Annotated in this window: 53 protein-coding genes and 1 pseudogene (1 of these 54 only partly in view); 25 read left to right on the top strand and 29 right to left on the bottom strand. The window is 65.3% G+C overall.

All coding sequences use genetic code 11. The annotated features are described in order from the left end of the window. The 3 genes from ASG57_RS09975 to ASG57_RS09965 form a co-directional block, all read right to left on the bottom strand. Positions 1–198 carry the start of a DUF6492 family protein gene (locus tag ASG57_RS09975; RefSeq protein ID WP_024341705.1) on the bottom strand. The gene continues 750 nt to the left of window position 1, outside the view, so 198 of the gene's 948 nt are visible here — the first part of the coding sequence; its start codon is at positions 196–198; the stop codon falls past the left edge of the window. 97 nt (positions 199–295) lie between these two features. Continuing rightward, positions 296–1090, bottom strand: a complete 795-nt coding sequence (locus ASG57_RS09970) for a protein-L-isoaspartate O-methyltransferase family protein (protein ID WP_024341706.1) — start codon at positions 1088–1090, stop codon at positions 296–298. Between the two features lies 1 nt (position 1091). Further along, entirely contained in the window at positions 1092–4553 is a 3462-nt protein-coding gene (locus ASG57_RS09965; protein ID WP_024341707.1) for an ATP-binding protein, read from the bottom strand. Between the two features lie 135 nt (positions 4554–4688). On the opposite strand from ASG57_RS09965, the gene ASG57_RS09960 reads away from it, so the two are divergent. The 4 genes from ASG57_RS09960 (at position 4689) to ASG57_RS09950 (ending at position 13355) form a co-directional block, all read left to right on the top strand. Further along, positions 4689–11126, top strand: coding sequence for a non-ribosomal peptide synthetase (locus ASG57_RS09960; RefSeq protein WP_024341708.1), 6438 nt, complete (start codon positions 4689–4691; stop codon positions 11124–11126). 136 nt (positions 11127–11262) lie between these two features. After that, positions 11263–11433 (top strand): hypothetical protein, encoded by a 171-nt coding sequence (locus ASG57_RS38610; RefSeq protein ID WP_196232413.1) that lies wholly within the window; start codon positions 11263–11265, stop codon positions 11431–11433. Positions 11434–11646: 213 nt separating this feature from the next. After that, positions 11647–12378 carry a 4'-phosphopantetheinyl transferase family protein gene (locus ASG57_RS09955; protein WP_024341709.1) on the top strand — a complete coding sequence of 244 codons (732 nt, stop codon included), beginning with the start codon at positions 11647–11649 and terminating at the stop codon, positions 12376–12378. Then, entirely contained in the window at positions 12375–13355 is a 981-nt protein-coding gene (locus tag ASG57_RS09950; protein ID WP_024341710.1) for an LLM class flavin-dependent oxidoreductase, read from the top strand. The genes ASG57_RS09955 and ASG57_RS09950 overlap by 4 nt, the downstream gene beginning before the upstream one ends. Positions 13356–13409: 54 nt before the next feature. On the opposite strand, the gene ASG57_RS09945 is transcribed toward ASG57_RS09950, so the two are convergent. From ASG57_RS09945 to ASG57_RS09935, 3 genes are all read right to left on the bottom strand, one after another. Next, positions 13410–14435: a histone deacetylase family protein gene (locus ASG57_RS09945; protein ID WP_024341711.1), complete on the bottom strand. Its 1026-nt coding sequence runs from the start codon at positions 14433–14435 to the stop codon at positions 13410–13412. A 123-nt stretch (positions 14436–14558) separates the two neighbouring features. Then, positions 14559–15497: an SMP-30/gluconolactonase/LRE family protein gene (locus ASG57_RS09940; protein ID WP_024341712.1), complete on the bottom strand. Its 939-nt coding sequence runs from the start codon at positions 15495–15497 to the stop codon at positions 14559–14561. Continuing rightward, the gene (locus ASG57_RS09935; protein ID WP_028146026.1) at positions 15454–17529 is read right to left on the bottom strand and encodes a PQQ-dependent sugar dehydrogenase; all 2076 of its coding nucleotides are present in this window, start codon (positions 17527–17529) and stop codon (positions 15454–15456) included. The genes ASG57_RS09940 and ASG57_RS09935 overlap by 44 nt, the downstream gene beginning before the upstream one ends. A gap of 204 nt (positions 17530–17733) precedes the next feature. Here ASG57_RS09935 and ASG57_RS09930 point away from each other — a divergent pair, with 204 nt between their 5' ends. Both ASG57_RS09930 and ASG57_RS38605 read left to right on the top strand, forming a co-directional pair. Next, positions 17734–17967: a DUF6894 family protein gene (locus tag ASG57_RS09930; RefSeq protein WP_024341714.1), complete on the top strand. Its 234-nt coding sequence runs from the start codon at positions 17734–17736 to the stop codon at positions 17965–17967. Between the two features lie 9 nt (positions 17968–17976). After that, positions 17977–18153: a hypothetical protein gene (locus ASG57_RS38605; protein WP_196232414.1), complete on the top strand. Its 177-nt coding sequence runs from the start codon at positions 17977–17979 to the stop codon at positions 18151–18153. A 138-nt stretch (positions 18154–18291) separates the two neighbouring features. Here the strand turns inward: ASG57_RS38605 and ASG57_RS09925 are convergent, their stop codons facing one another. Continuing rightward, positions 18292–19065: an enoyl-CoA hydratase-related protein gene (locus tag ASG57_RS09925; protein ID WP_024341715.1), complete on the bottom strand. Its 774-nt coding sequence runs from the start codon at positions 19063–19065 to the stop codon at positions 18292–18294. A gap of 118 nt (positions 19066–19183) precedes the next feature. Here ASG57_RS09925 and ASG57_RS09920 point away from each other — a divergent pair, with 118 nt between their 5' ends. Both ASG57_RS09920 and ASG57_RS37625 read left to right on the top strand, forming a co-directional pair. Then, on the top strand, positions 19184–20773 hold the full coding sequence (locus ASG57_RS09920) for a gamma-glutamyltransferase family protein (protein ID WP_024341716.1): 1590 nt from the start codon (positions 19184–19186) through the stop codon (positions 20771–20773). Between the two features lie 29 nt (positions 20774–20802). Next, complete coding sequence (locus ASG57_RS37625) at positions 20803–21150, top strand: hypothetical protein (protein WP_162250043.1); 348 nt, start codon at positions 20803–20805, stop codon at positions 21148–21150. 51 nt (positions 21151–21201) lie between these two features. On the opposite strand, the gene ASG57_RS09910 is transcribed toward ASG57_RS37625, so the two are convergent. From ASG57_RS09910 to ASG57_RS09895, 4 genes are read right to left on the bottom strand one after another with little or no spacing between them, the layout of a single operon-like run. Beyond that, positions 21202–22485: an NAD(P)/FAD-dependent oxidoreductase gene (locus ASG57_RS09910; RefSeq protein WP_024341718.1), complete on the bottom strand. Its 1284-nt coding sequence runs from the start codon at positions 22483–22485 to the stop codon at positions 21202–21204. Between the two features lie 12 nt (positions 22486–22497). Then, entirely contained in the window at positions 22498–23229 is a 732-nt protein-coding gene (locus ASG57_RS09905) for an amino acid ABC transporter ATP-binding protein (protein ID WP_024341719.1), read from the bottom strand. Then, complete coding sequence (locus ASG57_RS09900; RefSeq protein WP_024341720.1) at positions 23226–23879, bottom strand: amino acid ABC transporter permease; 654 nt, start codon at positions 23877–23879, stop codon at positions 23226–23228. Before ASG57_RS09900 ends, ASG57_RS09905 begins: the two co-directional genes overlap by 4 nt. Positions 23880–23900: 21 nt before the next feature. Then, positions 23901–24659, bottom strand: a complete 759-nt coding sequence (locus ASG57_RS09895; protein ID WP_024341721.1) for an ABC transporter substrate-binding protein — start codon at positions 24657–24659, stop codon at positions 23901–23903. 176 nt (positions 24660–24835) lie between these two features. Between ASG57_RS09895 and ASG57_RS09890 the strand changes: the two genes are divergently transcribed. Continuing rightward, entirely contained in the window at positions 24836–25480 is a 645-nt protein-coding gene (locus ASG57_RS09890) for a helix-turn-helix domain-containing protein (protein WP_029674366.1), read from the top strand. 149 nt (positions 25481–25629) lie between these two features. Here ASG57_RS09890 and ASG57_RS09885 read toward each other — a convergent pair whose 3' ends face one another. Next, entirely contained in the window at positions 25630–26895 is a 1266-nt protein-coding gene (locus ASG57_RS09885) for a D-amino acid dehydrogenase (RefSeq protein WP_024341723.1), read from the bottom strand. Between the two features lie 49 nt (positions 26896–26944). After that, positions 26945–28273, bottom strand: a complete 1329-nt coding sequence (aptA, locus tag ASG57_RS09880) for an omega-aminotransferase AptA (RefSeq protein WP_024341724.1) — start codon at positions 28271–28273, stop codon at positions 26945–26947. 149 nt (positions 28274–28422) lie between these two features. Here aptA and ASG57_RS09875 point away from each other — a divergent pair, with 149 nt between their 5' ends. Both ASG57_RS09875 and ASG57_RS38600 read left to right on the top strand, forming a co-directional pair. Continuing rightward, positions 28423–28971, top strand: coding sequence for a cupin domain-containing protein (locus ASG57_RS09875; protein WP_024341725.1), 549 nt, complete (start codon positions 28423–28425; stop codon positions 28969–28971). Positions 28972–29201: 230 nt separating this feature from the next. Then, positions 29202–29354: a hypothetical protein gene (locus ASG57_RS38600; RefSeq protein ID WP_196232415.1), complete on the top strand. Its 153-nt coding sequence runs from the start codon at positions 29202–29204 to the stop codon at positions 29352–29354. 28 nt (positions 29355–29382) lie between these two features. Here the strand turns inward: ASG57_RS38600 and ASG57_RS09870 are convergent, their stop codons facing one another. Genes ASG57_RS09870 through ASG57_RS09860 form a run of 3 tightly spaced genes read right to left on the bottom strand, consistent with a single transcriptional unit; the run spans position 29383 to position 33186 of the window. After that, positions 29383–31644, bottom strand: coding sequence for a xanthine dehydrogenase family protein molybdopterin-binding subunit (locus tag ASG57_RS09870; protein ID WP_024341726.1), 2262 nt, complete (start codon positions 31642–31644; stop codon positions 29383–29385). Continuing rightward, entirely contained in the window at positions 31637–32692 is a 1056-nt protein-coding gene (locus ASG57_RS09865) for an FAD binding domain-containing protein (RefSeq protein WP_024341727.1), read from the bottom strand. The genes ASG57_RS09870 and ASG57_RS09865 overlap by 8 nt, the downstream gene beginning before the upstream one ends. Further along, complete coding sequence (locus ASG57_RS09860; RefSeq protein WP_024341728.1) at positions 32689–33186, bottom strand: (2Fe-2S)-binding protein; 498 nt, start codon at positions 33184–33186, stop codon at positions 32689–32691. Before ASG57_RS09860 ends, ASG57_RS09865 begins: the two co-directional genes overlap by 4 nt. A gap of 249 nt (positions 33187–33435) precedes the next feature. Here ASG57_RS09860 and ASG57_RS09855 point away from each other — a divergent pair, with 249 nt between their 5' ends. Continuing rightward, the gene (locus tag ASG57_RS09855) at positions 33436–34074 is read left to right on the top strand and encodes a TetR/AcrR family transcriptional regulator (RefSeq protein ID WP_024341729.1); all 639 of its coding nucleotides are present in this window, start codon (positions 33436–33438) and stop codon (positions 34072–34074) included. A 3-nt stretch (positions 34075–34077) separates the two neighbouring features. On the opposite strand, the gene ASG57_RS09850 is transcribed toward ASG57_RS09855, so the two are convergent. Beyond that, on the bottom strand, positions 34078–34998 hold the full coding sequence (locus tag ASG57_RS09850) for a LysR family transcriptional regulator (protein ID WP_162250042.1): 921 nt from the start codon (positions 34996–34998) through the stop codon (positions 34078–34080). 76 nt (positions 34999–35074) lie between these two features. Here ASG57_RS09850 and ASG57_RS09845 point away from each other — a divergent pair, with 76 nt between their 5' ends. After that, positions 35075–35491: a cupin domain-containing protein gene (locus ASG57_RS09845; protein WP_024341731.1), complete on the top strand. Its 417-nt coding sequence runs from the start codon at positions 35075–35077 to the stop codon at positions 35489–35491. A gap of 6 nt (positions 35492–35497) precedes the next feature. Here the strand turns inward: ASG57_RS09845 and ASG57_RS09840 are convergent, their stop codons facing one another. Continuing rightward, a complete protein-coding gene (locus tag ASG57_RS09840; protein WP_024341732.1) occupies positions 35498–36763 on the bottom strand; it encodes an MFS transporter in 1266 nt (421 codons plus the stop codon). Positions 36764–36914: 151 nt separating this feature from the next. Here ASG57_RS09840 and ASG57_RS09835 point away from each other — a divergent pair, with 151 nt between their 5' ends. The 8 genes from ASG57_RS09835 to ASG57_RS09800 all read left to right on the top strand — a co-directional run bounded on the left by ASG57_RS09835 (position 36915) and on the right by ASG57_RS09800 (position 44287). Then, the gene (locus ASG57_RS09835) at positions 36915–37358 is read left to right on the top strand and encodes a hypothetical protein (protein ID WP_024341733.1); all 444 of its coding nucleotides are present in this window, start codon (positions 36915–36917) and stop codon (positions 37356–37358) included. A 72-nt stretch (positions 37359–37430) separates the two neighbouring features. After that, a complete protein-coding gene (locus ASG57_RS09830) occupies positions 37431–37715 on the top strand; it encodes a hypothetical protein (RefSeq protein WP_024341734.1) in 285 nt (94 codons plus the stop codon). A gap of 9 nt (positions 37716–37724) precedes the next feature. Next, a complete protein-coding gene (locus ASG57_RS09825; RefSeq protein WP_024341735.1) occupies positions 37725–39149 on the top strand; it encodes a TolC family protein in 1425 nt (474 codons plus the stop codon). Positions 39150–39162: 13 nt separating this feature from the next. Next, entirely contained in the window at positions 39163–40497 is a 1335-nt protein-coding gene (locus tag ASG57_RS09820) for a copper oxidase (protein ID WP_024341736.1), read from the top strand. Positions 40498–40529: 32 nt separating this feature from the next. After that, entirely contained in the window at positions 40530–40985 is a 456-nt protein-coding gene (locus ASG57_RS09815) for a cupredoxin domain-containing protein (protein ID WP_024341737.1), read from the top strand. A gap of 15 nt (positions 40986–41000) precedes the next feature. After that, on the top strand, positions 41001–41303 hold the full coding sequence (locus ASG57_RS09810) for a copper-binding protein (protein WP_024341738.1): 303 nt from the start codon (positions 41001–41003) through the stop codon (positions 41301–41303). A 343-nt stretch (positions 41304–41646) separates the two neighbouring features. Further along, complete coding sequence (flhA, locus tag ASG57_RS09805) at positions 41647–43788, top strand: flagellar biosynthesis protein FlhA (protein WP_024341739.1); 2142 nt, start codon at positions 41647–41649, stop codon at positions 43786–43788. Positions 43789–44083: 295 nt separating this feature from the next. After that, entirely contained in the window at positions 44084–44287 is a 204-nt protein-coding gene (locus ASG57_RS09800) for a hypothetical protein (RefSeq protein ID WP_024341740.1), read from the top strand. 207 nt (positions 44288–44494) lie between these two features. On the opposite strand, the gene ASG57_RS09795 is transcribed toward ASG57_RS09800, so the two are convergent. From ASG57_RS09795 to fliI, 5 genes are all read right to left on the bottom strand, one after another. Further along, entirely contained in the window at positions 44495–45454 is a 960-nt protein-coding gene (locus tag ASG57_RS09795; RefSeq protein WP_024341741.1) for a helix-turn-helix transcriptional regulator, read from the bottom strand. Between the two features lie 178 nt (positions 45455–45632). After that, positions 45633–46688, bottom strand: coding sequence for an anti-sigma factor (locus ASG57_RS09790; protein WP_024341742.1), 1056 nt, complete (start codon positions 46686–46688; stop codon positions 45633–45635). Positions 46689–46763: 75 nt separating this feature from the next. Further along, a complete protein-coding gene (locus ASG57_RS09785) occupies positions 46764–47309 on the bottom strand; it encodes a sigma-70 family RNA polymerase sigma factor (RefSeq protein WP_024341743.1) in 546 nt (181 codons plus the stop codon). 318 nt (positions 47310–47627) lie between these two features. Further along, entirely contained in the window at positions 47628–48047 is a 420-nt protein-coding gene (fliJ, locus tag ASG57_RS09780; protein ID WP_011084990.1) for a flagellar export protein FliJ, read from the bottom strand. A 121-nt stretch (positions 48048–48168) separates the two neighbouring features. After that, complete coding sequence (gene fliI, locus ASG57_RS09775; RefSeq protein WP_024341744.1) at positions 48169–49494, bottom strand: flagellar protein export ATPase FliI; 1326 nt, start codon at positions 49492–49494, stop codon at positions 48169–48171. A gap of 416 nt (positions 49495–49910) precedes the next feature. Between fliI and ctrA the strand changes: the two genes are divergently transcribed. From ctrA to ASG57_RS09755, 4 genes are all read left to right on the top strand, one after another. Beyond that, the gene (ctrA, locus tag ASG57_RS09770) at positions 49911–50612 is read left to right on the top strand and encodes a response regulator transcription factor CtrA (RefSeq protein ID WP_016848562.1); all 702 of its coding nucleotides are present in this window, start codon (positions 49911–49913) and stop codon (positions 50610–50612) included. Between the two features lie 211 nt (positions 50613–50823). Next, the gene (locus ASG57_RS09765; RefSeq protein ID WP_024341745.1) at positions 50824–51228 is read left to right on the top strand and encodes a DUF350 domain-containing protein; all 405 of its coding nucleotides are present in this window, start codon (positions 50824–50826) and stop codon (positions 51226–51228) included. 2 nt (positions 51229–51230) lie between these two features. Continuing rightward, complete coding sequence (locus tag ASG57_RS09760) at positions 51231–51614, top strand: hypothetical protein (protein WP_024341746.1); 384 nt, start codon at positions 51231–51233, stop codon at positions 51612–51614. Between the two features lie 3 nt (positions 51615–51617). Next, positions 51618–52778, top strand: a complete 1161-nt coding sequence (locus tag ASG57_RS09755; protein WP_024341747.1) for a glutathionylspermidine synthase family protein — start codon at positions 51618–51620, stop codon at positions 52776–52778. A gap of 52 nt (positions 52779–52830) precedes the next feature. Here ASG57_RS09755 and ASG57_RS09750 read toward each other — a convergent pair whose 3' ends face one another. The 6 genes and pseudogenes from ASG57_RS09750 to ASG57_RS09725 all read right to left on the bottom strand — a co-directional run. Further along, complete coding sequence (locus ASG57_RS09750) at positions 52831–53703, bottom strand: CheR family methyltransferase (protein WP_024341748.1); 873 nt, start codon at positions 53701–53703, stop codon at positions 52831–52833. After that, positions 53700–54893, bottom strand: coding sequence for a protein-glutamate methylesterase/protein-glutamine glutaminase (locus ASG57_RS09745; RefSeq protein WP_024341749.1), 1194 nt, complete (start codon positions 54891–54893; stop codon positions 53700–53702). The genes ASG57_RS09750 and ASG57_RS09745 overlap by 4 nt, the downstream gene beginning before the upstream one ends. 75 nt (positions 54894–54968) lie before the next feature. After that, positions 54969–55334 carry a response regulator gene (locus ASG57_RS09740; RefSeq protein WP_007600538.1) on the bottom strand — a complete coding sequence of 122 codons (366 nt, stop codon included), beginning with the start codon at positions 55332–55334 and terminating at the stop codon, positions 54969–54971. A gap of 69 nt (positions 55335–55403) precedes the next feature. Beyond that, positions 55404–55646: pseudogene (locus ASG57_RS09735) on the bottom strand (chemotaxis protein CheW); the annotation flags it as partial. A 1-nt stretch (position 55647) separates the two neighbouring features. Further along, a partial coding sequence (locus ASG57_RS09730) for a chemotaxis protein CheW (protein WP_156402635.1) occupies positions 55648–56019 on the bottom strand: 372 nt, incomplete at its 3' end. A gap of 32 nt (positions 56020–56051) precedes the next feature. Then, on the bottom strand, positions 56052–57246 hold a 1195-nt coding region (locus tag ASG57_RS09725; RefSeq protein WP_156402628.1), incomplete at its 5' end, for a response regulator.

Raw genomic sequence — 57246 nt, 5'->3', positions numbered from 1 at the left:
TTTCGGCAGATAGCGCGAGGCCGGAACGATAACGCGCCTGTCGGAGACGAACGGTGCGAACAGCGGCACGTCCTCGTCGTTCACAAGCACATAATGCCGCGTGAATCCCGAGAGCCAGGTGTCGATGCTCTCGCTGAGGAGCGAGAAACGTTCGATATCCTTGGCATAGCTGGCAGTCAGCAGTGCAACGGAATGCATGGAGCGCGCTCAAGAATTGCCATCAGGCCGCACTCATAGCGGCAATGGGGAGCGTTGGAAACTTGCTATCGCAATCAAGGTAAAATGAAACGAAGAATTAACCATCCGACGGCAGCCCTTGCGCGAGACCGCGAAAGCGCAGCGGTGCCGGGGCCGATGCCCGCTGCCACCAATCGGCGACCCGGTCGTCGAGGGCAGTCACACCGCGCCCCTGGCCGGGGAAGATGCGAATCTGCTGGATCGCCTCGGCCTCGAAACGTTTGGCCTTCCGCGTGATCTTGATCGCGGCGCCTTCGCGATCCCGCTGGGTCAGCGGCACCAGAAGACGGCCGCGCGGACGCAGCGACCGCAGCCAGAGCGGATGCGGGTGCGAGAAACCGGCATGCACAATGATCACGTCGGCGGGTTCGACGACATCCTTGCATCCGTCGCCATGGACGACCGTGACGTTGCCATAGCCGCGCAAATAGTTCCCCGCTCGGGCCGCGAGCCGCTCATCGCATTCGATCGCATGCACGTGGCCCTTTGGGCCGACCATCCTCGACAGCACCGCGGAGAAATAGCCGAGGCCGCAGCCGATCTGCACGACACGCTCTCCCTGCTTGACGTCGAGTATGTCGATCAAATGCGCCCACAGGCTCGGCAACCCCGTGTCGAGCTTGCGACGCGCGTCGATCGCGACCAGCACATTGTCGTAGAGATGGACCGGATCTGCATCGGGCGTCAGCCGGTAGCTGCGCGCCGCCTCGTCCTTGATGCGCCAGGGTCCGCGCGGCAGAAAATCCTCACGCGGAACGGCAGCAAGCGCATCGAGCAGGCGCTTTGAGGAAATCAGCTCGCGCCTGGCAATCAATCCCACATAGCGCGCACGTGCGGCGGCAATATCCCGCATGTCACAGATCGGCCTGCTCGCGAGCGGGCGCATCCGCGCCAAGCTCGTTGACGAGCTGCATCGCCTGCTTCAGGTCCGCCGTGTAAAGGCCCTCGCTGAATTTGGCCACGATCGGCACCAGCAGGAGTCTTGCGTGCTCGCGCTTGCCGGTTTCAAGCGACAGGCGCGCAAGGCTGACGGCGGTGCGGAGCTCCCAGGACAGCGCACCCTGCTTGCGTGCGATCTCCAGGGATAACTCGAACAGACCTTCGGCCTCCTGCACCGAGACCGGATCACCGTCCGACAGCGTGATCTCGCCCTGCAGGCGATGGACCTCGGCGAGGTAGGAATGATCGCCCGTGCGCCTTGCCGTCGCGAGCGCACCATCGAGGGCGCGCAGGGCGGCCTCGCGCAACCCAACCTTGGCATAGGCTTCCGCGAGCAGGCAGCGGAACCAGCAGCCGGCCAGCCAGGAATCCATCGCCTCGTACTCGTCGAGGCCGAGGCGCATCTGGCGGAGCCCTTCGTCGGCGTCGCCGAGCTGAGCCAGCGCCCAGCCGCGCAGGATCGCCGCCTGCTGCTTCCAATGCAGGAAATTGTGCTCGGTGGCGATGATCATCGCGCGGTTGGCATGGTCGCGCGTGCCCTCGACGTCGCGCAGATGCTGACAGAGATAGGCACCGAACACGAGAGCGAAAGCGAGGGTGAAGGGATGCCGGATCTTCTCCGCATTCGCGATCGCCTGCTCGCTATGCTGGCGTGCTGCGTCGGGGCGACCAAGGAACCACAGGAGATAGCCGAGATAGGACAGCGAGACCACTCCGGGATCGGTGCCGTGTCGCTCCATCAGATCGGAATGCAGATCCGGGCTGTAGAGGTTGATGCACCGGTGCAAATGATGCTGGGATGCGGCAAAGCGCCCACGATAGAGCATGGTCATCGCGATCGAGCGGTGCGCTTCGATCAGGTATCCGGTCTGCTGCGCCGGCTGCGCCCGCTCGTTCAGTCGCGCGCGCTTGGCGAACCTCAACAGCTCGACGCTGAGTTCGTGCGCGCGGGTCAGATCTGCGCGGATGAAATGACAGACCCAGAGGCCGCGGGTCGCAGCGAAGGCCTTTTCGTCGTCGTCGAGCTGATAGCCGAGCTCCAGCGCGCGGGTATAGTTCTCCTCGACTTCCTGCACCGCGTAGCCCTTGGCGGCAATCAGCGCATTGCCGAGCGCAATGCGCAGCTCGAGCTCCATCTCGTCTGCGCCCTGCATGCGCGCATTGGCTTGCACGACCGCGAGGCCGCGGTGCAGATGGCCGATCGCCTCCAGATTGGCGCCGCTCTTGGCGGCCTGCTTGCCGGCCTTGAGCCAGAAGCTCGCAGCGCCCTCGCTCTGGCCGGATTCGGTGAGGTGATGGGCGAGCAGCTCCGGTTCGCGATCGGTCTTCTCCGGGTACATCTCGACGAGCACCTGGGCGATCCTGGAATGCAGCTTGCGCCGCTCGCTGTGTAGCAGGCTGTCATGCGCGGCGTTCTGGATCATCACGTGCTTGAAGGAGTAGAGCGCGTCCGGCGGATGGCCGCGGCGGATGATCAAACCCGCCTGCTCCAGATGATTGAGTGCCGCCTCGATCTGCTCGGCCGGTGTATTGGCGACGGCGTGCAGCGTCTCGTAGGAGAACTCGCGGCCGATCGTGGCACCGATCTGCGCAATCCGCTTGAACGGTCCCATCCGGTCGAGCCGCGCCATCAGCGAGTCGGTCAGGGTTGCCGGGATTGCGAGTTGCCGCCAGGGCCCCGACAACACATAGCGCCCGTGGCGCTCGGTCAGGAGGTTGGATTCAAGGACGGTCTTCGTCAGTTCTTCCAGGAACAGCGGCACGCCGTCCGTCTTGACGATGATCTCCTCCACGACCTCCTTGGGCAGCTCTCGACCGGCGACACGTTCGACCAGAGTCGTGCGAAGCTGCCGGCTCAGACGGTTCAGGACCAGGGTGGTGATGTGCGAATGGGCGTTCCAGCTTGGCTGGAATTCGACGCGCGCGGTGATGACGACCAGGATCGGGCGGTTCTGTACCCGCTCGACCAGCAGGTCGATCACCTCGCGGGACGTCGGATCGATCCAGTGCAAATCCTCGAACGCGATCACCAGCGGCATGTCGCGTGCAAGGCCGAGGAAGTGGTTGACCAGCGCCACAACGGTCGCATCCTTCTGCTGCTGCGGCGACAGTTCGAGCGGCGGATAGCGGTCCCCCGTTGGTATCGACAGCAGAGCGGCAAACAGCGGCGTGACTTGCTCGATATCGCCATGAGCGGCAGCGATCGCTTTTTCGAGGCTCGCCAGCGACAGCGCTGACGTATCATCGCGATCGAGGCCGAGCGAGAACTTGAGCTGCTCGACGAACGGATGGAACGCGGTGGAGGTGTAGTAAGGCGAGCACTGGAGCGAAACCTGCCCATGGCGGTCGCCCGATATCCGCTCGAAGATCTCCTGGATGATACGCGACTTGCCGATGCCGGGCTCGCCGAACTTGACCACGACCTGGCCGTCGCCGTCCTTGGCCTGCTGCCAGCGTCCCATCAACAGCGCGATCTCCTCCTCGCGGTTGACGAGGGGCGTCAGCCGCGTGCCCATGGCCGCGGCAAAGCGCGTCTCCACCCGCGAGGCGCGCACCACGTGCCAGACCTGCGTCTTCTCGGAGATGCCCTTCAAGTCGTGGACGCCCAGATTGCGGTAGTCGAACTTCCCCTTCAGCAGCGACTGCGTCGAAGCGGAGATCACGACGCCATTGGGCGGAGCCAGGGCTTGCAGGCGCGCGGCGAGGTTGACGGTTTCTCCCACCGCGGAGTCGCGCTCCTCGGTGCCCTGCCCGACGAGATCGCCGACCACGACGAGGCCGGTCGCGATTCCGATGCGCACGGCCGGCGAATGGCTCGGCGCACCACGCGGCTCGACCGCGCGCGCGCTCGACAGCGCCCTCACGATTTCCAGCCCGGCGCGCACCGCACGCTCCGCATCGTCCTCATGGGCGGATGGATAGCCGAAATAGACCAGGATACCGTCGCCGACGAAACGCGCGGCAAAGCCCTCGTAGTGCTTGACCACGCGGACACAGGTTTCGCGGAAGCCGGCAATCATGTCGCGGACGTCTTCCGGATCGAACTGCGTGGAAAGCAACGTCGAATCCACCATGTCGCAGAACATGGTGGTGAGTTGGCGCCGTTCAGCACCGACCTCCGCCCGCGCTTGTGGACGCACCGCTGCGGTGGGCGATTCCGCCGTTTCCGCCTGAAACAACGCCGCCATCGCCCGCTGGAGCCGCTTGCGATCGCCGAGCGGCAATCCGAGCTCGATCAGATCGGGTTCGGTCAGGTCCCCCATGACGTCGAGATCGAGACGATGCTGCGCGAACAGATCGCTGTAGCGGCCGAGGCCGATACCTTCGAGCCAGCGTTTCAGCTCGCCTTCTCCCGTGCCCGGCTCATTCTCCAGCATGGTGATTCTGCCCGACCATCACTCCGTCGAAGGGCTTAGAGCCCCTCAACCACAGATATTGGGGCCCAAACTTCACCTCGGACTGGACGCATTCCCTAACTTCTTGGAAGAATAGCTCAATCGCATCAAAAGGGAATGGCGTTGTCGGACATTGCATCCGGAGCAGATGAGAGATCAGCCGGCACGACGGCCGAAACCAGGATATTCGCGCATATCGGCGGCCTTCTCGAATTCTACGCGCGCAAGACACCTGGTGCGCCCGCACTCCTTGCCCCTGGACGGCCGGCCCTCAGCTATGGCGCACTGGGCGTATCGATCCGGCAACTGGTCGGCACCTTGCGCGACCTGGGCATCGCCCCGGCAGACCGCGTCGCGGTTGCGCTGCCACGCGGCGCCGACAGTGCGCTGGCGCTGATCGCGGTCGCCTCAGGTTGCGCCTGCGTCCCCGTCAATCCCGAACTGACGTCGGACGAGCTCCAACGCTATTTCAGCGAATTGAAGTTGGCGGCGCTCCTGACCCGAGCCGACATCAACTCGGCGAGCCGCGACGCCGCCAGGGCCCTCGATATCGCGGTGATCGATTTCGTGCCGGGGCCGGTCGGCGATCTCGGCGGTTGTGCGTTCGTCGGCCCGGCGATCGGAGCGGCGAATCCCAGCGGCGCCCCGCGCGGCGACGACGACGCCTTCATCCTGTTGACGTCAGGCACGGCGGCGCGGCCGAAAATGGTGCCGCTGACGCACCACAATGTCTGCCTGTCCGCTTACAACGCGGGCCACGTGCTGTCGCTCACGTCGCACGATCGGCTGCTCAACGTCCTCCCGCTGTTTCATGCCCATGGCCTGATCTCGGGTCTTCTCACGGCGCTGGCGGCCGGCTCCAGCGTGATCTGCACCGACGGGTTCGACGCCTCGTCCTTCTTCGGCTGGATGCGGGAGCTGCAACCGACCTGGTACACGGCGGTGCCGGCCATTCATCGCGCCCTGCTGACGGCGGCGGAAGCAGACCCGGACCGCGCCCGTTCGTCGTCGCTGCGCGTGATCCGCTCGGCCTCGGCCTCGCTCGCGCCTGCGCTTCTTCGAGGATTGGAGGCGACGTTCGGCGTTCCCGTGCTCGAGACCTACGGGATGACGGAAGCGGCCTCGCAGGTCGCAGCCAATCCGTTCGAGCTGCGCAAGGCCGGATCGGTCGGCCGCGCCGCGGGCCCCGAGATCGCGATCATGGACCAGGCCGGCCGCACGCTCGCAAGCGGCGCCCATGGCGAGATCATGTTGCGCGGGCCGAACATGAGCCGCGGCTACTACAATGACGATGCGGCGACGCAGGCGGCGTTCCGCAAGGGCTGGTTTCGGACCGGTGATCTCGGCTATCTCGATGAGGACGGCTATCTCTTCATCGTCGGCCGCATCAAGGACATCATCAACCGCGGCGGCCAGAAGGTCTCGCCGCTGGAGGTCGAAGAGGTCCTGCTCAGCCATCCGGCGGTGCTGGAGGCCGGCGTGTTCGCCGTCCCGCACGAAAAGCTCGGCGAGAACGTCGCCGCCGTCGTTGTGCTGCGGCCGAATGCCGAGGTGACTTCCGACCAATTGCGCCGGTTCGCCCGAAAGCGGCTTGCGCCCTACAAGGTACCGAGCTTGATCCGCAGCGTGGCAGCGCTGCCGAAAGGCGCCAGCGGCAAGGTGAAGCGCAACGCGCTGGCCGAGCTGATCGCAACAGCACACAGCCGCGACGAGATACGGCTGCCGCGCAATGCGATGGAGACCGAGCTCGCCGAGATCTGGGCTGGCCTGCTGGAGCTGCCGCAGGTCGGCGCCGACCAGGACGTGTTCGCGCTCGGTGCGGACTCGCTCGCGGTGACACAGATGCGCTCGCGGCTGCGCGAACGGTACAACGTCGATTTCTCTTTCGAGGACATCTTCGATTGCCCAACCGTCGCTGCGCTTGCGGCCCGGATCGACACCGCCGCAAACCGGCGCGAGACAGCGCTGCCGGCCTGGCAACGAGCCGCAGATGCAGACGCACCGCTGTCGTTCCAGCAGCAGCGGATGTACCTCCTTTCGCGGCTCGATTCGACACGCTGCAATTACAACGTCGTCGAAGTCGCGCTCCTGAAGGGCCCGGTCGACGTCGCCGCTTTGTCCGCAAGCCTCACCGCCATCTGCAAGCGCCACGAGGCGCTGCGAACCGTCTTCATCGAACGCCAGGGCGAGCCGGCCCAGCTCGTGCTGTCGTCGCCTCCGCGGTTCGAGCGCATCAAGCTCAGGCCCTGCCCCGCGCAGAAGCGGGCCGCTGTTATCAGGCACGAGGCGCTCAAGCTGGCGCAGTATCCGTTCGACCTCGCTCGCGAGCCGCTGCTGAAGCTGACATTGCTGTCGTTCGACAGAACCAACCACGCTCTGGTCGTCAACATCCATCATCTCGTCACGGACGGCTGGTCGCAGCGCCTGTTCTGGGAGGAGCTCGCCGTCCATTATGCCGCTTCGCGCAAGAAGGACCGGGCCGCACTGCCTGCGCCCGCCTTCCAGTATCGCGACTTCGCACTCTGGCAGCAGGGCTGGGCGCAGGCGCCGGCGGCCAGGGAGCAGCTCGATTATTGGCGGACACAGCTCGACGGTGTCACCACGCTGCCGCTGCGAACCGACAGGCCGAGGCCGGAAGTCTGGAGCGGTCACGGGGCGCGGCACTATCTCGAACTCTCCAAGAACCTGTCGGGCGAGCTGCGCGCGCTGAGCCAGGACCACGGCGTCACACCGTTCATGACGCTGCTCGCGGCCTTCCAGTGCCTGCTGTTCCGCCACACCGGGCATGAGGACGTCGCTACGGGATCGCTGATCGCCAATCGCAACCAGATCGAGAGCGAGAGCCTGATTGGGCTGTTCGCCAACACGCTGATCCTGCGCAATCATTTCGGTGGCGATCCCGGCTTCAGCGAGATGTTGCGGCGGGTGCGGCAGGTGACCTTGGACGCCTACCGCAACCAGGACCTCCCGATCGAGGAGGTGCTGCGCGCACTGCAGATCGCGCGCCGCAGCGACGGCAATCCGTTGTTCCGGATCATGTTCATCCTCCAGAACGCCTCGATCGAGGCGGCCCGCTTTCCCGGCCTTTCGATGCGGCGGCTGGAAGTCGATCCCAAGGTGGCGCGCTTCGACATCACTCTGGAACTGGTCGAGGCCGATGGTCGCTTCACCGGCTTCTTCGAATACGCCACCGATCTCTTCGACGCTGCGACCATCGAAGGCATGGCCGGCCAGTTCAAGACGCTGCTCAAGGCCGTCATCGCCGATCCGGAGCAGCGCATCTCGCGCCTGCCGCTTCTCACCGGGACGGAACGCCAGCAGCTGCTGGCACAAGGTCGGGGCCTGCCGGCCAATTTCACCGCGCGCGGCAATTTCATCGAACGCTTCGACCGGCAGATGAAGAAGACACCGGACGCCATTGCGGTGTCGGACGGAAGCACGTCGCTGAGTTATCGCGAGCTGGCGCGTCGCAGCCAGGCGGCCGCACGCTGGCTCAGCCGCGAGGGGATCGGCGCCGAGAGCGTGGTCGCCCTGCTTGCGGAGCGCGGGGCCGACCTGCTCGCCGCGATGATGGCAGTGCAGCGCGTCGGCGCGGCCTTCGTCAATCTCGATCCCGACCAGCCGGCGGCCCGGCTTACGACCATCCTCGGATCGAGCTGCGCCCGCATCCTGCTGACCGGACGGCCTCAGTCCACCTTGGCCGACGCCCTGCTCGCGCCGCTGGTCGAGCGCATTGAAGTGGCCGAGCTCGAAGACGTGATTGCCCCGGCGGCGACCAGGCCGGCTCGCGCCGCGCAGCGCGACGCCTCGAGCCTCGCCTATCTCGTCTATACATCCGGCTCGTCCGGCGCGCCGAAGGGCGTCATGATCGAGCAGCGCGGCCTGTCGAACCACCTGGCTTCGCTCATCTCCGAACTCGACCTTTCCGCCAGGGACGTGATCGCGCAGACCGCTCCGCAGAGCTTCGTCATCTCGGTCTGGCAGTTCCTTGCCGGACCGATGGTCGGCGCGCGCGTGCATGTCTGCGCCAATGCGATCGTGCGAGACCCGATCCTGCTGGCACGGGAGATCGCGCGCGAGGACATCACGGTGCTCGAGATCGTGCCTTCGCTGCTGCGCGTCATTCTGGATCGCATGGACGAGGCGCCTGTGCTGCGCGCCTTCTCAAAGTTGCGGCTGCTGATCTCGACCGGAGAGCCGCTGCCCGTCGAGCTCTGCCGTGCCTGGTTCGCCCGCTGTCCTGAAGTGCCGCTTATCAACGCCTATGGCGCGTCGGAATGCTCGGACGACGTCTCCCTGCATCGCCTGACCAAGGCGCCGGCGATCGCGATCGGCACCGTTCCGGTCGGCGCGCCGCTGCCGAACACCCAGCTCTACGTGCTCGACGCAAACCTTCAGCCGCAGCCCGTCGGAGTGACCGGCGAGCTCTGCATCGGCGGTGCCGGCGTCGGTCGCGGCTATGTCAACGACCCCGCGCAGACGCGGCAACGCTTTCTGCCCGATCCATTCTCACGCCAGGCGGGCCGGCTCTACCGGACCGGCGATCTGGCCAGACGCCGCTCCGACGGCACGATCGAATGCCTCGGCCGGGCCGACCATCAGGTCAAGATCCGCGGCTATCGTATCGAGCTCAAGGAGATCGAGAGTGCGCTTGCCGAACATCCAAACGTGCGTACCGGCATCGTCGAGCCGCGCCGCGAGGCGAGCGGCGACATCAAGCTGATCGCCCATATCGTCGCAGAGCCCCACAGCCGGAGCAGCGCCAGCGAGCTGCGCGGATTCCTGAAAGGCAGGCTGTCGGACCATGCCATCCCGTCCGCGTTTCTGTTCCTCGACCGGATGCCGCTCAATGCCCACGGCAAGATCGACCGCTCCGCGCTGCTGGCGCCTCCCCACGAGCCATCCGCAGCTGATGCTGCCGTACCGGCCCGGCGGTTCACGGAAAAGGTGCTCTCTGACATCTGGATCGACCTGCTGAAGGTCGAGCGGGTCGGTGTGACCGACAATTTCTTCGACCTCGGCGGCCATTCGCTGCTGGCGGGACAGGCGATGGCGCGCATTGCCCGCGCGCTCGGCGTATCGCTGCCGCTCAAGACCATCTTCGAGGCATCGACCATCGAACAGCTCGCCCGGCAGGTCGACGAAGCCGCGGCGGCGAAGCCGCACGAGCCTGCCGCAACCCTGCCGCGATCGGCTGCAGGCGGACTTCCTGCGCCTTCCATCGCGCAGGACCAAATGCTGCGGATCGAGCGAAATCTGCCGGGGCTGCCGCTCTTCAACCTGCCCTTCGCCTTCCGTCTGCAGGGCCCGCTCGATTCGGCCGCGCTCGCAAAGGCGATCGATGATGTCGTACGCCGGCACGAATCGCTGCGGACCGCGTTCGCCTGGAACGGCGATGAGCCCGAAAGCCGCATCGTCGCGCCTCGCACCCTCGGCCATGTCATGACCGTGGAGACGATCGGTGACGGCCATCCGCACACCAACAAGCGACGCAAGGCGCTCGAACTCAGGAAGATCGATCTCCTGATCAAGCAGGAGACCTATACCCCGATCGACGCCGCGCGCGCGCCGCTACTGCGCGCCCGGTTGTTGCGGCTGCACGACGAGGACCATGTGCTGCTTCTGACGCTTCATCATGCCATCGTCGATGGCTGGTCGATCGGCGTGCTGTTCGAGGACTTGTCGAGCCGCTATGCGGCGCTGGCCGGATATTCCTCAGTGCCGCTGCCGAAGCCGCCCCCGGCCTTTTCGGAGGTCGCGCGCTGGCAGCGCTGGTGGTGCGGCACCGATGCTGCGCGCCGTCAGGCTGCCGATTGGACGGAAAATCTGCGAGGAGCGGGCCCCGTCTTCGAGGGCGAATCCACCCCGGGCGCGTCCACCGGTCACCATCCAGTCAGCCTCGACCGCGAACTGATCGGCCGGATCTCGGCGCTGGGAGCCCAGCATAATGGCACGCTGTTCATGTGCCTGCTCACCGGTCTGAAGGCCCTGCTGCTGGCCCGGACCGGCCGCACCGATATCGTGGTCGCGACCGCCATGGCCAATCGTGCCCAGCCGGACACCGACCGAATCGTCGGGCCGTTCGAGAACACCGTGCTCATCCGCACGACGGTCACACCGGAGCTGTCGTTCACGCAGGCCTTGGCGCGGGTGCGCCAAGGCGTGCTCGACGCGCATGCGCGGCAGGAGCTGCCGTTCAACGTCCTGGCCGACCATCTGGAGCAGGAGGGGTTAGATCCCGCCTCGCTGCTCCAGGTGTATTTCACGCTGCAGAATCCGTTGCGTCAGCCGCTCGATCTCCCGGATCTCGCGACAGCGTCGATCGGCGACATCGCGCGTGAAGGCCAGCCGGTGCTGCCGATCGACCAGAGCTGGCTGTCGCTGATGCTCAAGGAGCGTCCGACCGGAGTCACCGGCACATGCAACTACAAGCGCGAATTGCTCGAGGGCCGAATGGTCGGCGAGTGGATGGAGAATCTCGTCGCGCTGCTGACTGCAGCCGCCGCCCAGCCCGACGCACCGCTCAGCCGGTTACTCGCGAGCAAGGCAGCCTGATCGACAACATCGCCAACGAGCACGGATTCATGCATCAATGCTGCGAATGATCAAGTTGCTGCTTGATTATTTGCCATCGCCGCGCGAGATTATTCTCGCGTTTTGATTTGGACTTATTTTCGATCGGGGGAGTGTTATGGGTTTCATCAAATTTACGAAGAAGACCTCGCTCAACGAGGAAGACCGCAAGGCGCTGCAAGACCTGCTCAATTTCGAGAAGCAGAAGCTCCAGAAGGAGCTGAAGGAAATCGAACAGAGCCTCAAGGCTCTGAGCGGGTCCAAGAAGAAATCCAAGAAGAAGAAGTAGGCTTCGTCGGTCGGATACTCCGTGCGACTCTTCGCAGATCCCTCTCGCTTGTCGAGTTGGGGTCTCGCACAAGCTTGCGCCTGTAAACCGGCCTGCAAATCGACAAGAATTCGCCCGGGTGAACCGCTAGAGAGGGTCCTCTTGGTTGATTCCTCAGCTGATGCTTCCCTCGGAACCGGGGATTTGGCCTCGCCTGACACTATGGGCCCATTGATGGCGGACGACAGAATCGAACTCTTCGTCGGGCTGATCGAGACCTTTGACGCGCCGGGCGCGATCGATGCGTGCCGACGCCTGCTCTCGGCCGACGAGCGGGCCCGGGCCGATCGCTTCAAGTTCGAGCGGCATCGACGGCAGTATATTTTCGCACATGCCATGTTGCGTCTGGCGCTGTCGCAGGTCGCCACCAACGTCGCGCCCTCCGACTGGGCGTTTGGCGCCGGCCGCTATGGGCGGCCGTTTGTCGCAGCGCCCGTGACCTCGACCGCGCTGCATTTCAGCCTGTCGCATGCCGACGGCTGCGTCGCCTGCGTGGTGTCGCGGCATGAGGCCATCGGCGTCGACGTGGAAACCGTGTCGCGGCGCGTCGCGCCGCTGTCCACCGCGCTGCGCTTCTTTGCGCCGGAAGAGGTCGAAGCGCTGCGCGGACTGCCGGAGCCCGCCGCCATCGAGCGCTTCTTCGACTTTTGGACGCTCAAGGAGGCCTATCTCAAGGCGCGGGGTTTCGGACTCAACCTGCCGCTCGATGGCTTCGCGATGCAGGTCTCGCGCGAGGCCATCGAGATCAGCTTCAAGCCCGACATCGCCGACGATCCGGACGGCTGGCACTTCTCGCTGTGTTCGCCATCGCCGTCGCATCGCCTCGCGATCGCCGACGGCTCCCGTGCGAACGGCGGCCTTCCGATCAGCCGCAATGCCTGGCCGCTCCGGGAAGCGGCTGAATGACGCCGCGGCGGCTGCGTATCTTTCCCGCGATTTCACGCAACCGCAATCCCAACACCTATGTCGGCGAGCTGATGCGGGTCGCGCAGTTCGCCGACCGCAACGGGTTCGAAGGCATCCTGCTGTTCGAAGGCAACGATGTGTTCGTCGAGCCATGGGCGATGGCCCAGCACATCCTGGCAGAGACGACGCGATCTTCGCCGCTGATCGCCGTCAATCCCGTCTACATGCATCCCTTCACGGCGGCCAAATTCGTCTCGTCCTTCGCTCAGCTGCACGGCCGTAAGGTCTACCTCAACATGATCACGGGGACGGCGATCAGCGATTTGCACGGACTGGGCGACGACCAGTCGCATGCCGATCGTTACGTTCGACTCGGTGAATTCGTCGTGCTGATGCGTCAGTTGCTGGAAAGCCCGCGGCCGCTGAATTTCGACGGACGGTTCTACCGCGCCAGCAATCTGCAACTTCGCCCGCGCCTGCCTGCGGAGCTGATGCCGGAATTCTTGATCGCCGGCCAATCCGAGGCGGCCCAGCGCGTCGCGAAGGAGACCGGCTGCATCAAGATGCAGATGCTGCCGCCCGATCTCGATCACGGGCTGGACGTATCGGGCCTGAACTTTGGAATTCTTGCACGCGAGAGACGCGACGAGGCTCGGCAGGCTGCAAAAGCACGCTTCCGCGACAATCCCGACGATCGCGAGCTGCTCGCGCTCACCGTGGAGAACAGCGACTCCGTGTGGAAGCGGCGGCTCTATGAGGGACAGAGCGGCGAGCTTGCCGACAATGGCTATTGGCTGCTGCCGTTCCTGAACTTCCAGGCGGACTGCCCGTATCTGGTCGGCAGCTACGAGGAGATCGGCGCCAAGCTGAAGACTTTTGCGGCGGGGGGCCTGACAACGATCATGCTCGACATGGTCGCCGACGAGACCGAGATGCAGCACGTCTGCAGGGCGCTCGCCGCGAGCGGGATGTTCTAGATACTTGCGGGCGCTGCTCTCTCGTCGCTTTGGCTGGGAGAAACGACCGAGAGCTCACCTTGCCTCTTCGAATCCCGACAGCACCGAGGTCAGGTTGGCGCCAAGGATATCAGAGAGATAACCGCCCTCCTGCACGAGCACGGTCGGCAGGCCCATCTTCGCGATGGCCTGGCCGATGCGGCGGAAGCCGGGCGTGGTGACGGCCAGTCCCTTCAGCGGGTCGTGCTCGGAGGCGTCGAGACCGAGCGCGACGACGAGTGCGCCCGGCGCAAACGACTCGATCGCCTTGCGCGCGAGGTCCAGCGCCTGCATGTAGCCGTCATCGCCGGTACCGATGGCCAGGGGAATGTTGAGATTGGTGCCGAGGCCGGGTCCTTCCCCGCGCTCATGCGCATAGCCCCACACGTAGGGATAGTACGCGACGGGGTCGGCATGGATCGAGATCGTATAAACGTCGGGCCGGGCGTAAAAAATGCCTTGCGTGCCGTTGCCGTGATGAACATCGACGTCCAGAATGACGACGCGCTCGTGCTTCTGGCGCAGATGCGCCGCCGCGATCGCGCTGTTGTTGAGGAAGCAGAAGCCGCCGGCCATGTCGCGATAGGCGTGATGGCCCGGCGGACGGCAGAGCGCGTAGGTCGCATCCTCGCCGTCCATCACCATCTGCGCGGCGGTGACTGCAACGTCGGCCGCGGCGCAGGCGGCCGCCCAGGTGCCCGGACCGATCGGCGCTGCGGTGTCGGCCGTATGCCAACCGAGCTTGCCGACGATGTGGGTGGGATAGGTCGCGGCATGACGCACGGGATGGATGTTGCCGATCATCTCCGGGCCGGAATCGCCGAGCGCAGTCCAGGCCTCCCAGGCCTCGCTCAGGAACGACAGATATTCCGGACTGTGGATGCGCGCGCGCGGGCCCTGCCCGAACGTCGTCGGCTCGATCAGTTGATGCTTGCCGTCCTTCAATCCCTTGAGCAGGCGATCGGCGCGCTCGGGCTGCTCGGTGGTGCGCTTGACCACGCCGCGAACCAGGAAGAATTGCGGATCGTGGCTGCGATGCAGTTCGGTATAGACGGCTTTCACTCAAACACTCCGTGGTCGCAGGTTCTGACCTGCCACGAAAGTCTTGATCTCCGCGGCCGCGAGATGCAAGCAAGAAGAATGCCGCACCCGTCGCGCGGCTCTGCGCCGGATGCAGATCGTACCCTAGCAACGCCCACGCTGGAGACAGTGCTCGCGGCCGGGCTGGTCGGTGCGGAAAGACTCGATGAAGCCGCCTTGGCGCTGGGTGACGAAGACGGTCTTGCCGTCGCTCCCCCCGAAGGCCAGGTTGGTCGGCTCCTTGGCCTTGAGCGCGATCTCGCGCTCGACCATGCCGTTCGGCTTCATCAGCGCGATCACGCCCTTGAGAATGCGCGCCACATAGAGGCGTCCGGTGGCGTCGGTGCGCAGGCCGTCGATGGTGTCCGGCTGGAACGATTTGACGAGCTTGGCGTCGACGAGCTCGTTGCCCCGGATTCCATAGGACCAGATCTGGCCGCTGCTGGATTCGCCGACATAGAGCGTCTTGCCGTCCGGGCTGAGATCGATCCCGTTGGTGGTGCCCATCGCGCGCGGCGCCGACATCACCTGCCCCTGCACGGTACCGTCGGCGGCCTTCGCGATGCGCCAGATGTGGCCCTCCCTGCCCTTCCAGTTCGGATCGCTCGCATAGATCGTCCCGTCCCGCGCGATGGTGATGTCGTTGGGCTGGTTCATCTGGTCGGAGTGAAACCAGGCGACAGGCTCGGTCGCGCCCTTCGGGATCGTGAAGACGTTGTGCTTCTTGTAGTCGGCGATGAACATGTTGCCGTTCCGGTCGAAGCGGATGGCGTTGCCGACGCTGCCTTCGGGAAGCACCGTGAACAGCTGCGATGCCGTGCCGCCGGGCGGCAATCGCCCGATGGTGCCGGGCTTGCCGAAATTGACCACGAAGAGATTGCCGTCGAGGTCGGCAGCAGGCCCTTCGATGCCGAACGTATATTCGCCCGCTTGCGTCACCTGTACGCTCTCGAACAGCTTGGTCTCGGCAGCGGCCGGCAGGGTCGCGGCGAGCAAAATGCTACTGCACAGGCACCAGAAAGTCCTGCCGGATGTAATAGCCATCGTCGTCGGTGCACTCGCCGTTCAGATAGGGATCGGCCGGCCGGAAGAATCGGCTGAAGCCGGGTTTGTCTACAGCGCTCCTTTGTGTCACGACCACGACCTTGGCGGCCGGTATTTCGCCGCATTCCCGGTTGGTCCGGCCGAAGAACTTGCGCTGCGGCGGCCCGGGCTTGATCCGCATGCGCGTGCCCGGGACCATCTTCGCAACAAGCAGGTCCGCAGTGTCCAGCAGCTGTGTGTAGCCCGGCTCGGTCTTCGGCAAGCTTTCGCCGCCCGGCGGCATCAGCTTCTCGGCCCCGCGCCCGCGCAGCCGCGTGCGCAGCTTGCCGGCATCGGGATCGCCCGGGTAGATCCAACCGTCTTGCGACAGCATGAAACGGAGCACGGCTACGTCCTTGTCTGCCTCCGATTGACCCGGCTTGAGGCCGAAACCCGAGTGGCAGCCCACGCAATGCCTCTCGACCAGGCCCTTGCGCAGCGTCGTCAGCCGGACGCCATTCTGCGCATCTCTCGCCACGAAGGCCGCGAGCTGATCGATCATCGCCTGGCTGCGGATCTCGCAGGGCAGCGGCACCGGCACGTCGCCCGCGGCGCGATCGATGCGGATCACGGTCCGGTTCTTGTCCTCGACCAGCCAGATCGCACCGTCCTCCGCAACGGTCATGCCCACGGGCGCACCTTGCGGCCGCGCACCGTTGACGCGGTGCCAACCGGAAATCAGCTCCTCGAACGGCGCGGCCGCGACTTCGCCGCCGTCGGTCTGGAAGCTGCGGGTCGGATCCGCCGCGCAGCTCACGTGATAGCGCACCGGTGCTGGCTTCGGCTTGGGGAAGCCGCGATCGTCGACTTCATAGATGAGGATGCGGCTGCCGGTCGGACGATAGCCGTGCAGACCGACCAGCAACTTGCCTTCCAACTCCGGGAACTTCGTGCCACGATAATACAGCATCGCGAGCGGCGCGCCGTGCGGCGGCATCAGCGAGTGCGGCGCCTTGTAGAGCGCATTCGCCGTGCAGAGCGATTTGTACGGCCCCGATTGCAACACGCGCCTGAACTCCGGACTCGGAGTCGACAGATCGTAGCAGTAGGGCCAGCCATAGTGCCTCCCCTGCTCGATCGCGTTGATCTCCTCGTTCGGTTTGAAGATGTCGGGCAGATCTTGGCCGTTCTCGCCTTGCAGGAAGGCATAGCCCGCATCAGGGAAGTTCGGATGCAACGCCAGCGCCATCGAATTGCGCAGCCCGCGCGCGTAGACCATGTGCTGCGGGTCGGGATCGTCGGGCCTCAGCGCCGGAAAGACACCGCCTGCGGGCGGAGTGAACAGCCAGATTGCGGCCAGCGCCGAGGCGCCTTCGGCCGCGGCGCAGGGCTTTGCGGCCCGCGCACGCGTCATGCAATCGTCGCTGTGCGAGCCGACATTGACGAACAGCCGCCCGTGCTTGTCGAACACAAACTGCTTGAGCGGGTGGGCGCTCTCGTCGATCCTGGTGCCATCGGGCAGCGTGATGCGGCGGCCGGGCATGTGACGGATGATGGTCTCGACCGTGCTGCGCGGGCTGTCGGCGAGCGGATCGAATCGGAAGATCGTCTCGGCGGTCGAGGCATACAGCTTCCTGTCCGGACCGATGACGAGACCGAACGGATATTCCAATTCGGTCAGCAGCTCCTTGAAGCGTTGCCCCTGGGGCGCATGCGGATCGAGCAGCAGCAGCCGTCCGTCGCTGCGGCCCCAGCCGCCCATGTCGGCCACAACGAACAGGTCACGGCCGGGCACCTGGACGATCGAGCGCGGAAACTTCAGGCGATCCTCGTCGCTGGCGACGAGGCCGGCGCAGTATCCGGCCTTCATGTCGATCTGCAGTCGCGGGAAAGCGAGATCCCCGCTGCCGCAGGTCTCCGAGCCGACGGCGTAGCCGCTTTTCCTCACCGGCTCGGAGGAGGCTGCCGTATCAGGGCCGAACAACGCGCCAATCACAACAGCTGCAAACAGGTACAGACGTCGGCAATCACGCCAGAACGTGAGGTGGTTCACGGCAGCCCCCGAATTCCGGCGAGATTTGTTCCATGCCGCCTGGGCGCCGTCCAGTTCATCATCACCCGCCTGTGATGAAACCCGTCGCGACCTTGGTGCCGACCAATATCCGTAAATTCCCTTACCGGGTTTGACCCGAATGTTTCGCAAAGGCCTCGGGTGGTATCGCTTTGCCATCCCGGTAGCTCCCTACAGGAGGCGCATATGGTCCAGGTCTATTTTCACTGCTCCAACACCGAGGGCACGCTGATCGACCATAACGGCGCCGCTGTCGCCAATCTGACCGAAGCACGGGACCGTGCCGCCCAGATCATGACCTCGATGATCCAGACGCCGGGTGCCGAAGACTGGCGCGACTGGGTGATTCACGTCAGCGACCACGACGGCGAGGAGATCTTCGATCTTCCGTTCACCGCCATGCTCGGCAAGCCGCATTGAGGTGATGCCATGTTGATCGCTTCAGTCAGCCTGCTGCGCCAGCCCCTGAGCTTCGTCGCCACCAAATGGCAGACGCTGATCCGCGTTGCAGGCAATCCCTACCGCCCCGAGCTGCACTACATGCGCGGACCTGGCCCGAAATGGCGCGCCAAGTATCAGGCCAGCCGGCTGAACCGCTCGCTCTGAGCGCGCGCTATTGGAAGCCTCACCAATCTTCATCGTCATGGCCGGGCTTGTCCCGGCCATCCACGTTTTTAGGTGCGGATAGACGTGGATGCCCGGGTCAAGCCCGGGCGAAACGAGACTGGGAGCAAGTGCTCCACCTCACTTGCCCGTAAACCTTGCCTTGCGCTTCTCGATGAAGGCATTGCGGCCTTCGATGGCATCCGCGCTCTTGCGGATCGTGGCCTGAAGCTCGATCTCGCGGCGAAACTGCGCCTCGTAGGTCGCATGCTCGCTGTCCTCGATCAGCGCGCGCGTCGCAACCAAGGCGCGTGTCGGACCCTCGGCCAGGCGGCGCGCCAAACCAAGCGCCTCCTCCATCAGCTTCGCGTCGTCAACGACCTGCCGCACCAGGCCGATCTCCTGGGCGCGCTCTGCCGTCAGGGGCTCGTTCAACAGCATCAGCTCGAGCGCGCGCTGCCGGCCGACCAGCCGCGGCAGCAGCCAGGTCGAGCCGAGATCGGGCACCAAGGCGATGCGGCTGAACACCTGGATGAAGCTCGCCGACCGCGCCGCGACGATGATGTCACCGGCCATCGCCAGACTGAAGCCACCGCCGGCCGCGACGCCGTTCACGGCAACAACCACGGGGACGCGGCACTCGCGCAAGGCCTTGAACGCCGGCCAGTAGAAGCGCATCACGCCGGCCGCGATGTCCTCCCCGAGCGCCTCCGATGCCTTCAGGTTCTGGCCCGAGCAGAAGCCGCGTCCCTCTCCGGTCAGGATGAGGGCGCGAACGTCCGGATCTTTCGTCATGTCGGCGACGGCGACGGCGAGCGCGCCGAGCAGGTCCGGGGTCATCGCGTTCAGGCTTGCCGGCTCGTCGAGGGTCAAGATTCCAACCGCGCCATCCCGCGCCTGCATCACACCAGCCATGTCGCTTCTCCCTTTTGATGTTCTCATTGGCTGCAATGTGCCATTGTCCGCCCGCTCCGCCAATCGCGGAGCCTCGATTTCAACACAGCGAAGCCGCGACAGACATCAAGACGACATCATGCCTCATCAGTTCAGCCTCAACCAAACCATCCGCAAGCCCGCCGTCTCATCGAAAGGCGGCATCGTCGCCTCACAATCGCGGCGAGCGGCCGAAGTGGGGGCAGAGGTGCTGGCAGCGGGCGGCGACTGCGTGGACGCGATCGTGGCGACCACGATGGCGCTGAATGTGCTGGAGCCCTGGAACAGCGGCATCGGCGGTGGCGGTGCAATGGTGCTCTACCGCGCCAAGGAAAATCGCTATGAGGTGATCGACTACGGCATGTCCGCGCCGCAGAGCCTGCGCGCTGCCGACTATCCGCTCAGTGGCGAAGGCGCGGCCTCCGATCTCTTCCCGTGGCCGCGGGTGAAGGACGATCGCAACATCCACGGGCCCGGTTCGATCGCGGTGCCCGGCGTTGTCGCCGGTATGGAAGAGGCGCATCGCCGCTACGCCAAAATGCCGTGGAAGGATCTGGTCGCGCCGGCAGCTCGGCTCGCCGGCGAAGGTCTGCTGGTCGATTGGTGGACGACGGTGACGATCTCGGGCTCGGCCGCCGATCTCAGGCGCTATCCCGCGAGCGCCGCGGCGTTCCTGAAGGACGGGCTGCCACCGACTGCACCATGGGGGATCAAGGCCGAGACGCGCTTGCCGCAGGACACGCTGAAAGCAACGCTGTCTCATCTTGCCGAGGCCGGACCGCGCGACTTCTACCAGGGTGACCTCGCCAGGAGCATCGCCTCCGACATCAAGGCTGATGGCGGTTCACTGTCGGTGGAGGACCTCGCCGCCTTCCGCGCGCATTTGCGCGAGCCGCTGGCGATCCCGTATCGCGGCGGCAAGGTGTATGCGACGCCGGAGCTCACGGCTGGCCCCACCATGGCGCACGCACTGCGCCTCTTGCAGCAGAATCTGCAGCCGGGAAGCGCACCGGACGCGGCCGCCTATGTCGAATATGCACTCGCCCTGCAAACGGCCTTCGGCGAGCGGCTCAAGGACATGGGCGATGCCGACGGCAAGCGCTCGCTCGGCGCCGAATATCTGGCGCCCGCCTGCACCACGCATTTCTCCGTGGTCGACCGCCAGGGCAACCTCGCTGCGGTGACGCAGACACTGCTCTCGTCGTTCGGCTCGCGATATGTGACGCCGCACACCGGCATCGCCATGAACAACGGCATCATGTGGTTCGACCCGACGCCGGGCACCACCAATTCGCTCGCGCCGGGCAAGCGCTGTCTCTGCAACTACACGCCTGTCATCGCCGAGACGAAGGATAGCAAGCGCCTTGCCGTCGGCGCCTCCGGCGGCCGCCGCATCCTGCCGTCGGTGATGCAACTCGTGTCCTTTGCGATGGATTTCGGCATGGACCTCGATGCCGCCATCCATCAGCCGCGCATCGACGCCAGCGAGGGCGCGGTCGTGATCGGCGATGCCCGCCTGCCAGCAGAAGTACGCGACGCTCTGGCCACTCGCTTCGACTATGAAGAGAGCCGGGTGCAGATCTTGCCGCAGAAATTCGCCTGCCCAAGCGTGGTTATGCGCGACGGCGACGTCAATTCCGGCGCAGTCGAGATCTTCCAGCCCTGGGCCGAAGCGGTGGAGGAAGGCTGAATACACGTGCCGGACAATGCGAGTGTGCGTTGAGCAAACGCGCCATTACGCATCTGCGCGAGCGTCACGACACCTCCACATTTGCCGGGAACTTACCTGAGGGCTCTCCGTTCGCTGCACGGACAAGTGCGCTCGCCCCAGTGGAGGACATCATGAAGAAACTTGCGCTCGCCGCGTCGCTCATCATTGCGGCCGGATTCACATTGACAAGCCCTGCGCTGGCCAAGGGCGGCCATGGCGGCGGTCATGGTCATGGACATGGTCACAAGATGGGCCATCATCACCATGGCAAGTCGTTCGGATGGCACCATGGGCGCAAGGTCGGCTGGCGCGGCGTGGGTTGCCCGCCCGGTCTGTGGAAGCAGGGCCGCTGCTGACGCTCTGTCTGCAATTTTCTGAAGGCGTTGCCCCTGAGGGCGACACCTTCTTCATATGCCCAGCCTGTCTCGCACCCGACCCGCGATCACGGCGGTCGTCACCCCGACCGGCCAGAACGCATGCATCGGGATCGGCTTGATGCCTGTGATCGGCATGTCGATCTCGGCCTTGGCGCCTCCGATCAGGCGGCGGGCGAGTTGCGCGCCCATCGCGGTCGAAAGCGCGACGCCGCGGCCGTTGCAGCCCAGCGAGATCAGGATGCTTTCCGCGGGCTCATGCACATGCGGATAATGATCTGCGGTGATGGCAAGCCGGCTATTCCAGCCGTGCGTCCAGGCAAAGCCCTTGAGCTGCGGCCATAGCCGCTCGGCATAGCGGATGAGGTACGCGACGTCGTAGGGCGACTTGATCCAGCGCATCGGGCCGCGCCCGCCCATCAGCAGACGGTTCTGCTGATCGATGCGGTAATAGACAGTGATGTGGCCGCTCTCATAGAGAACCGGCCGCGTCGGCATGATCGAACGGGCGACTGCGTCGGAGAGCGGCGCGGTGGCGGCAATCGAAGAGAACACCGGCACGATGGTGCGGCGGAGCGCGGGCCAGAGATCGTCGGTGAAGCCGTTGGTGGCGAGCAGCACCTTGTCGGCGTGCACCACTGCGCGCGGCGTCTCGATGCGCCAGCGCGTGCCGTCGCGGCGCAGTGACAATGCCGGCGTTTCGCCATGCACCTTCGCGCCGGCGGAGATCGCCGCGCGCGCAAGGCCGCGGGCGTAGCTGAGGGGATGCAGATCGCCGCCGCGGGTATCGAGCATGGCGCCGATATAGCGGTCGGTGCCCGTCATGTCGCGGAGCTGATCGCGGTTCAGGTAACTCACCGGCATGCCGCGGCGGATGCACTGCTGCGCGGTCTTTTCGATCGCGGCGGCGCTGGCTTCATTGTAGGCCGCGCGCAGCGTGCCGTTCTGGCGTGCCTCGCACGGGATCTGATAGCGGCGGATCAGATCGTGCGTGAAGTTGGTGGTGCCGTAGGAGAAGTCGATCATCCGGCGGCCGAGGTCGGCGCCGAAGTCGGCTTCGATCTGATCAGGATCGTGCTTCAATCCGGGATTGGTATGGCCGCCATTGTTGCCCGACGCGCCCCAGCCGGGCTCCTGCGCCTCCAGCACCAGCGCGTCGACGCCCTGCTCGGCCAGATGCAACGCGGTGGAGAGGCCGCTATAGCCGCCGCCGACGATCGCGACGGAGACATTCTTGTCGACATCGAGCGGCGGCGTGGCAACCGGAGCGACGGCTGTATCGGCATAGAGCGAGGGCGGCAGAGGCAGGCGCGTCATGGAGAAACCCGGTCAGAGCGGATGTAGCACACGGCGTAGAAAGTCCTGCGTGCGGGGATGCTGCGGCTGATTGAGCAGCGCCCTGGCCGGCCCCTGCTCGACGATGACGCCGCCATCGATGAACAGCACGCGGTCGGCGACGTCGCGGGCAAAGCCCATCTCGTGAGTGACGACGACCATGGTCATGCCGTCGTCGGCGAGCTTGCGCATGACGCCGAGCACGTCGCCGACCAGCTCAGGGTCGAGCGCTGAGGTCGGCTCGTCGAACAGGATCGCCTTGGGCTGCATGGCGAGCGCCCGCGCGATCGCGACGCGCTGCTGCTGGCCGCCGGAGAGTTGCGGCGGATGCGCATCGGCCTTTTCCGCAAGACCGACCTGGGCGAGCAGCGCACGGCCGCGATCAAACGCTTGCGCGCGCGACTCTTTCTTCACATAGAGAGGCCCTTCAACCACGTTCTCCAGCGCCGTGCGATGCGGGAACAGGTTGAAGCGCTGGAACACCATGGAGACCTGGGTGCGGATGTTCACGATCGACGGTGCATCCCGGTCGACCTTCAGTCCCTCGACGCTGATCTCACCGCGGTCGTAGCTCTCGAGCCCATTGATGCAGCGCAGGATTGTGGACTTGCCCGAGCCCGAGGGGCCGATGATGCAGACCACCTCGCCCTTCTCGACGGAAGCCGTAATGCCCTTGAGCACCTCGACCCTGCCGAAGCTCTTGTGGACGTCGTTCAGCTCGATCATCGCTTGCCGGCCCGCTTCTCGAAATGACGAACCAGCAAAATCAGGGGAATGCTCATGGTGAGATACATCAGCGCAACAAGCGTGAACACGCTGGTGTTCTTGAAGGTCGAGGATGCGATCAGCTTGCCCTGCAGCGCGAGCTCGGCGACCGTGATGGTCGAGGCCTGCGAGGAATCCTTCAGCATCATGATCATGACGTTGCCGTAAGGCGGCAGCACGATGCGTACGGCCTGCGGCAGCACCACGCGGCGCATGGTGAGCCACCAGCCCATGCCGATGGATTGCGCCGCCTCGATCTGGCCCTTGTCGATGGCCTCGATACCGGCACGGAAATTCTCGGCCTGATAAGCCGAATAGGCGATGCCGAGGCCGAGGATCGCGGCCTGCAGGGCCGAGAGCGTGACACCGAGGTCGGGCATCACGAAGTAGAGATAGAACAGCAGCACGATAATGGGGATGCCGCGGATCACGTTGATCAGGCTGGCGCTGAGCATCGACAGCGCCTTGATACCGGAAACCCGCATCATTGCCCAGACGAGGCCGAGCACTGTCGAAAGCAGCAGCGAGCCAATCGTGACGATAATCGTCAGCGCGACGCCGTTCAGCAGAATCGGGAAGAACTCGACGGCGTCGCGCCAAAAGCCTTTCATCGGGCAGCCTTCAGCAATCCGCTAGCCCTGGGCCTTCAGGCCCCATTTACCCAGGATCTTGTCAATGGTGCCATTGGCCTTCAGCTTGGTGAGCGAAGCGTTGATCTTGCCGAGCAGCGCGGCCTCACCCTTGCGCACGCCGATGCCGACCGATCCGACCGTGACGGGCTTGTAGCCGTCCACGAGGCGTACCTCCGGGAAGCCGCCCTGCTTCAGATTGTAGGCGAGGATCGGATAGTCGGCGTAGCCGGCCTTGAGGCGGCCGGTGTTCACGTCGCGCAGGATGTCGGGAATGGTGTCGTAGGCCTTCACGTCGGCGAACAGGCCGGTCTTCTTGAGCGCGTCGACGAAGGCGGTGCCGACCTGCGCGCCGACCGTCTCGCCCTTCAAATCCTCCTGCGTGGCGTAGGCCTTAGTATCGCTCTTGGGAACCACGAGGCCCTCGCCGTAGGTGTAGATCGGATCCGAGAAGTCGACGACCTCCTTGCGCGGCGGCGTGATGAACATCGCGGCCGCGATGATGTCGATCTTGCTCGAGGTCAGCGACGGGATCAGCGCGGAAAACTGCATCGGCTCGATCTGCACGTTGAAGCCGGCATCCTTGCCGACTTCGGTGATGAGATCGACCATGATGCCCTGGATGGTGTTGGTCTTGGTGTCGAGGAAGGTGAAGGGAATGCCCGTCGGCGTCGAGCCGACCTTGAGCACCTGTTGCGCCGACGCCGGCACCGTTGCGGCAATCGCGAGTGCCGCGACCGCGGCCTGGACATAACGCTTCATCGCATCCCCCTTTGGGTCTGGCCGGCGCCGCCCGCGCATCTCGTGATCAGACGTTGCGGGCCGAGCCGTTTCGGCCTATTTTCACCAATATGAAATTTTGGTCACACTTTCGGGGATGATGCAAGCGGTTTTCATGCACATGAAGGAAGCGCTTTGACGTGAGCGGTGGCAAAAGAATGCGCAAACTGGCCGCCGCAAAGCCGGCTAGGAAGGTGAAAGCCAAGGCCATCGCCAGGCCGGCCGAGCCGGCGATGGACGTTACGGTCGGCCGCCGCATCCGGGATCTCAGGCGGGTCAGGCGATTTTCGCTGGAGACGGTCGCCGCACGCACGGACCTGTCGATCGGGTTTCTCAGCCAGATCGAGCGCGGGCTGTCGTCGCCGTCGCTGCGCGTGCTGGCGACCCTCGCCGACGTGCTCGGCGTCGGCATCGCCGCGCTGTTCGGCGCCAGCCCGAGCGCTGACGCGGCCTCCGATCAGGTGGTGACGCGCGGACTGCAGCGGCCCGAGCTGAAACTCTGGCGCACCGGCGTATCAAAGCAGTTGCTGAGCCCGGCCGGTGCGGACAACAAGCTCAACCTGTTCCTGGTGCATCTTGAACCTGGCGGCTCCACCGGCGATGAGCTCTACACGCATGATGGCGAGGAAGCCGGCCTCGTGCTCGAAGGCGAGATGATGCTGACGGTGGACAGCGAGACCTGGTCGCTGAAGACCGGCGACAGTTTTCGCTTTGCCAGCCGAAGGCCGCACCGGTTTTCGAACCCGGCTGAAGATGCGAAGGCGGTGGTGCTGTGGGTGAATTGCGTGACGGCGGCGGGGTAGCTGCCTTCAACGCCCGCGGCGGGTGGAAGAAATCCGCGCCGTGTCTACGCCGCCATTGCGAGCGCAGCGATGCAATCCAGAGTCTTGCCGCGGAGGCATTCTGGATTGCTTCGTTGCTTCGCTCCTCGCAATGACGCGGGGACAGAGCCTTACCCGAACCGGTGCTTGTACCGCTCGACCGACAGCGCACTCACGTCGATGTCCGGCTTCCTGCCGGACAGCATGTCGGCGAGCACGCGGCCCGAGCCGCAGGACATGGTCCAGCCGAGCGTGCCGTGGCCGGTGTTGAGGTGCAGATTGGCGTAGTGCGTCCGGCCGATCACGGGCGGGCCGTCCGGCGTCATCGGACGCAGGCCGCTCCAGAACGTCGCCTTGGCGAGATCGCCGCCGCGCGGGAACAGGTCGGTCAGCGAATGATCGAGCGTGGCGCGGCGGGCATCGTAGAGCTTGTCCGAGTAGCCGGAGATTTCCGCGGTGCCGCCGACACGGATGCGATCGCCAAGGCGCGTGATCGCGACCTTGTAGCTCTCGTCCATCACGGTCGATTCCGGCGCGCCGGAGGCGTCCTTGATCGGCACCGTGATCGAATAGCCCTTCACCGGATAGACCGGCAGCGAGATGCCGAGCGGCGCGACCAGCCGTGACGACCAGCTGCCGAGCGCGAGCACGTAAGCGTCCGCCTGCAACAGGCCGGCACTGGTCGCGACGCCGCTGACACGCGCACCCTCGGTGACGATGCGATCGATGCCGGTGTTGAACAGAAAGCGCACGCCGAGCGCCTGCGCATGCCTTGCGAGCGACTGCGTGAACATGTGGCAGTCGCCGGTCTCGTCCTGCGGCAGGCGAAGCCCGCCGACGAACTTTTCCTTTACGCCAGCGAGCGCCGGCTCGACCGCGATGCAGCCCTCGCGGCTCAGCACCTCGAAGGGAACGCCATATTGCTTGAGCACGGCGATATCCTCGGCCGTGCCGTCGAGCTGGGCCTGGTAGCGGAACAGCTGCAGCGTGCCCTGCGAGCGCTCGTCATACTGGATGCCGATGTCGCGGCGCAGGTCGCGCAAGGCATCGCGGCTGTATTCCGCGATCGGAATCATCCGGCTCTTGTTGACCGCGTAGCGCGCGCTGGTGCAGTTGCGCAGCATCTTGAGCAGCCAGACCCACATGACAGGATCGAGCTTCGGCCGGATCACCAGCGGACCGTGCTTCATCAACAGCCACTTGACCGCCTTCACCGGCACGCCGGGCCCGGCCCAGGGCGAGGAATAGCCGGGCGACACCTCGCCGGCATTGGCGAAAGAGGTCTCCAGTGCCGGCTCGGGCTGACGGTCGACGACCGTCACCTCGTGGCCGGCACGCGCAAGGTAGTAGGCAGAGGTGACACCGATGACACCGCTGCCGAGGATCAGAATTTTCACGCTTCGTCAAACTCCCGCGGCATCACGCTTGCCGCTGCAAGAGCAATTATCAGGCCACCTTCTTGATGGCGTCGCCGAGGATCGAGACCATCTTGTCGATGTGGCTCTTCTCGACGATGAGCGGCGGCGACATCGCAACGGAGTCGCCACCGGTGCGAAGATAGAGGCCGCTGTTGAAGCATTCGACGAGCATGTCGTAGCCGCGTGCGCCGACCACGCCGTCGCGTGGCGCCAGCTCGACCGCGCCCATCAGGCCGCAATTTCGGATGTCGACGACGTTCGGCAGACCCTTCAGCGAATGCAGCGCATCGCGCCAATATTCCGCGAGCGAAGCACCGCGGGTGAGCAGGCCTTCGTCCTTGTAGATGTCGAGGGTCGCGATGCCCGCGGCACACGCCACCGGATGCGCCGAATAGGTGTAGCCGTGGAACAGCTCGATCTGGTTCTCCGGGCCGGTCATCATGCCGTCGTACACCTTGCGGCTCGCGAATACCGCACCGCAGGGCACGGTGCCATTGGTGATGCCCTTGGCCGTCGTCATCAGGTCCGGCGTGACGCCGAAGAAGTTGGCGGCGAACGGCGTGCCGAGACGGCCGAAGCCGGTGATGACCTCGTCGAAGATCAAGAGGATGCCGTGCTTGTCGCAGATCTCGCGCAGGCGCTTCAGATAGCCTTTCGGCGGCGGCAGCACCGCGGTCGAACCCGGCACCGGCTCGACGATGACGGCGGCGATGGTCTCGGCGCCGTGCAGGGCGACCAAACGCTCGAGATCGTCCGCGAGCTCGGCGCCGTGCTCGGGCAGGTCCTTGGCGAAGGCGTTGCGGGTGAGATCATGGGTGTGACGGATATGATCGACGCCCGGCAGCAGGGTCGTGAAGGCACGTCGGTTGGCGACCATGCCGCCGACCGACGTGCCGCCGAAGCCGACGCCGTGATAGCCGCGCTCGCGGCCGATCAGGCGCGTGCGGCTGGCCTGGCCGTTGGCGCGATGATAGGCGAGCGCGATCTTCAGCGCGGTATCGACCGACTCGGAGCCGGAGTTGGTGAAGAAAACGCGGTCGAGGCCCTTCGGCGCGATCTCGGCGAGACGCTCGGCGAAATCGAACGCTAGCGGATGGCCCATCTGGAACGACGGCGCGAAGTCCAGCGTCATCAGCTGCCGCTCGACGGCGGCGGCGATCTGCTTGCGGCCATGGCCGGCATTGACACACCAGAGCCCGGCGGAGCCGTCGATCACCTGACGGCCGTCGACGCTGGTGTAGTACATGCCCTCGGCCGAGGAGAACAGGCGCGGCGATTTCTTGAATTGCCGGTTGGCCGTGAACGGCATCCAGTACGAATCGGTCTTGATGGTGTTCGGAATCTGATGAAGGGTCACGGCCGCGCTCCTTTGCTGGTGTGCTAGCAGAGCCACGACTGTAATACCGCAACAAGTCCTTTTCTGGTAACCTGCAAGCCATTGATCTGGCTGGGGCTGCCGGTCCATATTTGCGCGATCCGCAACACCTGCAACACAGGACCAAGGGCATGAGCGTCGACATCGGTGGACGGCTGCGATTCCTCCGGGCGCGCCACAAGCTGTCGCAGCGCGAGCTCGCCAAGCGCGCCGGCGTCACCAATTCGACCATCTCGCTGATCGAATCCAACCAGATGAACCCCTCGGTCGGCGCGCTCAAGCGCATCCTCGACGGCATCCCGATGGGGCTCGCCGAGTTCTTCGCGCTGGAGCCGGAGTCCAGGCGCAAGATCTTCTACCGGGCCGAGGAGCTGACCGAAGTCGGCAAGAAGCCGATCTCCTATCGCCAGGTCGGCGACAATCTGTTCGGCCGCAGCCTCCAGATCCTGAAGGAGCGGTACGAGCCCGGCAGCGACACCGGACGCGTTCACCTCGTCCATGACGGCGAGGAGGGCGGCATCGTGATCTCCGGGAAGCTCGAGGTCACCGTCGAGGACGAGCGCCGCATCCTGAACCCCGGCGATGCCTATTATTTCGAGAGCCGCCGCCCGCACCGCTTCCGATGCGTGGGCGGCAAGCCCTGCGAGGTGATCTCGGCCTGCACGCCGCCGACGTTTTGATGACCCCTGCTTGATGACCCTGCGCGGCGACTCCAGCGTCAAAGCCGTTCAATCAGCATGAACGCGGGAGAACGACGTCGGCAATTCGGCCGCGGTTGAGCCAGCTCAATTCCTGCCGACGGCGTTCCTCCTATTATCCAAGTCGTAGCCGAGCAGCCTCGCGCAAAGGTGTCGAGGTCATGGTCCCGAACTCCCAGGCACTCCGGGGCCGCTTGGTAACGGGGCACGCCATGAAGACCACACTCGCAAATGCCGAAGCCGCACGCGAAGAGGTTCCGCGCGGCAGCGACGAATTCCACTCGCAGGAGCTGCGCAAGGCCATCGCCGAATACATCGAGCTGCAGCGAGAAGCGCTCAAGGCTCTCCGCAGGAAGTTGAACTGACGTTCGGCGGGGAGGTCGCCTCCCCGTCTCAGCGCCGCGTCAGCAATTCCTCGATCCGGATCGGAAACCGACGGACGCGCACGCCGGTGGCGTGCCAGACGGCGTTGGCAACCGCCCCGGCACTTCCGGTGATGCCGATTTCTCCGACGCCCTTGATGCCGAGCGCGTTCACGTGCGGATCGTGTTCCTCGACCGTGATGACGTCGAGCGGCGGCACGTCGGCATTCACCGGGATGTGGTACTCGCCGAGATTGGCATTCATGATCCGGCCGGTGCGCCGGTCGGTGATGGCCTCCTCGTGCAGCGCAAACGAGAGGCCCCAGATCATGCCCCCGAACAGCTGGCTCTGCACCATGCGCGGATTGACGATCCGCCCGGCCGCGAAAGCGCCGGCCATGCGGGTGACGCGGACCTGGCCGAGCACGGGATCGACCTTCACCTCCGCAAACACCGCGCCGTGGGCATGCATCGCATATTCCTCCATCGCCGCGGGGTTCGGCGCCCCGGTGCCACGGGCCTCGACCTCCGCGACGCCTGCTCGCGCGAGGATATCGGAATAGCTCTCACCTCGGCTTTCGTCGTCACGGCGAAGCAGCCTGCCGTCGCGCGCGATCACGCCGGCATTGCCGGCGCCGAACAGGGGCGAGCGCTCGTCGCTGGTTGCGAGATCGGCGAGCTTTGCGATCACGGCCGCACCGGCGCTGCGGATCGCAGCACCCGCCGTTGCCGTGTGCGCCGAGCCGCCCGCGATGCCGGCGTCGGGCAGATCGGACGAACCCGCCTTGAACTCGACGCGATCGATATCGAGCCCGAGTTCGTCGGCGGCGATCTGGGCGAGCGCCGTCCAGGCGCCCTGCCCCATGTCATGCGCGCCGATCTCCATGGCGCCCGAGCCGTCGCGGCGGAGCACCGCGCGCGCTTCGGCCTGGAACATCAGCGCCGGGAAGGTCGCAGTGCCCATGCCCCAGCCGACCAGGAGGCCGGCATCGTCGCGCATCTGCCGCGGCCGGAGCGGACGTTTGGTCCAGCCGAAGCGCGCGGCGCCCTGCTCGTAGCAGGCGCGCAGCGCTTTTGAAGAGAACGGCTTGCCGGTGATCGGCTCGACCTCGGCATAGTTCTTCAGGCGGAAGGCGAGCGGATCCATGCCACAGGCCCAGGCCATCTCGTCGATCGCGCTTTCGAGCGCGATCGATCCGGTCGCTTCGCCTGGAGCACGCATGAACAGCGGCGTGCCGGAGTTGACGCGCACGGCGTCATGCGAGGTGCGGATCGCAGGCGCCGCGTAGAGCGTGTGCGAGGCATCGGCGGCGGGCTCGTAGAAATCGTCGAACGTGCTCGATACGGTCCGCGCATGATGATCGAGCGCGGTGAGGCGCCCCTCGCCATCCGCACCGATGCGCAGCCGCTGGCGGGTCGGCGCGCGATGGCCGACCGGACCGTACATCTGCTCACGGCGCAGCACCAGCTTGACCGGCTTGCCGACCAGCTTCGCGGCCATGACTCCGAGGACTTGCGGGCCGGCCATCAGGCCCTTGGAGCCAAATCCGCCGCCAAGGAACGGGCTGCGGATGTGAATCTTGTCATGCGCAATGCCGAACAATTCGGCGATGCGCGCGAGCGACAGCATCAGGCCCTGGGTCGGCATGTCGACGGAAAGATTGTCTCCGTCCCACGACGCAACGATCGCATGCGGCTCCATGGCGTTGTGATATTGCGGGGGCGTCTCGTAGATGGCATCGATCTGCTTCTCGGCCGAGGCGAGGCCGGCCTCGATATCGCCGTGGCGATGCTCCGCGGGGTTGCCGACACCGACGACGGGCGGCACGAAGCTTTCGCCGGCATCCAGCCCGACGCGCGCAGACTGCACCTCGTAACGCGGCGCCAGCAGCACCGCGCCTTCCGTTGCCGCTTCCAGCGTCTCGGCGATCACGACCGCGATCGGCTGGTTGGCGTAGCGGACCTCATTGCTTTGCAGCACCTCCATCCGGAACACGAACGGATTGGTCTTGACCTCCGGATCGATCGCAAGCCGAGGCTTGTGATCATGCGTCATGACATCGACGACGCCAGGATGGCGCTTGGCCGCGGCAACATCGAGCGAGACCACGCGGCCGCGCGAGATGCTGGACACGGCCATCACAGCAAACAGCATGCCGGGCGGATGATTGTCGGCGGCGTAAGTTGCCCGTCCCGTGACCTTGAGGATGCCGTCCCGGCGGGTCAGCGGCTGGCCGATGTTCGAGCCGTGCCGCAGATGGGCGGGGGTACTGGTGAGGTTGAGCTCAGGCATGGTCGGCTCCGGATGTCGCGGCAAAGGGAGAGGCCGGCAGCGCGGGGATGCGCGCGGGCGTGCCGGCGGCGGCGAGGGTCAGCGCGCGCACGACGATGCGGCGCGCGAGCTCGATCTTGAAGGCGTTGTCGCCTGACGGCTTTGCGTCCGTGAGCGCACGCCAGGCAGCTTCCTGGAAAGCGTCGGCAGTGGGCGAGACGTTCTTGAGCACGTCCTCGGCGGCGCGGGCACGCCAGGGCTTTGCGGCGACACCACCAAGCGCAAGTCGCGCTTCGACAATCATGCCGCTCTCGATCCGCAGGGCAGCCGCGGCCGATACCACGGCGAAGGCGTAAGACGTACGCTCGCGGACCTTGAGATAGCGCGCATGCGCGGCAAAGCCGCGCGCGGCGGGCGGCAGACGCACGGCGACGATGAGGTCTCCGGGTTCGAGTACGGAATCACGCTCGGGGGTATCGCCGGGCAGGCGATGCAATTGGTCGAGCGCGACCTCGCGCCGGCCGCCCCTGCCCTCGATCTCGACCATGGCATCGAGCGCGACCAGCGGCACGCAGAAGTCCGACGGATGCGTGGCGATGCAGCTCTCGGTCCAGCCGAGCACGGCATGGCCGCGGTTCTCGCCGTCGCGGGCGTCGCAGCCGCTGCCGGGCTCGCGCTTGTTGCAACGGCTGGCGGTGTCATAGAAATACGCACAGCGCGTCCGCTGCAGGAGATTGCCGCCGACGGTCGCGGCATTGCGCAACTGGGCCGACGCGCCGGACAGCAGGGCCTCGGCCACGGCCGGATAAGATCTCGCGAACTCAGCATCGTGCGCGAGATCGGCATTGCTCACCAGCGCTCCGATGCGCAACGAACCGTCGCCGAGAGTCTCGATCTGATCGAGCCCATCGAGATGCGTGACGTCGACGAGGCGGTCCGGACGGCTGACGCCCCCCTTCATCAAATCGAGCAGATTGGTGCCGGCGGCAAGAAAGACAGCGCCGGGCTGAGCGGCAGCGGCAACCGCCGCTGCGACCGAGGCAGGCCTGACATAATCGAACGGCTTCATGCGGAGCGCCTCTGGCTGGATTCGTCCATCTGTCCTTGCGCGTCGAGCACGGCATCCACGATGCCGGCATACGCGCCGCAGCGGCAGAGATTGCCGCTCATGCATTCGCGGATGCGCTCGGGATCGTTGCCGGCCTGCGCCTCCTGCATCATGCCGATCGCGCTCATGATCTGGCCGGGGGTGCAGAACCCACACTGGAAGCCGTCATGAGCGATGAAGGCGGCCTGCACGGGATGAAGCTGGTCCCCGCGCGCAACGCCTTCGATCGTGAGGATATCGGCGCCGTCATGGCTGATGGCGAGCGCGAGACAGGAATTGATACGCTTGCCGTCGACAAGGATGGTGCAGGCGCCGCACTGCCCGCGGTCACATCCCTTCTTGGTGCCGGTGAGATGGAGGCGCTCACGCAGGAGATCGAGCAGCGTGACGCGCGGATCGTCCAGGACGAAATCGCGCCGCGCACCGTTCACGGTGAGGCTGATGGAGTGGTTCATAAATGGCTCCGATCAGATTTGGACATGGGTGATCGTGCAGCGCGCCACCGCCGTGGCCACCGTCGATCCGCGTCGACCCGCATGATGCGGGCCGGTACGCGGTGGAAAATACGGAGGCACCCTCCGTTTAACAAGAGGCACCGGAAAGAATCTGGAATTCGTCAAAAGCCCCAGCGTACCAACGCGATGCAGCACTGCCCGGGTCCGGCGAGGGTTCTATCTAACCAATTCGTGATCTACATTGCCGGCATGGACGACCACACCAACCGAACCCGCAAACCGCGCGCCGACGCCATGCGCAATCGCGAGCGCGTGCTCGAGGCGGCAAAGGCGGTGTTCAGCGCCGGCGGTCCCGAGGCGAGCCTGGAGGCGGTGGCCAAACGCGCCGGCGTCGGCATCGGCACGCTGTACCGGCATTTTCCGGCCCGCGAGGATCTGTTCGAGGCGGTGTACCGGCGCGAAGTCGAGCAGCTCAGCGAGCTTGCCGAGGAGTTGAAGAATGCCAAGGACCCGGTGGACGCGTTGCGTCGCTGGCTGCGCTCCAACGTCGAGTTCGTTGCCACCAAGAAGGGCATGTCGGCCGCGCTGGCGCTGACCTTCCAGAGCTCGTCGGAGCTCGCGGCATTCTCGATGGACCGGCTGACGAAGGCGATCGGCTCGTTGCTCGACCGCGCGGTTGCGGCCGGCCAGATACGTGGCGATCTCGGCCCGGAGGACCTGCTCAGGGCACTCGTCGGCATGTGCTACATGCACGACCAGCCCGGATGGCAGTCCTCGGTGCTGCGGATGCTCGACGTGTTCGTCGATGGCTTGCGGGTGCGGCCCGGTGCCAAAAGCAAGACGCGCGTCGCCAAGCCGGCGAGAGCGGCCGCGAAGCGGAAGCGGTGAAGGTCATCCCGTCAGGATGGGCTTCAACGCCTCGCGCTGGAGCACGATGAAGTCGAAGAACGCAGCGATCCGCGGCACGCGCCTGAGATCGGGATGCGTCAGGATACGCCAGCTCCGCGTCAATTCCGCGATCGGGCCGAGCACGCGGACGAGGCCGGGCTCAGCGTCGCCAAGTGCGATCGGAAGCGGTCCGATGCCCACTCCCGACTTGATCGCAGAGACGAGGCCAAGCACGCTGTTGATGCGAGCCGACATCCTGCCATCCGGCGCGACCTCTTTCAGCCATTTGACGGCGCGGTGATTGGCCAGCGAATCGTCCAGGCCGACCAGCAGATGCCGCTCGAGGTCCTCGATGCGCTCAGGCTTGCCGTGTCGTTCGACATAGTCGCGGCTGGCGTAGACCGCCCAGATCGACTCGGCGATCTTTCGCCCCACGAGTTGGTCGTCGGTGTCACCGGAGCGAAACGCGACATCGACCTCGCCCTTGGAGAGGTCGAGATAGCGGTCGCTCATCACGAACTCGACCCGCAGCGAGGGATGCTGCGCGCGAAAGACGTCGAGCAGGCCGGATTGGGTCAGCCGGGCAACGATCGGCTCCGGGCAGGTGACGCGGATCACACCTTTCATGTCCTGCTCGACGTCGCTGGTGCGCCGCGTGAAGTCGATAATGGCGGCCTCGACGCGCTCCGCATACGGCAACATCGCCTGGCCGAATTCAGTCAGGCGGTAGCCGCTCTGCTGGCGGGTCACCAGTGTGCGGCCCAGTCGCCGCTCCAGTTCGTCGAGCCGACGATGCACGGTCGACTGGCTGAGACCGAGCGCCTTGCCGGCGGCAATGGTGCTGCCGTGGCGCGCGACCGCCAGGAAATATTTGAGGTCGTTCCAGTCGAACATGTGGGGATTATGCACTTCTGCGGCCGCCACCCGCAATGTTGCGGCTCCCGCGGCTGAACGACCGCTCCTAGGCTGCGCGTCCGCGACCTTGCAATGGAGATTGAAGATGCGCCCTCACCTCGCCCTCGGCGCCGCAATCGTGCTGGGCACTCCTGCCGCAGCCATCGCTCAAAGCCACGAGGCGCATGGCATCGCCAAACCTCATGTGGCGCTGCAGCAAGTCGTCGAGGGGCTGCCGAGGGATGACAAACAATCGGTGCGGGTGATGACCGCATCATTCAGGCCCGGCGACAAGACCGTCTATCACACCCACCGTTACCCAGTGACTGTGTATGTGCAGGAAGGCGCCTTCACTCTGGAACTGGCCGGCAAGCCGCCCCTCACGATCAAGGCGGGCGAGGCGCTGGTCGAACCACCCGGCGTGCCGATGACCGGCTACAATCGGACGGAGAGAGAGACCAAGGTCGTCATCTTCTATGTCAGCGCGGTCGATACGCCTTTTCTCGACCTGCTCGCGCATTGAACAGGACTAAGTGGCGAATCCCGGGCCGGTCTTCATTGCGCTCATCCGCGAGCGAATCAGCAGCAACACGACGATGCCGATGTTCAGCGCATTCCACGCTACGCCGTTCGCGAACGCCGCGCCGTAGGAGCCGGTGGCATCGAAGATCACGCCGGACACCCAGCCACCGAAGGACATGCCGAACACCGAGGCGAAGATCACGATGCCGACGCGCGTCGCCGCCTCGCTCGCGGGCATCGCCTCGCGCACGATGATCGCGTAGCTCGGCACGATGCCACCCTGGAAAAGGCCGAACATCGCCGAAATCAGATACAGCGAGGTGAGGCTGTCGAAGAACAGATAGAACACCAGCGCAAAGCCCTGCGCCAGCGATCCCACCAGCAGGGTGCGGATACCCCCGATCTTATCGGCCAGGTAGCCCGAGCCGATCCGGCTGATGATGCCGCAGGCCATCATCAAGGACAGCATCTCGGCGCCACGCGCCACGCCATAGCCGAGATCGCCGCAATAGGCGACGATATGCACCTGGGGCATCGCCATCGCGACGCAGCACGCGATGGCGGCGATCGACAGCAGCACCGTCAGCGTGTTGGTGGAGAGCTTGAGATCGACCCGCGGCGGCGGTGCGTTGGCATGATCGTGGACCGTGTCCCTGCCCATCTGCGCGCGCAGGACCAGCACCAGCACCGTCATCAGGCTGACGCAGACGATGCCGATGCCGATATGGGTATAGCGCCAGCCGATCTCCTGCGTGCCCCAGCTCACGAGCGGCGGCCACATCGTGCCCGCGACATAATTGCCGCTGGCAACGATGGTCACGGCGAGGCCGCGGTAACGCTCGAACCAGTGCGAGGCTTCCGCCATCAGCGGCGCGAAGGTCGCCGCGGTGCCGAGGCCGATGAGGAAGTAGGCGGCGACGAACTGCCAGAGCTGGCTCGACAGGCCAGCGAGCACGTTGGCGACGCCGAGGAAGGCGATGCTGATCGCCATCGCCGGAACGATGCCGAAGCGGTCGGTGATTTTCCCGGCGATCACGCCGCCGAGCCCGAAGCCGAACATCATGAGGGTAAAAGCCAGCGACACCGCGCCGCGCGTGGCGCCGAATTCGGCCTGCACGATCGGAATCACGACCACGACCGCCCACATGCCGACGGCGCCGATCGAGCCGATCAGAAGCGCAATAACCAGCCGCATCCAGGCCTGACGAGAATCAGGGCTGAATGAGTGAGGCGTCTGTCCTGGATGATTTGGCGCGTGCACGGCCCGGAACATGGCCCGCGGATCCTCACAGGGTCAAGCATTGTGGCGCGATATTGGGCATGCGCGGTGCACTGCGGTAACAAGGAGCTTGGCGACGGTGCGATTTGCTACTAGTTTGCAATCTGCGTGTGCACTCCTGCCGCGCGGAGAGCATATCGGCGGAATGTTGCTGCGATTGACGCGACCGTTGCGGATCAGGGTGGGGCGGATCATCGCCCTCGCCTATCTGTTCTGCGTGCTCGCGCCAGCAGCAAGTCTTGCCTGGGGCAATGGCGCTGCCCCCTGTCTTGACGACGTACGCCTCGCCGATCCTGTGCCGGTGCACCACCAGATGCAAGCTGGCCACAATCATGACGGCTCGTCGGACGACCACGCGGAACCGCACGCCCATCATCAGACGGCCGAGAAGGATGCACCCGCTCAGCATCGCCATGGCGGCGACGGAACAGTGGGTCCATGCTGCGCGATGATGTGCGTCAGCGCTCTGCCGGCCGATCTGCCCATCGTCACGACGCCAGTGCAGCCCATGTCTGCCTGCGCGCCCGAGATCGTGGCCAGCCTGCACAGCGCGGCGCCGCCCCTGCACTACCGTCCCCCCATCGCCTGATCTGACGCGACGATTTCGGGCCGAGCGCGCCTTTGCGCGCACGAACCTGTGGTCTCCAGATCAGGGATGAACATGTTTACATCTTCGGGGGCGAGGTCCGCCGCCGCATCCGCGGCACGTGGACGACACTTTCGATTCAATTGGCCGTTGCTGGCCCTCGCCACACTGGTGCTGTCCGGCTGCATGCCGGCAACGCCCCAGGTCGCCAGCGCCGATCCGGCTGATCCGGCGGTAAAGGTCGCGCCCGTCGGCTATCGCTCGACCATCGCGCCCTACACGAGCCTGCGGCCTGCGACGCCGGCGTCGTGGCGCGAGCGCAACGAGAATGTGACGCCGCAGCCGAAACGAGAGCGGTAGGAGCGCGCCATGGCACACCATTTGGCGCGGGGCCTGCTGGTCCTGACTGCGTTCAGCGTTTCCGGCTGCGTCGCATTCTCACCCGATAGCGGGATGACGGCAGTTGCCGAGCTGACGGGCCAGACCATTAACAAGGACGTCGCCTTCGTGCGAACGGCCGAGAGTGCTGCCGCGGTCGACGCACGCGTTCGCCAGCTGTTGTCGCGGACGCTGACCGCAGACACAGCCGTGCAGATCGCGCTACTCAACAACAAGGGGCTGCAAGCCGCCTATAACGAGCTGGCGCTGGCCGAGACCGATCTGGTCGAACAGAGCCTGCCGCCCAATCCCGTGTTCGCGGTCTCGCGCATCACCGGCAATGGCGCCAGCGAGATCGAGCGTCAGGTCGTCGGCGACATCCTCGCGCTCGCCACCCTGCCGTTCCGCTCCGACATTGCTCGCGAGCGCTTCCGTGAAGCCCAGCTGCGCGCTGCCCTGGCGACGCTGCGGCTCGCCGCCGACGTCCGCCGCGCCTATGCCCGCGCCGTCGCGGGCAACGAAATGGTAGGGCTGCTGACGGACGCGAAGGCGACGGCGGAATCGACCGCTCAGCTCGCGGTCAAGCTGGGGGAGACCGGCTCTCTCAACAAGCTCGACCAGGCCCGCGAGCAGGTATTCTACGCCGAGACCACCGCCGACCTCGCAACGGCGCGCCAGGTTGCAGCGAGCGCCCGCGAAAGGCTGGCCCGCCTGATGGGGCTGTGGGACGCCGGTCTGGACTTCCGCCTCCCCGATCAACTGCCGCCGCTGCCGCGCAGGCCACAAGCGCTGCCCACGATCGAGGCCGATGCGGTGGCCCATCGCATCGACTTGCAGATCGCGCGGCTGGAGCTGAACGCACTGGCCAAGGCCCTCAACCTCACCGAGGCGACGCGTTTTGTGACGCTGTTCGATCTCGCCGGCATGACCCGCCGCACGCAGGAGCCGGAAGGAGCCCCGTTCCGCGAGCGCGGCTTCGACGTGCAGTTCCAGATTCCGATCTTCGACGGCGGCGAGGTGCGGGTGCGGCAGGCCGTCGAATCCTACAACTTCGCCTTCAACCGCCTGACCGAGCGTGCCGTGAATGTGCGCTCCGAGGCGCGCGATGCCTATCGCGTCTATCGCTCCACCTACGACATCGCGAGCCATTACCAGCGCGAGATCATCCCCCTGCGCAAGATCATCACCGAGGAGATGCAGCTGCGTTTCTCCAGCATGCAAGTCGACATCTTCGCGCTGCTCACCGAGGCGCGGCAGCGTCTGGCGTCGTTGCGCGGCGCGATCGATGCCCGGCAGAGATTCTTTCTCGCCCAGGCCGATTTGCAGAGCGTCGTCAATGGCGGCTACGCCCCGGTGGCCGGCGCCGACAGTCCAACCACCGTCGCCGCGGCAGCGCCTGCCGCCGGCGGCCACTGAGAGAGAGGCCAGCATGTTTTCCCGGCGAGGATTCTTGGGCAGCGCCGCGCTTGCCGGCGCGTCGGCCATCAGCGGCCGTGTGCAGGCCGCTTCGATTCCGGAAGCACCCACCATGGACAAGGCCGTGATGCAGCCGCCGCTGCATCCAATCAGCGGGCCCGACTATCGGCCCGTGGTCACGCTGAACGGCTGGTCGCTGCCGTACCGGATGAACGGCGACTGGAAGGAATTCCATCTCGTCGCCGAACCCGTGGTGCGGGAATTCGCCGAAGGCATGAAGGTGAATCTGTGGGGCTACAACGGCCAGTCGCCCGGCCCGACCATCGAAGCCGTCGAGGGCGACAAGCTCCGCATCTTCGTCACCAACAGACTGCCCGAATACACCACCGTGCACTGGCACGGCATGATCATTCCGAGCGGCATGGATGGTGTCGGCGGATTGACCCAGCCGCACATCCAGCCGGGCAAGACCTTCGTCTACGAATTCGAGATGAAGAAAAGCGGAACCTTCATGTACCACCCGCATTCCGACGAGATGGTGCAGATGGCAATGGGCATGATGGGCATGGTCGTCGTGCATCCGCGCGACCAGAGCTTTCGGCCCGTCGACCGGGACTTCGTCTTCGTGATGAGCACCTATCGCGTCGACCCCGGCACCTACCTGCCCCATGTCAACGAGATGACCGACTTCAACATGTGGACCTGGAATGCGCGGGTGTTTCCCGGCATCGATCCGCTGCCGGTCAGGCTCGGCGACAAGGTGCGCGTGCGGATCGGCAATCTCACCATGACCAACCACCCGATCCATCTGCATGGCCACAGCTTTGCGGTGACCTCCACGGACGGCGGCTGGATTCCGGAGAGCGCACAATATCCGGAGACGACCACCGACGTGCCGGTCGGCGCGGTGCGTGTGTTCGACGTGCTCGCGGACAATCCCGGCGACTGGGCATTTCATTGTCACAAGTCGCACCACACCATGAATGCGATGGGGCACGATGTGCGCAACCTCATCGGGGTGTCGCGCAAGGATCTCGCCAAGGCCGTCGGCAAGCTCGCGCCCGACGGAATGGCCATGGGCTCGACCGGCATGGCGATGGGCAACATGGAGATGCCCGCGCCCGACAACACGCTGCCAATGATGACCGGCACCGGCCAGTTCGGGCCGATCGAGATGGGCGGCATGTTCACGGTGATGAAGATCCGCGAGGACCTCGCGCGCGACGATTACCGCGATCCTGGGCCATACAAGTTCCCGCAAGGCACCGTCGCCTACGAGGTCACGGCGCCCGCCGCAGAGCCGGCCCGGCAAAAGCCGGGCGCGCCGATGAAGAACATGAAGATGTGAGCGTTCCGATGAACCAGCTACTGGAGACCACGATGAAGACCGCCATCAAGCTCGGCCTCGCGCTGGCCGCGCTTTCGACCGCGCCGGCGCTTGCCCATGAGAAGCACGGGCACGCAACCTTTTCGGCCGGCGAGCCCGGCAATCCCAAGAAGCCCGCGCGCACCATCGAGATTCTGATGAACGAGATGGACTACACGCCCGCCCGGATCGAGGTGAAGCGCGGCGAGCAGATCCGCTTCGTGCTGCGCAATGTCGGCAAGGAGGACCATGAATTCCTGCTCGCCACGACCAAAGAGAATCTCGCGCATGCTCAGGAGATGAAGAAGCATCCGCACATGGAGCACGACGAGCCGAACGCAGTGCGCCTCGCCCCGAGCAAGACGGCCGAGATCCTCTGGAAATTCAGCAAGGCCGGCACGTTCGAATTTTCCTGTCTGATCCCCGATCACCGCGACTACGGCATGATCGGCCACGTCACCGTGAAGTAAGCAATGGAGACTATCATGAACCGCATCATTGGTATCACTGCTGCACTGGCACTGAGCATGGGCCTTGCGACCGCAACTCTCGCAGCCGAGGGCGCCGCGATCAGCGGCGAGGTGAAGAAGATCGACGAGGGCGCCGGCAAGATCACGCTCAGGCACGGACCGGCGAAGAGCCTCGGCATGGAGGAACCCATGACCATGGTCTACCGGGTCAAGGATCCTGCGATGCTGAAGCAAGTGAAGGTCGGCGATAAGGTGACCTTCGAGGCTGAGGAAGGAACGTCGGGATATACGGTGACCAGGATGCAGAAGGCCAAGTAGGCTCTGCCATTCCGGGGCGTGCCCCCTGGGCACGAGCCCGGACTCCATTTCCCACACCACCTGCGGCCCGATAATTCCGGGGTTCGCCCTTCGGGCGCCCCGGATGGCAGCCCGAGCGCCCCGAAAACCCCGGGCCCACCCTCTCTCTACCCCTCCGTTAACCCTTTGCTAACCATACACCGGGCAAAAATTGCCGGGTGAAGTCGAGTGTCGTCGGCCGCGTTAGAACGGGGGACTCCCTGTGGACGCCAGTGCGGTGCCTCACTTTCGGAACGGCGGCCCATCGGCCGCCGCGCAGACGTTTGGGGCGCGCGGACGGCAGTCGCGCGGGGAGGCAGCTACCATGGTCGACGTCACGGCGGGACAGGGCGTAGGCAGCGCCAAGCCCGGCATCCCCTCCCTCAGCGAGATCGTCACCATCCTCAAGCGCGGCGATATCGCGCTGGCGCTCGGCGTCCTCACCATCCTGGTGGTGCTGATCCTGCCGCTGCCCGCGATCGTGCTGGATCTGTTCCTGGCGATCTCGATCACGCTCTCGATCCTGATCCTGATGACATCGTTGTTCATCCAGGCGCCATTGGAATTCTCGGCCTTCCCAACCGTCCTGCTGATCTCGACCATGCTGCGCCTGTCGCTCAACATGGCCTCGACCCGCCTGATCCTCTCGCACGGACACGAGGGCACGGCCGCCGCCGGCCACGTCATCGAGGCCTTTGGCAACTTCGTGATGGGCGGCAATTTCGTCATCGGCATCATCGTCTTCGCCATCCTGATCATCGTCAATTTCGTCGTCATCACCAAGGGTTCGGGCCGCATCGCCGAGGTCGCCGCGCGCTTCCACCTCGACGCCATGCCTGGCAAGCAGATGGCGATCGACGCCGACCTCTCCGCCGGCCTGATCGACGAGAAGGTCGCCAAGGAGCGGCGCAAGGAGCTGGAGGACGAGAGCGGCTTCTTCGGCGCGATGGACGGCGCCTCCAAGTTCGTCCGCGGCGACGCCATCGCCGGACTGCTCGTCGTCTTCATCAACGTCGTCGGCGGCATCATCATCGGCGTGGCGCAGCAGGGCATGTCCTTCGCCGACGCCGGCCGCACCTACACGCTCCTGACCGTCGGTGACGGCCTCGTCACCCAGGTGCCGGCGCTGATCGTCTCGACCGCGGCCGGCCTGCTCGTCTCCAAGGCCGGCGTCTCCGGTGCCGCCGACAAGGCGCTGATGAAGCAGTTCTCCGGCTATCCGCAGGCGCTCGCGATGTCCTCGGCGGTGATGCTGGTGCTGGCGGCGCTGCCGGGCATTCCCACGCTCCCGTTCCTCGCACTTGGCCTCGGCGCAGGCGCGCTGGCCTGGAACTCGCGCAACCGCAACCGGGTCACCGCCAAGGCCGAAGAAGCCGCCAAGGCCGCGCCCGCGGCAGGTCAGCCCGGTGTACCGGGGGCCGCTGCGACCGAAGAGCCGATCTCGGCCGCACTCAAGATCGACGACCTCAAGATCGAGCTTGGCTATGCGCTGCTGCCGCTGGTCAACGGCCCCGACGGCACCGACCGCCTCACCGAGCAGATCAAGGCGCTGCGCCGTTCGCTCGCGATCGAGATGGGCTTCGTGATGCCGGCGGTGCGAATCCTCGACAACGTCCAGCTCGAGGCCAACACCTACATCATCAAGATCAAGGAGGTCGACGCCGGCACCGGCAAGATCTGGCCGAACCAGTTCATGGTCATGGACCCCGGCGGCGGCCAGGTGCAGGTACCCGGCATCCACACCACCGAGCCGACCTTCGGCCTGCCCGCGACCTGGGTCGATGCCAGCCTGAAGGAAGAGGCCTCGCTCAAGGGCTACACCGTCGTCGACGCCGCGACCGTGCTCTCGACCCATCTCACCGAGCTGCTCAAGGCCAACATGTCGGACCTGCTCTCTTACGGCGAGGTGCAGAAGCTGCTCAAGGAGCTGCCGAAGGAGCAGAGCGAGCTGGTCAAGGATATCGTCCCGGGACAGGTGACGGTCTCCGGCATCCAGCGCGTGCTGCAGCTGCTGCTCGCCGAGCGCATCTCGATCCGCGACCTCTCGACCATCCTCGAAGGTATCGCCGATTCGCTCGCCTTCTCGCGCAATCCAGCCACCATGGTCGAGCACGTCCGCGCCCGCCTCGCGCGGCAGATCTGCGCGCAGAACACCTCCTATGCCGGCTATCTGCCGCTGATCGCGCTCTCGGCGAAGTGGGAGCAGGCCTTTGCCGAGTCGATCATCGGCCAGGGCGAGGAGCGCAGCCTCGCGATGCAGCCCTCGAAATTGTCGGAGTTCATGACCGCCGTGCGCGAGGCCTTCGAACGCGCCGCCCGAGAAGGCGAAGCGCCGGTGCTGGTCACCTCCGCGGCCATTCGTCCTTTCGTCCGGTCCCTGGTGGAGCGGTTCCGGGCCCAGACCACCGTGCTGTCGCAGGCCGAAATCCACCCAAGGGCGAGGCTCAAAACGGTCGGAAGCATCTGATTTGCCTTAAGAAGCCGTATGCTTTTCAGCCACAGGCAAATGGTTTTTGAGTTCCCGGCGCTTTGTCCACCAACCGCCGAAACAGCCCCTGGCACGCACATTACAGCTTTGAAATAATTGCCAAAATGCAGGGCCGATGAGCGTTTTCTGATCGCGGCCTTTCACGTCATTTCACGCTCTTGTGATCGCCCCTTGGGAACGAATCCACCCAATACTAGGTTGTTGGGCACCGGAAGCATGAACCTGCCTGAACAGGCTGGCGACTACTTCGGGTAGATGGCGGCAGGAGGCTTCCATGAACCACTCGATTTACAGCGCAGATCGCTCGACCCACCTCAAGATCGTGGTGGTGGCGCTCGTTGCCGGCATCGCGGTGGCGGGCCTCGGCATCACCGCGCGCGCAACGAGCTCGGATGAAGGCCTTACCCAGACCGCACGCGTCATGAAGGCCGGCAAGCCGGTCACCATCACCAGCGCGAACACCTCGCTCGTTCGCTGAGGAGACATGAGTTTCAGGAATTCACGCGGCTCTTTACCAGCCCCCCAAAGTCGCCACGTGGATATGTAGACGACCCCAACCCCAAGTCGACTACGGAAAGCGCCCGCCCCCCACGGGCGCTTTCTCATGTCTGGGTATGTTTTGCGCGGTGAGCAATTGCACGCAAGGCGAACGATGCCGCCCGATGATCGTCGTCACAGTCGCTGCTTACGCCTCGCGCAGCTCCGACGGCGTCGCGCCGAAGCGCTTGCGGAAGGCGCGGTTGAAATAGGACAGGTCGGAGAAGCCCGAGGAATGCGCGATGTCGCTGATCTTGCGCGCCCTGGCGCGGGGATCGCCGAGCAGCTTGCGCGCATGAAGCAGACGCTGCTCCAGCACGAATTCGGTGAAGGTGGTGCCGGCCTGCTCGAACAGGCGTTGCGCCTGGCGCGGGCTCAGACCCGAGCGCGTCGCGACCTCGGACAGGCAGAGATCGTTGCGGCCGAGCGCAGCCATCACGTCGGCGCGCATGAGGTCGAGTCGGGCCGCCGCCTGCCCCCGGCCGCGTGCGCGGCTCGCGTGCTCTGCATCGGTGCCGAGCAGGAGGCCGACGAGATCGACCATATGCTGCGCGGTCAGGCGCTGGCCCACCGCATCGAGATGCGGCGCGTGGTTGGCGGCGAGCGCATGGTAGCGGAAGATGGTCTCGGCGACCGCACCGTCGCTCAGCACCTGGGATAGCTTGTCTTCGGCGCGCGGACTGATATCGAGCAGCGCGCGGCGCGGCATGCGGATAGAGGTGAAGCGATTCTCATCGGTATGGCCGACAGTGCCGGTGACGCTCATGTCGACCAGCACCATCTGAGCGGGCGAGAGTTCGACGGTGTGGCCGTTCTGTCCGACGCTGACGAGGCCCGCATGTGCCGCGATCAGAACGAGGTCGTCGCTGCCGTCGGCAAGATGACTCTGCGTGCGGGAATATTGTGCGGAGGCGCCTTCGGGAATAGCGAGCGCGATGTTGTCGACCACGCTGATCTGGAGCCTGCAATCGATGCTCTCGCCATGGCTCGGCCCGATATCGAGGCCGCAGGAGCCGACGGCCCGCTCGCGCCAATGTTCGAAGGCCGCGCCGTGCGGCAGCCCCGCATATTGGTGACGGAAGATGCCCGGCGTTCTCGCTGCATCCATCTGATTTCTAGCCCCTCTCCGGCAGCGCGATCGGCGGCGCCAACTTCAAATTCCGGGGATTTGACGCCGGCAATTGCGGAGAGGTTCAAACCAGGCACGGATTCGGCCAGGCTTGTCGAAATACGACGGCGGAATGGACCGCAGCGACAGGAATGCGGCCCCTAGGGACGGTCGACACCTACTTCTTCGCCGGCGCCTGCGCTTGCGTGGGCGGGACAGTCTCGATCAGCTTTCCGGAAAACACTGGGGCCGAGGTCGGTTGGCCGTTCGGTGAACCGCCGGCCGGCTCGACCGTGACGGCGTAGGTCGCACCATTGACGACCTCGGCATCGTAGGACGCGAGCAGCGGACGCGCGGTGAAATCGCTCGCGCCGATGACGCCGAGCGAGCGCGGCCGCGGCAGCTTGTCCGAGATCAGCCAAAGCTCGAAGCTCTTGCCCGGCTCCGGCGTCGCGCCGACCTTCCGCACCGTGAAATTTCGCGTCGCGCCATCGATGGTGAGAATGAAGGCAGGGCCGCCGCCCTGGCCCTGCAGCAGCGCGACATATTGCGCGGAGGGGGCGAGCGGCGCGGCCGGGGTCTTGACCTCGACGGTCTGGATGCGCGGCGCCGGACGCAAGGCGCCCGGCAGCGCCTCGGGCAGGAAGATTTGGAGAGACAGCGTCACGAGCAGCACGGCTGCAAGCGCACCGACAGCCGATGCGATGGAGCGCCAGCGCTTCACCCGGTTCTCGAGGCGAATCACGTTGCCATCGTCCGCGACCGGCGTCTGCGGTGCGCGGACGACGTTGAGATCGGGAGCATGCACCTGCGGGATGAATTGCGGCGCGATGTCGGGTATCGCATCAGGCTCGTCAGATGGCCGCGCCGGAGGCTCGACTTGAGGACGCTGCACGTCGGCCGATGACGAGCTCTCCGTCGAGAGCTCTCCGGTGTCGGGCGAGGGCGGTTCCGGCAGAGGCGGCGGAGGCGTAGCCTCGGCGGGCGCGGACGGCTGTTGCGCAAGGGCCGTGCGCGCGATCTCGGATCTGATGTTCTCCCACACGATCGGGCGCGGCTCGACCGAGCCGACCATCTGGTTGAGGGCACTGAGCCGATAGGACCAGGACAGCACGATGCCGGCGAACGCCTCGTCCACCGCCATCATGGTCTCGACCTGGGCACGCTCATCGGCATCGAGCGTGCCGAGCGCGTATTCCGCGGCGAGCGCGATATGGTCCTCGGTGTAGTCCATCACACTCCTTCACCTCTCGCGCAGGTAGAGGTGAACTGTCGTTGCCGCGCTGGTCTCTGCCACTCTCATCATCCTCTAGAGCCCGAGGCACTCCCTGATATCCAGCATGCTGCGCCGGAGCCACGTCTTCACCGTGTTGACGGGAGCAGCGAATTTTTCCGCCAATTGCTCGCGGCTCCAGCCGTTGTAATAGGCGAGCAGCACGAGCCGCTGGCGGTCGGGCTCGAGCCGGCCGATACATTCCAGGAGGCGCTTCAGCTCCTCGGTCATCTCGCGGCGCGCCAGCGGATCGGGGCTCTCGGCCGCAACCTCCATCGCCTGAGGCTCGTCCTCGATGGAGGCTTCCGACTTCTTGCGCACGATGTCGATGGCGCGGTTGCGCGCAATCGAGGCCATCCAAGTGATCGGCGACGACAGGGCCGGATTGAACTGGCCGGCGCCGTTCCAGATCTTGACGTAGGTCTCCTGAATGACCTCCTCTGCGAGATCCTGTCGGCGCAAGATACGGAGCACGACGCCATAGAGTTTCGCGCGCGTAGCGGCGTAAAGGCGCTCGAACGCGGCCTGATCGCGCTTCGCCACCGCCTCGATCAACCCGACCAGCTCTGCTGGCGTCAGCATTCAGCCCCCTGAAAAGCGGCCCGTCGCTTCCCTTCACCACTCCCACACGGGGAGAGGTCGATTTGCGCAGCAAATCGGGTGAGGGGGCACGGGGTAGACGGCGGACCGTCACCCCTCATCCGGCGCTCCGCGCCGACCTCTCCCAGGGAAGAGGTGGGCACCGCTGTTGCTGGCACAGCATTCATTCCAGCCACCATAGCGCGCGGCAAAGCCGAGCACCAAGGGGTGCGGCGCCGCACTGTGGACAGCACATGCGAAAACCCGGACCTTGCGGGTCCGGGTTCGCGGATTTCTCGGTGCTCTGGCTTGCCGGCGCCGTTACGCGACGGCGCCGATGCGAGCACGCATCAGGCCGATGCTGTCGAGGTCGGCCTGCTCGCGGGCGTTCTCTTCGGCGCGCTCGCGGGCCTGGTCGCGCTCGTCGAGCAGCTCGACCTTCTTCAGCTCCTCGAAAGCTTCGGCCAGTGCGGCCTTGGCTTCGTCGAGCTGGCCCTTGAGCTCATCGGCCGAACGGGTCAGGTTCTCGCGGCGCTGGATCGCGGCCTTGGCGTAAGTCGGATAGGCGAAGTGCGAGGGATCGTTGATCCCGGCACGCTCCTGCTCGGTCTGGATCTCACGTTCGAGATCGACCGACATGCGTTGGAAGTCTGCGATCATGGTCTCGATCTGGGTGACCCTGCGGCGCTTCTCGTCGACCTGAAACTTCTTCAGGCGGATGAGGGTATCTCGTGACTTCATCGACTCGTACTCCCCAGAAGTCCCCGCGCTGCACGTGGGACGACACCGGTCACCCCACAGGCCCGATGGGGGCCAAGACCGGCTCTGCTACTCTCTTGGATCGGATGATGACCTGACAAAGTTAGCGTTCCGTTTCCAAATTGCCGAGGATTTGCGCCAATTGGCGGTAGCCGTCCGCCAGTGACGCCTTCTCGTCCTTGCGCTGGCGCAGGAACGCCTCCAGCGGCTCGTGCAGGCGGATCGCCTCGTCGACCTCCGGGCTGGAGCCGGCCCGGTAGGCGCCAAGCCGGATCAATTCCTCCATGTCGGCATAGGTCGCCATCACCTGGCGTGCCCGCTGGATGACCGGCCAGAACTGCGGGTCCGCCGATTTCGGCATGGTGCGCGAGACGGATTTGAGGATGTTGATCGCGGGATAGCGGCCGCGCTCCGCAATCGCGCGCTGCATCACGATGTGGCCGTCGAGGATGCCGCGGACCGCATCCGCGATCGGCTCGTTGTGGTCGTCGCCATCGACCAGCACCGTGAAGATCGCGGTGATGGCACCTATCCCGAGGCCCGGCCCGGCGCGCTCCAACAGCTTCGGCAATTCGGTGAAGACGGTGGGGGTGTAGCCTTTGGCGGTCGGCGGCTCGCCGGCGGACAGACCGATCTCGCGCTGAGCCATGGCAAAGCGCGTCACCGAGTCCATCAGGCAGAGCACGTCCTTGTCCTCGTCGCGAAAATACTCGGCGACCGCGAGCGTCAGATACGCGGCCTGGCGGCGCATCAGCGCCGGCTCATCCGAGGTCGCGACCACCACGACTGAGCGCGCAAGCCCCTCCTCTCCGAGATCGTCCTGGAGGAACTCCTGCACCTCGCGGCCGCGTTCGCCGATCAGTCCGATGACGCTGACATCGGCATCGACGTTGCGGGCCAGCATCGACAGCAGCACCGACTTGCCGACGCCGGAGCCTGCGAAGATGCCCATGCGCTGGCCGCGGCAGCACGTGAGAAAGGTGTTCATCGCGCGCACGCCGAGATCGAGCGGCGCGCCGACACGCTTGCGCGAGTGTGCCGGCGGCGGCGTATTGCGGAACGGCATCGGCGAGGAGCCCTGCGGCAACGGCCCCTTGCCGTCGATCGGCTCGCCCAGCGCGTTGACGACGCGGCCGAGCCACGCTGCAGACGGCCGCACCTGATTGGCCGCATTGGCGATGACCGCCTTGCAACCGCGGCGCACGCCGTCGAGGCCGGCGAACGGCATCACGACGGCATTGTTGCCGGAGAAGCCGATCACCTCGCAGGGAATGGTACGGTTGGCACCGGTCTCGATCACCAGCCGCGCGCCGACCGACATGGCATGAATGGGACCGGCGACCTCGACCATCAGGCCGCGCACGCCGACCACGCGGCCATATATGTTGATGCCGTCGATGTCGCCGATCTGTTCGGCCAAAGCCTTCATCGGTGGGCCTTCATGAAAGGGCGCGCGCTGCTCATCCGGGACATCACGGTCAAAACCTTAAGTTTCGCCATATTTCTGAACGGCGCTTAACTTCGTGTTTACCCGCATCATTAATCATTGCGTCACTGTCTTTGACACTGAGCGTGGCTTCCCTTCAGAAGAAGGCTGAGTCGCGGGAGTCGGTTAGGCCCGTCTCTTAAAGTGGAGCTTGAACGGAACTAGGTGACGAAAGCTGCTTCGCGCGCAAGACCTTAGGGCGATTCGACAAAAATTGCACGGTGGGGACTTGCGTTCCAGAATCAGAGTTTGTTAACCATCTGTCGTCAGGATCCGAATCAGTTGTTCAAAGGCGTTTTGTTGAGTGCCGCGAATGCGGCCGACCTGACGCCCAGGAGCGGCGACTATGGGGAACTGGCATGCGCGTTTTGCTGATTGAAGATGACAGCGCCGTCGCGCAGTCGATCGAGCTGATGTTGAAGTCGGAGAGCTTCAACGTCTACACGACCGATTTGGGGGAAGAAGGCGTCGATCTCGGTAAACTATACGATTACGACATTATTCTTCTCGACCTCAACCTGCCCGACATGTCCGGCTACGACGTGCTCAAGCAGCTCCGGGTCTCGAAAATCAAGACACCGATTCTGATCCTCTCCGGCCTCGCCGGCATCGAGGACAAGGTCAAGGGTCTCGGCGTCGGCGCCGACGACTACATGACCAAGCCCTTCCACAAGGACGAGCTGGTGGCCCGCATCCACGCGATCGTGCGCCGCTCCAAGGGCCATGCCCAGTCGGTCATCCAGACTGGCGACCTCGTCGTCAACCTCGACACCAAGACGGTGGAAGTCGGCGGCCAGCGCGTGCATCTGACCGGCAAGGAATATCAGATGCTGGAGCTGCTCTCGCTCCGCAAGGGCACGACCCTCACCAAGGAAATGTTCCTCAACCATCTCTATGGCGGCATGGACGAGCCCGAGCTGAAGATCATCGACGTCTTCATCTGCAAGCTCCGCAAGAAGCTGGCCAACGCGTCCGAGGGCCGCAACTTCATCGAGACCGTGTGGGGCCGCGGCTATGTGCTGCGCGAGCCGCACGAAGCCGACGAGCGCATCCCCGCCTGATCCTGGGTTCACGTGGCAAGCCCCGCAGGGCTTGCTCCTCCCAGCCTGGACCCCGCCGCAAATGGCGGGGTTTTGTTTTTTGGGGGCGTCCTCTCCCGGTCCTGCTTGAGGGAGATTGCACCGACCGTACCGTTCCAGCTTCACCACCCCCTAACATTTGAACCGCTAACCTCCTCCCGCCGACGAATGGTCGCTGCACGATGGGGGAACGATGATCCTGCAATCACTCGCCGGCCTGCCCGCCTTCCTGGTCTATTTCTGCACCGGGCTGATCGCGATCGTGGCCTATCTGTTCGTCTATACGCGCATCACCGCCCACAACGAATTCCAGCTCATCCGCGACAACCAGCCGGCCGCGGCGATCGCACTTGGGCTCAGCCTGCTCGGCTTCGTCGCGCCGCTGGTCAGCGCCATCGCGCATTCGGCCAACGTGCTGGACTGCCTGATCTGGGCGACGATCGCATTGGTCGTCCAGGTCATCGTGTTCTATCTCGTCAAGGTTCCGGTGCCGAACCTGTCGGCGCGAATCGATGCCGGCGAGCTTGCGCCGGCGATCTGGCTCGGCCTGTCCTCGCTCGCCGCGGGGCTGCTGAACGCTGCCAGCATGATCTACTGATCATGGCCGACAAACCCGCCAAAAAGCAGTTCGGCAAGCGCCGGCCGGTGGCCGAGCCACCGCCGTCACGGCCGCCGACCAAGCGCTCCGGCCATGTCGCGCTGCTGGTGATGGGCACGATTGCGGTCGGCACCACCGCCTACACCTTGATGCCGCGGCAGAACTGCGAGCCCACCCCCGGAGCCGTGCCGGAGCAGACGACCACGACATGCAGCAGCAGCAGTTCGTCGGGGGGCAGCAGCTCGCGCTGGTCGTCGCGGTCGAGCTTCTTCAACAGCGATTCCTCCAGTCATTCCTCGTCGGGAACGTCGTCCGTTTCCGGCCACGGCAGCGTGAGCCGCGGCGGCTTCGGCTCGTTCGGCCACGGCTTCTCCGGCGGCGGCTGATCCATGCAGCGCATCAGCTGCCTCGAGCGGGATGACTGGCGTGAGACCGCAGCGCAATGCGGCTTCACCTTCCACACTATCGGCGGCGAGCGCTATTGGGACGAGCGTGCCTATTACGGCTTCACGCTCGACGAGATCGAGCGCGGCATCGAGGCACCGACCAGTGACATTGACGCAATGTGCCTGGAGCTCGTCGGACGGGTGATCGGCGATGAGCGCCATCTCCGACGATTGAAGATTCCGGAAGCGTTCTGGAGCCTGATCGCCGAGAGCTGGAAGCGCGACGACCGCAGCCTCTATGGCCGGCTCGACCTCAAATTCGACGGCAAAGGTCCGGCAAAGCTGCTCGAATACAATGCGGATACGCCGACCTCGATCTTCGAGGCCGCGGTGTTTCAATGGACCTGGCTCGAACAGGCGATCGAACGGCGCATCGTCCCACCGCGCGCCGATCAGTTCAACTCCATCCATGAGCGGCTGATCGCGGCCTGGAGGGAGATCGCCGGCAGCCGCCACATCCATCTCACCGGCGTCACGGACAACGAGGAAGACGCCGGCACACTCGCCTATCTCGAAGACACCGCGCGCCAAGCCGGGCTCTCGACCAAATTGCTCGATATCGAGCAGATCGGCTGGCGCGACGAGCCCGGCGGCTTCGTCGATCTCGACGATCGCGACATCGCACTGGCCTTCAAGCTCTATCCTTGGGAGTGGATGTTCCATGACACGTTCGGCGCCAAGCTCGCGAGCGCGCCGACACGCTGGATCGAGCCGCCGTGGAAGGCGGTGCTTTCCAACAAGGGCATTCTACCGCTGCTCTGGGAGATGTTTCCGAACCATCCCAATCTGCTGCCGGCCTTCTTCGAGGACGATCCGCGCGCCGCCGAGCTCGGCAGCTCGTTTGTGCGCAAGCCGCTGCTGTCGCGCGAAGGCGCCAACGTCACGCTGGTGTCGGGCGGCATGCCGCTCGATGAACAGGCCGGGCCCTACGGCGCGGAAGGCTTCGTGCGGCAGGCGCTGTCACCGCTGCCGAATTTCTCAGGGTTCTATCCAGTGATCGGAAGCTGGCTGGTGAACCACGAGCCCTGCGGCCTATCGATCCGCGAAGACGAGAGCCCGATCACGGGAAACGGTTCGCGGTTTCTGCCGCATGCGATTTTGTGAAGGCTCGTCATTCCGGGCGCGACAAAGTCGCGAGCCCGGAATGACGGAGAGTTCACCGCGCCGCGGCGATCTTCAACGACGGCGGCATCAATCCGCCCATCGGACGGCCTGAACGCGCAGGATTGAGCTGGTAGAGACCTCGACGCTCCGTGACGGGGCGGAACGCGTCGGTGATGCCGACGACGGATTCGGCAGCGCCAAGCAGCAGCGTGCCGTCGGCTTCCATCGCCTTGGCCAGGCGCTCGAAGATCACCGCCTTGGTGTCCTGATCGAAATAGATCAGCACGTTGCGACAGAAGATCACGTCGAACGTGCCCAGATGAGAGAAGTCCTGCAGCAGATTGAGCTGGCGGAACTGCACCATGGCGCGAATGTCGGCATTGAGCTGCCAGAGTTCGCCGACCTGCGTAAAATACTTCATCAGGTGCTGGATCGGCAGGCCGCGCTGCACCTCGAACTGGCTATAGACACCGGCTCTGGATTTCTCCAGCACCTCCTGCGACAGATCGGTGGCCACGATCTCGATGCGCCAACCGGCCAAGGCTGCGCCTATCTCCTTCACACACATCGCGATCGAATAAGGCTCCTGCCCGGTCGAGGAGGCCGCCGACCAGATGCGAATCGACTTGCGCGCCGCGCGCGCCTGGATCAGGCTCGGCAGGATGGTGTCGCGCAGATGATCGAATGGGATCTTGTCGCGATAGAAGAAGGTCTCGTTGGTGGTCATCGCCTCGACCACGTCGGTCGCAAGCCGACCGTCGCCATTCCTGATCTTCAGCACGAGATCGGGAATGCCTTCCAGGCTCGCCCTGCGGGCGAGCGGCAGCAACCGGCTCTCGACCAGATATTGCTTGTCGGCGGAGAGATCGAGACCGGAGCGTTCTTTCAGGAACTTGCGCAGATAATCGTAGTCGACCGGCGTCACGAGCGGTCTCCCGCGAACAGGCGATTGACCTTGGCGCCGATCTGGTTGAGCGGCAGGATCGCCGCGCAGATGCCAGCATTGGCCGCAGCCCCCGGCATGCCCCAAACCACGCTGGAAGCCTCGTCCTGTGCGATGACGCTGCCGCCGGCAGCGACGATGTCCTTGCCGCCGCGCATGCCGTCCGAGCCCATGCCGGTCAGGATTACGGAGAGAATGTTGCCGTGCCAGACGTCGATGGCCGAGGTGAAGAGCGGATCGACCGCGGGCTTGCAGAAGTTGACCGCGGGACCGTCGTCGAGCGCGATCACGGTGTCCCCGCCGCTGCGTGCGACGCGCATGTGCTTGCCGCCCGGCGCGAGATAGATCCGTCCCGGCTTCACCAGCTCGCCGTCGACCGCCTCGGCTGCCGGCCGGCGGCTCGAGCGCGCCAGATGCTCGGCAAGGATGGTCGTGAAGGTCGGCGGCATGTGTTGGGTGACCAGCACCGGGACGCGGTCGATCACCGGCCCGAGATCGGCGACGAGCGCCATCAGCGCCTGCGGTCCGCCGGTCGAGGATCCGATCAGCAACACCTTCGGTACCTGGGTCGAGAACGCACGCGTCGTGAGCGCCCCCGATGACGGTGCGGCCGGAGCCGGTGCAGGCGCGGCAGACCTTGCGACGGACGGTGCACGCATCGCGGGCGCCGGACTCGCCGGCGCGAGCGGCGGGCTTGCGACCGCGGGCTTGCGACGCAGCCGTGCGCCGAGATGGCGGATCTTCTGGATCAGGTCGTGGTGAAAGATGTCCGCCGCCGACGCTTCGCGCGTCGACTCCGGCTTGGGGATGTAATCGGCCGCGCCGAGCGACAGCGCCTTGAAACTGATCTCGGCGTTGCGGCGCGTCAGCGTCGAGGCCATGATGATGACGAGATCGCGCTTCTTCGCCAGCAGTTTTGGCAGCGCCGAGATGCCGTCGAGCTCGGGCATTTCGATGTCGAGCACGGCAACGTCGGGGTTGATGCGCTCGAGCTGGTTGACCGCTTCGAGCCCGGTGCGCAAGGAGGCCGCGACCTCCATGTCGTGCTCGGCACCGACCCAGCGCGAGATCAGACCGCGGATGACGACGGAGTCGTCGACGATCATGACCCGCAGCGGCCCCGTTTCACGCGACGAGCCCGTGGTCGAATTACCTGCGAACGCAACACTCATTACTCACCAACTCAGACTGAAACGGTTCAGTTGAAAAATAGCTCCGAAGGATCCGTTCGGCCTCCGGGCGGTCGCTCAGATCAGGCCGACTTCCTGGAATTTCGCCGTCACGATGTCCTTGTCGAACGGCTTCATGATGTATTCGTTGGCGCCGGCGTGCAGCGCGCGCGCGATATGCGCGACGTCGTTCTCGGTGGTGCAGAACACCACCTTGGGCTGGTCGCCCCCGGGCATGCGCCTGAGATGGCCGAGGAACTCGTAGCCGTCCATCACCGGCATATTCCAGTCAAGCAGCACCGCATCGGGCAGCCCGCGCTTGCAAGCCTCCAGCGCCTTTTCGCCGTCTTCGGCTTCGAGGATCTGAAAGTCGAGGCCTTCCAGGATCCGGCGCGCAACCTTCCGGATGACGCTGGAATCGTCAACGACGAGACAAGTTCGCATGTGAACCTCTGCTTCCTCCCCTTACGGGGCACTTCCAGTTGCAAGTCCGCCGGCGGCGGCGCCGCCGTATCAGGCCGCCATCATTTCGGGCGCCAGCTCGAGGACGCGATCGACGTCGAGGACGACCATGAGCTGGCCATCGAGGCGGTGGACGCCGCCGGCGAGCTTGGCCATGCGYGGGTCGAGGTTGACGGGGTTCTCCTCCATGCCGGCYTCGGGCAGGCGCAGCACCTCGCCGATCTGGTCGATCAAGAGGCCATAGGATTCGCCGCGCAGGTCGACGCCGACGGCCATCGGGGTCTTGCCATCCTCNGAGAAATCGCCGCCGCCACACTCCTTGGCGATCTCCCATGCCGGCCTCGGGCAGGCGCAGCACCTCGCCGATCTGGTCGATCAAGAGGCCATAGGATTCGCCGCGCAGGTCGACGCCGACGGCCATCGGGGTCTTGCCATCCTCGTCCCTGGGCAGGCCGAGACGAGAGCGCATGTCGACGACGGTGACGATGCGGCCGCGCAGGTTGAGGACGCCCGCGATCTCGCGCGAGGCCAGCGGCACGCGGGTGACGCGCTCGGGCATGAACACGTCCTGGACGCGGGAGATCGGCAGGCCGAACAGCTGGCCGCCGATCATCGCGGTGACGTATTCGACCATGGCGCCTTCGCCGATCTGGGTCTTGCTGCTCATATGCGTATCTCCTGATCCATCCCGCTTAAGGTTCAAGCCGCCGCCGCCCGGCTCAGCTCGGAGGCGCCGGCGGCGCCCGCGGTCTGCTCCTTCAGTGCCGCGATCAGGCCGGGACGGTCGAACTTGGCGACGTAGTCGTGGAAGCCGGCCTGCCGGCCGCGCTCGATCGCCGCCGGCGACACCAGTGCGGAGAGGCCGATGATCGGCGTCGCGGCGAGGTTGTTGTCGGAACGGACGACTTCCGCGAACTCGAACCCGTTCATGTCGGGCATCTCGATGTCGGTCAGGATCACGTCGAAGCTCTGCGCGCGCAGCGCCGCCAGGCCCTCCTGCGCGGTCGGCGCGGTGCGGACGCGGTAACCGGCGGCCTTGAGCACGGGCGCCAGCATGTTGCGGAAGAACGCGCTGTCGTCGACCAGCAGCACCGATTGCGAATGCAAYGACGGCTTCATCTCCTTGCGGGTGAACCAGTCGGAGAACGCCATGGGCAGGAAGTGGCCGACGTCGATCACCTCGGTGGCCTGGCCCTTGATCACGGCCGAGCCCAGAATGCCCGAACCCGAGCCGCCGACCTCGATGTTGAGCCGTTCCTCGACGATGTCGATGATCTCGTCGACGACGAGGCCCATGGAGCGGCCGTCGTCGGCGAACACCAGGATCGGCTGGGCACCCTGGCTCGCAATGGTGACGCCTTCCATGGCCACCAGCGGCATCAGCTGCTCGCGGTACTGCACCATGTAGCGGCCGTTCGAGAACTCGATCTTGTCGGCCGGCAGCTCTTCCAGGCGCGTGACCAGCCCGAGCGGGACCGCCTTGGGCTGCGACGAGCCGGCGCGGAACACCAGCAGCGAGGTGGTCTGCTCGCCCGAGCCGATGTGATGGGCCCCGTTCTCGTCGCCCATGTCATGGGCCGAGGAGCCGGCGGCGCCGAGCGCCTTGGCRATGCCGTTGGGRTCGATGATCATGATSACCGCGCCRTCGCCCAGGATGGTGTTGCCGGAGAACATGTCGATGTGACGCAGCTTGGTCGACATCGGCTTGACCACGATCTCCTCGGTGTGGAACACGCCGTCGACGACGATGCCAAAAGTCTGGCTGCCGACCTGCGTCACCACGATGAAGCCGTTCTCGGGATCGGAGGCCGCGCCGTCGTCGATCTTGAGCAGACGCCGCCGCAATTGGTCACGTCCGGCTCGGGATAGGACACTGCGCCATTGGCGATATAGT

It is taken from the genome of Bradyrhizobium sp. Leaf396, assembly GCF_001424605.1.
In the GTDB taxonomy this organism is placed as follows: domain Bacteria; phylum Pseudomonadota; class Alphaproteobacteria; order Rhizobiales; family Xanthobacteraceae; genus Bradyrhizobium; species Bradyrhizobium japonicum_C.
This window is presented reverse-complemented; position numbering and strand designations above follow the sequence as displayed.

What these genes read in the sequence shown, in the direction of transcription:
- ASG57_RS09970 (WP_024341706.1), bottom strand. Translation starts at nt 1,090, where the DNA reads ATGCGGGATATTGCCGCCGCACGTGCGCGCTATGTGGGATTGATTGCC.
- ASG57_RS09950 (WP_024341710.1), top strand. Translation starts at nt 12,375, where the DNA reads ATGACGCCGCGGCGGCTGCGTATCTTTCCCGCGATTTCACGCAACCGC.
- ASG57_RS09910 (WP_024341718.1), bottom strand. Translation starts at nt 22,485, where the DNA reads ATGACGCGCCTGCCTCTGCCGCCCTCGCTCTATGCCGATACAGCCGTC.
- ASG57_RS09840 (WP_024341732.1), bottom strand. Translation starts at nt 36,763, where the DNA reads ATGTTCCGGGCCGTGCACGCGCCAAATCATCCAGGACAGACGCCTCAC.
- ctrA (WP_016848562.1), top strand. Translation starts at nt 49,911, where the DNA reads ATGCGCGTTTTGCTGATTGAAGATGACAGCGCCGTCGCGCAGTCGATC.
- ASG57_RS09800 (WP_024341740.1), top strand. Translation starts at nt 44,084, where the DNA reads ATGAACCACTCGATTTACAGCGCAGATCGCTCGACCCACCTCAAGATC.
- ASG57_RS09835 (WP_024341733.1), top strand. Translation starts at nt 36,915, where the DNA reads ATGTTGCTGCGATTGACGCGACCGTTGCGGATCAGGGTGGGGCGGATC.
- ASG57_RS38605 (WP_196232414.1), top strand. Translation starts at nt 17,977, where the DNA reads ATGTTGATCGCTTCAGTCAGCCTGCTGCGCCAGCCCCTGAGCTTCGTC.
- ASG57_RS38610 (WP_196232413.1), top strand. Translation starts at nt 11,263, where the DNA reads ATGGGTTTCATCAAATTTACGAAGAAGACCTCGCTCAACGAGGAAGAC.
- ASG57_RS09760 (WP_024341746.1), top strand. Translation starts at nt 51,231, where the DNA reads ATGGCCGACAAACCCGCCAAAAAGCAGTTCGGCAAGCGCCGGCCGGTG.
- ASG57_RS09865 (WP_024341727.1), bottom strand. Translation starts at nt 32,692, where the DNA reads ATGAAGCCGTTCGATTATGTCAGGCCTGCCTCGGTCGCAGCGGCGGTT.
- ASG57_RS38600 (WP_196232415.1), top strand. Translation starts at nt 29,202, where the DNA reads ATGAAGACCACACTCGCAAATGCCGAAGCCGCACGCGAAGAGGTTCCG.
- ASG57_RS09845 (WP_024341731.1), top strand. Translation starts at nt 35,075, where the DNA reads ATGCGCCCTCACCTCGCCCTCGGCGCCGCAATCGTGCTGGGCACTCCT.
- flhA (WP_024341739.1), top strand. Translation starts at nt 41,647, where the DNA reads ATGGTCGACGTCACGGCGGGACAGGGCGTAGGCAGCGCCAAGCCCGGC.
- ASG57_RS09825 (WP_024341735.1), top strand. Translation starts at nt 37,725, where the DNA reads ATGGCACACCATTTGGCGCGGGGCCTGCTGGTCCTGACTGCGTTCAGC.
- ASG57_RS09795 (WP_024341741.1), bottom strand. Translation starts at nt 45,454, where the DNA reads ATGGATGCAGCGAGAACGCCGGGCATCTTCCGTCACCAATATGCGGGG.
- ASG57_RS09925 (WP_024341715.1), bottom strand. Translation starts at nt 19,065, where the DNA reads ATGGCTGGTGTGATGCAGGCGCGGGATGGCGCGGTTGGAATCTTGACC.
- ASG57_RS09960 (WP_024341708.1), top strand. Translation starts at nt 4,689, where the DNA reads ATGGCGTTGTCGGACATTGCATCCGGAGCAGATGAGAGATCAGCCGGC.
- ASG57_RS09905 (WP_024341719.1), bottom strand. Translation starts at nt 23,229, where the DNA reads ATGATCGAGCTGAACGACGTCCACAAGAGCTTCGGCAGGGTCGAGGTG.
- ASG57_RS09940 (WP_024341712.1), bottom strand. Translation starts at nt 15,497, where the DNA reads ATGGCTATTACATCCGGCAGGACTTTCTGGTGCCTGTGCAGTAGCATT.
- fliI (WP_024341744.1), bottom strand. Translation starts at nt 49,494, where the DNA reads ATGAAGGCTTTGGCCGAACAGATCGGCGACATCGACGGCATCAACATA.
- ASG57_RS09860 (WP_024341728.1), bottom strand. Translation starts at nt 33,186, where the DNA reads ATGAACCACTCCATCAGCCTCACCGTGAACGGTGCGCGGCGCGATTTC.
- fliJ (WP_011084990.1), bottom strand. Translation starts at nt 48,047, where the DNA reads ATGAAGTCACGAGATACCCTCATCCGCCTGAAGAAGTTTCAGGTCGAC.
- ASG57_RS09745 (WP_024341749.1), bottom strand. Translation starts at nt 54,893, where the DNA reads ATGAGTGTTGCGTTCGCAGGTAATTCGACCACGGGCTCGTCGCGTGAA.
- ASG57_RS09755 (WP_024341747.1), top strand. Translation starts at nt 51,618, where the DNA reads ATGCAGCGCATCAGCTGCCTCGAGCGGGATGACTGGCGTGAGACCGCA.
- ASG57_RS09875 (WP_024341725.1), top strand. Translation starts at nt 28,423, where the DNA reads ATGAGCGTCGACATCGGTGGACGGCTGCGATTCCTCCGGGCGCGCCAC.
- ASG57_RS09820 (WP_024341736.1), top strand. Translation starts at nt 39,163, where the DNA reads ATGTTTTCCCGGCGAGGATTCTTGGGCAGCGCCGCGCTTGCCGGCGCG.
- ASG57_RS09785 (WP_024341743.1), bottom strand. Translation starts at nt 47,309, where the DNA reads ATGCTGACGCCAGCAGAGCTGGTCGGGTTGATCGAGGCGGTGGCGAAG.
- ASG57_RS09810 (WP_024341738.1), top strand. Translation starts at nt 41,001, where the DNA reads ATGAACCGCATCATTGGTATCACTGCTGCACTGGCACTGAGCATGGGC.
- ASG57_RS09900 (WP_024341720.1), bottom strand. Translation starts at nt 23,879, where the DNA reads ATGAAAGGCTTTTGGCGCGACGCCGTCGAGTTCTTCCCGATTCTGCTG.
- ASG57_RS09855 (WP_024341729.1), top strand. Translation starts at nt 33,436, where the DNA reads ATGGACGACCACACCAACCGAACCCGCAAACCGCGCGCCGACGCCATG.
- ASG57_RS09955 (WP_024341709.1), top strand. Translation starts at nt 11,647, where the DNA reads ATGGCGGACGACAGAATCGAACTCTTCGTCGGGCTGATCGAGACCTTT.
- ASG57_RS09890 (WP_029674366.1), top strand. Translation starts at nt 24,836, where the DNA reads ATGCGCAAACTGGCCGCCGCAAAGCCGGCTAGGAAGGTGAAAGCCAAG.
- ASG57_RS09895 (WP_024341721.1), bottom strand. Translation starts at nt 24,659, where the DNA reads ATGAAGCGTTATGTCCAGGCCGCGGTCGCGGCACTCGCGATTGCCGCA.
- ASG57_RS09870 (WP_024341726.1), bottom strand. Translation starts at nt 31,644, where the DNA reads ATGCCTGAGCTCAACCTCACCAGTACCCCCGCCCATCTGCGGCACGGC.
- ASG57_RS09740 (WP_007600538.1), bottom strand. Translation starts at nt 55,334, where the DNA reads ATGCGAACTTGTCTCGTCGTTGACGATTCCAGCGTCATCCGGAAGGTT.
- ASG57_RS09920 (WP_024341716.1), top strand. Translation starts at nt 19,184, where the DNA reads ATGCCTCATCAGTTCAGCCTCAACCAAACCATCCGCAAGCCCGCCGTC.
- ASG57_RS09965 (WP_024341707.1), bottom strand. Translation starts at nt 4,553, where the DNA reads ATGCTGGAGAATGAGCCGGGCACGGGAGAAGGCGAGCTGAAACGCTGG.
- ASG57_RS09765 (WP_024341745.1), top strand. Translation starts at nt 50,824, where the DNA reads ATGATCCTGCAATCACTCGCCGGCCTGCCCGCCTTCCTGGTCTATTTC.
- ASG57_RS09790 (WP_024341742.1), bottom strand. Translation starts at nt 46,688, where the DNA reads ATGGACTACACCGAGGACCATATCGCGCTCGCCGCGGAATACGCGCTC.
- ASG57_RS09830 (WP_024341734.1), top strand. Translation starts at nt 37,431, where the DNA reads ATGTTTACATCTTCGGGGGCGAGGTCCGCCGCCGCATCCGCGGCACGT.
- ASG57_RS09815 (WP_024341737.1), top strand. Translation starts at nt 40,530, where the DNA reads ATGAAGACCGCCATCAAGCTCGGCCTCGCGCTGGCCGCGCTTTCGACC.
- ASG57_RS09930 (WP_024341714.1), top strand. Translation starts at nt 17,734, where the DNA reads ATGGTCCAGGTCTATTTTCACTGCTCCAACACCGAGGGCACGCTGATC.